Genomic DNA, 55,501 nt, shown 5'->3' with positions numbered 1-55,501 from the left:
AAGGAGCACGCACATGCATCGAGACACGGGCATCCACCAGGCACACGCCCCGGGCTCCGGCATCCACCCACTGCTGGACCCCGGCGAGGTCTTCGAGCGTGTCAACGCGGATTCCGGTGGCTCCCATGGCCTTGGCGATACCGGCGAAATCCACGGTCGGGATCAGCATCGGGTCTTCGTGCAGGCCGACGGATCCGTACTGGTGGATTTCCGCTCCGTACGCGGAGTCGTTGTAGATGACGATTACGCCACTTTCCACGGTGCGAACGATCGATTCGAGGTCCGCCAGGCCCATCAGGAAGCCGCCATCGCCGGCGGCCAGCACGACCGTGCGCCCCTGCGCCGCCGGGCCTGCGCCCACCATGGAAGCGATGCCCAGGCCGATGGACTGGTACGCGGTGCCCACGCAGCTCAAGGAGCGTGCACCGGTGGTCGACCAGTACATGGGCCCCCAGCCGATGAAGTGGCCGCCGTCTTGCACCAGCACGCGATTGGCCGGCAGGATCTTCTCCAGTTCGCTGGCCACGCGGCGCGGATCAAGCTGCCCGTCGGCGGCCAGGTCGTCACCGGCCGGACGGGTGCGCAGATTGGACAGGTCCAGGCTTGAACGCCATCCGCCCTGCGCCTGCTCCACCGCACCAAGCAGGTCCGCGGCGGCCAGGGTCGCATCGGCGGTGGCGAAATAGTCCACGCGCGGGTTGGTGGCGGCGCACCCCAGGTCGATCTGGATCAAGCTGGCATCCTGCGCGACCAGATCGCCAAAACGCATGGTGAACTGGTTCAACGAGGCGCCGAGCACCAATACCGTATCGGCCTGCGCGATGATCCGGGCGTTGGCCTCGGTGGAGAAGCCTCCGGTGATGCCCAAATCGAACTCGTAGTCCAGCAGGTCGCGGGCCAGCAGGGTACCCGAGGTGGTGGCGTCCAGCTTCTGCGCCAGCGACTGGACCTGCGCCGCGGCATCGATCGCGCCGCGGCCATAGAGGATGTGGGTGCGCTGCGAGGCGTTGAGCTTTCCAGCGATCTGCTCCAGCTGGGTGGAGTTCAGCTGCGGTGCCGGAGGGGTGCTGCGCAGGGAGGCGAAATCAGGCAGCTGCTCTTCGAGCGAATCCACCGCGGCCAAATCATAAGGGATCGCCAAAACAACCGGCATCCGTTCGCGCAACGCCAGGGCGGCCGCCTCCAGAGCGATGGCACCCGGGTTGTTGCGGTCAACGACGTAGCGCGGCGCTCGCACTGCTGTGTCGATCGCGGCCTGGTCGACGTCCCATCCACGCAGGCCGGAAGTTGGCGCGTCGCCGGTGACGAACAGCAGCGGGGTCCGGGCCGCGGCGGCTTCAGCCAGTGCGGTGATGGTGTTGGTGTAGCCGGCACCGTAAGTGGTGGAGGCGATGGCCAGCTTATTGGAGATGCGGAAGTAGGCGTCGGCGGCCGAAACGGCGGCCGATTCGTGGCGCACGGCGGTGTAGTCGAAGCCTGCACGCACTGCGGCGTCGAGGAAGTGGGCATTGCCGTTGCCCATCAATCCGAAGATCCGCGGGGCCAGCGGCTTGAGGGCGTGGGCAATGGCAGCTGAAACGCTAGACATTATGGACTCTTTTCAAGAAATCGTGCTGAAGAAATTCCATATATGTCTGCCGTTACCGGTTGCTGGACCGCAACGGGTATCGCCCCTTTTGAGAGCGCCGGAACCTGGCGGGGCCATGTTCCTGACTCACTGATGATAAGGCAGGAACCGCGCCTGGCGCTAGGCCGCTAGTGCGCCTTCCCATTAACACTTCCCCGGGGGCGATCTCGCAGCGTTCCGAGCGATGCGCCCACGCACCTCGGTCCTGCCCCCGCGCTTGGCTGCACCGGACGCCGAATGGCGCCACCGTGGCCTGCGCGCCGTGCACGGGGCCAAAAGTTTCACCCGGGCTCGGTGTTCGAAGTCGAAGTGTCATCCGAAAGTACCATGTACAGCAATTTTCAGATTCGATACTATCGAAATAACACTTAGTTGACTTGATCTTTATATGACAACTATCGGACATTATAGAGAAGGAACGCATGCTGAAGTTCTTGGGAATCACCTCTGAAGCACCTGCCGACGGATCAATCCCCGCGTGGCAGGGCGTCTCCAAGAAACACCGGGGCATCGCATTCGCCATTTCGCTTGCGCTGGGATTGGCCACGTTCCTGGTAACCCGCTGGCTGCTTTCCGACCTGCCGCCAGAAGGCTACTTGCCGCTCGTTCCCTGGAACGCGGCCGCCGCCATTCTGCTCATCAGCACGCTGGTGGCCGAGCGCGGATTGATCCGCAACGCGCCCGCCGAAACCTACGAAATCTAGGCGTCAGAACTGGGGGCGGTACGGAAAGCCGCACTCGCCCCCAACTTCGCGGAACTTCGCTGCTGCTCATCAAGCGCGGCGAACGGCGAATTCAGCAGCGCGACGGGCATTAAGCGCCCGGTGCGATCCGCCAGCCATTCGTCATGGACGAGGCCAGCGACCTGCCCGGCTACGGCGAAACTGCCGATGGAGCGCTCTTCGACTACGGCTTCGGGCTCAGCTACCAGGGCAAGTAGTTAAAGGGGCGGGACCCGGCATGCCTGTGGCTGCCGGGTCCCGCCCGCTTGCTGCGTGCTGCGCGCAGCTACTTTTCGTTTCCGTGGCTGGCCGCGTAGTCCTGCGCGCTCATCTGGCCCAGGCGCGAACGGCGCCGGCCGTAGCCAAGGTAGAGCGCTGCGCCGACGATCATCCAGATGATGAATACCAGCCAGGTATGCCAACCGAGCTGGCTCATCAGGAACAGGCAAGCGAAGATGCCCAGGATCGGGGTGAGCGGGTACAGCGGCACGCGGAAGGTGCGCTCGGCCTTGGGCTGGGTTCTGCGCAGGTAGATCACCGAGGCGCCCACCAGCGCGAAGGCGAACAGCGTGCCGATGCTGGTGGCGTCGGCCAGTGCGCCCAGCGGGATGAACCCGGCCGTGACCGCCACCAGGATGCCGGTGATCCAGGTGCCGGCGACCGGGGTGCCGGTGCGGGCCGAGACCTTGCCGAACACCGCGGGCACCAGCCCGTCGCGCGACATGGCCAGCAGGATGCGGGTCTGGCCGTAGAGCACGGTGAGCACTACCGAGGCGATGGCCAGCACGGCGGCGACCGCGAAGACCAGCACGAAGATCGGCTGCCCGGTCAGTTCGCCGATGATCTGCACCAGCGGCGCCTGTGCGCCTTCGAACCAGTTCCATTCGCGCGCGCCGATCGCCGAAACGGCCACCAGCACGTAGCTGATGGTCACGATCAGCATGGAGAGCATGATCGCCCGGGGCAGGTCGCGCTTCGGGTTCTTGGCTTCCTCGCCGGCCGTCGAGGCGGCGTCGAAGCCGATATAGGAGAAGAACACGCTCGATGCCGCCGCGGTCACGCCGGCGGCGCCCATTGGCAGCAGCGGCTCGAAGTTGCCCGCATTGAAGGCGCTGAAGGCGACGGCCGAGAAGAAGAGCAGGATGCCGGCCTTGATGGCCACGACGATCGAGTTCACGATGGCCGACTCGCGCGCCCCGCGCACCAGCAGCAAGGTGGCCAGTGCGACGACGATCAGCGCCGGCAGGTTAACCACTCCGCCGTCGGCCGGGCCGCCAGCCAGCAGCTCGGGCAGCTCCATGCCGAAGGTGCGCAACGTTTCGTTCACGTACTGGCCCGAACCCACGGCCACCGCAGCCACCGACACCGCGTATTCGAGCACCAGGCACCAGCCGCAGATCCAGGCGATGCCTTCGCCCATGGTGGCATAGGAATAGGAATAGCTGGAGCCGGAAACCGGAACCATGCCGGCCATTTCGGCATAGGACACCGCCGAAAGCAGCGCGGTAATGCCCGCGATCACGAACGAGATCCAGATGGCCGGACCGGCGATCGGCACGGTATCGCCGAGGATCACCAGGATGCCGGTGCCCATGGTGGCGCCGACGCTGATCATGGTCAGCTGCCACATGCCCAAGGTGCGGCGCAGCTGGCCTGCCCCTGCATTGGTTTCCGCTTCGGCGATCATATTCGTGATCGACTTGCGGCGGCGCAGCTGCGCGCCCAGCAGGGTGGCCGGACTGGAGCTCACGGACGGTTTGCGGTTCATCGCGGATCCTCAAGGGAAATGGTGGTGCTGCCTCGCCCCTGCCTAGGATGCGGCCGGGCGCTGCGCGTGGAAGTTCTGAACTGGAATATCATGTCATAATCCAGCTGGTCCCGACTTTTCAGGAATCCGGCGGGTTCGCACTAATTCCCGCTTCTTCTTGGGCATTAGCCGTATTTGCGCATCGCTCGGCAGTCAGCTTTTGAGATGGATTTCATGATCAGGAATGCATATTTATGCATTTTATTCCGCTTCGCGCACTAGCGCCTATCGAAAACCCCTGAAGTTTTCCACACTATTAGAAGACATGTTCGAACAAGCGAAGTATAATTAGAACATGTCCGAAGCAAAGGCGCACGGAAACAGCCTCACCCCACCAGCACCCCCCGAGGAATTCGACCTCCACGTCCAAACCGTGCAAAACGACCTCTCCGCCCTCGAGGAACACGGCAGCAAAGCCGACTGCGCCCACGGTATCGAATTGCTGGAAGCCCTCATCTCCGCAGCACGCTGCAAGCAGGCCTGCCTCGCCCACCAAATCGAAAAAGAATACGTCCGCGACCACGAAGAACGCGGCGTCCACCTCGATGACCAAACCCGCGGCGCAGCCGCCTGCGTCGCTCTGGCCCGCAAGCAATCACCGCACGGCATGCGCAACTACCTGGTCAATTGCCGCATCCTCTTCGAAGACACCCCGAACCTCGCCGCCGCCTGCGCCCGCGGCGAATTCACCGAAGCCCAAACCCAAGCCATCCTCACCCCGCTCCAAGACCTCAAACCCCAGCGCCGCACCGAATTCGACCAGCTCTACGCCCAGAACCCGCACATGTTCGAATCCATGGGCACCACCCAAATCAAGGAAACAGTCCGAAAATTCGCCTTGGCCTACATCTCCGACCCCGACTCCATCAAGCAGAAAACCGTCGAAGAGCAACGCAACCTCACCCTGAAAATCGACGACCAGCACGGCCGCATCATCATCCACGGCGAATACCCCCTGCTGCAGGGCATGTGCCTCAAACGCTACCTCGACGAAGAATCGAAAACCCTGCGCAAAAAAGGCGACCCGCGCACCCGCACCCAGATCCGCGCCGACCTGCTCTTCAGCTACATGATGGTCGGCGAACCCTCCAAAATGCCCATCGCCCTGCAAGTCGCAGTAGTCATGACCGACCGGGCCCTGTTCGCCGGCGAACGCGAACCAGCCTATCTGGAAGGCTACGGCTTCATCCCCGCCCAGAGCGTACGCGAATGGATCAGCGGGCACCAGATCCCCAACAGCCTGACCTTCGACCAAATGGACGCCAAACCCACCACGGAGCTGATCGAACAGCTCGACGTGCGCACCGAACTCGCCCGCCTCTACACCGCACCCGGCGACCAGGACCTGATCGCCATGGACTCCAAAGCCCGGATCTTCCCGGAAAAGCTCAAGAAGTTCATCGCGATCCGCGACCGGCACTGCCGCACCCCGTTCTGCGACGGCATCGTGGAGGAAATAGACCACGTCAAGCAATACGCCCGCGGAGGCAGGAGCACCGTCTTCAACGGCGATGGCCGCTGCGCTAGTTGCAACAAGGCCAAGGAAGCCGCCGGCTGGTACGAATACACGACCTACGGCAACGGCCACACCATCATGATCTGTCCCGGCTCGGCGATGTCCTACAAGTCCACCGCGCCGCCAGCTACGGGCTACGCGCACAAGCCGTTCCCGCAATTGAGACGCGACTCGAAATGGATACAGCAGCTCAAGGAACGGCTGAAGCCCAAGGATGGCCCTGAAGACATCGCAGCCTGACTCCCGGCAAGCAACCATTGCGCGTACTCATGGCTTAATGCCGCTCGACGCCACCGGCTTTGCGCAGCATCCTGCGACAAAGCCGCCTGGAAACTACTTTCCAAGCGGCTTTGCTCCGACCTCTACTTGCTGGCGGCGTCTGCCAGCAGTTCAACGATGTGGCGGTATTCCTTGCCCGTCGCACGGGTCATGCCCAGTTCACAGGTGCGGTTGCACGAAGCGTGTTCCTGCGCATCCAGTTCACGAACCTCGGCAGCTTCGCGAGCGGTAGCCGACTCGGTCAGCTCCGGATGCAGCATGCCGCGGTCACCGGCAAAACCACAGCAGCCCCAGTTCACCGGGGTGTTCACGGTATCTGCCACAGCCTCTGCGATCTTCTGCATGTCCGGGTTCAGGCCCATCTGCGTGGACGAGCAGGTTGGGTGCAAGGTGACCGAGCAGATCTTCTCGAGCGCTGGCAGCTTCTCCAGCAAGTGCTGCGAAGTGAACGCCAGCAGGTCAACCACTTCGTAGCCATGCTCGGCCAGGGTATGCGCAAAGCCTTCGGTGCAGCTGGAGGCATCGGAGATGATCGGCAGGACCTTGCCCGGCATGGCCGCACGGACTTCTTCCAGCACGCGCTGGCCCATGACCTCATGGCCCTGTTCGTAGCCCTTGGAAGTCCACGGGGTACCGCAGCAGGTGGATTCAATGCCCTCGGGGACGTAAACCGAGACGCCAGCAGCGTGCAGCAGCTTGGTGAACGCCGGGGCAACTCCTTCCCCATCTCCTGCAGGGCCGAACATCGAATTCACGCAGGCTGGCAGGTAGATGGCCAGCGGCTCGGTGCCAGCTGCACCCAAGTTGCCGGCCATGGGCTTGCGCGCCTTGCCACCGCCGGGCAGGTCGGCATCGTAACGTGGCATGGTGTCGGTGCTGACCAACTTGCGCGCAGCATCGGTGGCACCGCGGACCAGCGAAGCAGGGAATTTATCGGCGATGCTCAGGGCCAGCGAACCAGCGCGCGTGGCAGGTCCCCATCCCTTGGCTGCGGCCTTGAAGCCGGCTTCCAGGACCGGGTGCGCGTCTTCGCGGCGCAGGCGCTTGACCAGCAGGCCGGTGTTGATGCCCACCGGGCAGGCGGTGACGCACATGCCGTCCACGGCACAGGTCTGCACGCCGTTGTATTCGTAGTCGCGCTCCAGTTCGGCCGCCAGCTCGGCGTTGCCCTCGGCCTCGGCCTTGGCGATGGCCCGGCGCACGACGATGCGCTGGCGCGGGGTCAGGGTCAGGTCCTTGGACGGGCAGACCGGCTCGCAATAGCCGCATTCCACGCAGTGGTCGGCCTCGATCTCGATGGTCTCGTTGAGCTTGATGTTGCGGATGTGCGCGGCGTGGTCTTCGTCGATGATCACCCCGGGGTTCATCATCAGGCGCGGGTCGCAGGCGGCTTTCAGCTCCAGGTGCACCTCGTAGAGCTCATCGCCGTACTGCGCGCGCACGAACGGCGCCATGGCGCGGCCGGTGCCGTGCTCCGCCTTGAGGTTGCCGTCCTTGTCCAGAATCAGCTGGACCATCTTGTCGTTGAAGGAGTTGTACCGGTTCAACGCCGCATCGCCTTCGAAACGGTCGGTGAGCATGAAGTGGATGTTGCCGTCCTTGGCGTGGCCGAAGATCACCGAATCCGCGTAGCCGTACTCGGTGAACAGCTCCTGCAGGCTGTCGCAGGTTTCGGCCAGGGACTCTACCGGGACCACGACGTCTTCGAGCAGCGCGGTGGTGCCTGTGGCGCGGGCACCGGCTACCGAAGCATACAGGCCCTTGCGGAACTTCCACGCGGCCTGGCGGTTCTTCGCATCTGGGGACAGCACCGCTGGGGCGCGCAATGCCGATGCGTCGAGCAGCGACTGGCCGGCGGAGCGCAGCCCGGCCAGTTCCTCTTCGGTGTCCGCATGGTATTCGACCAGCAAGGCGGCCTGCTGGTCGACGTCGAAGCCCATGATGGCATCCGGCACGCCGGGCAGCGACTGGCCCACGCGCAGCGAGGTGGAATCCATCAGTTCCAGGGTGGCGGCGCCGGAATCCACGAGTTCAGGCAGCGCCCGGGTGGCCAGATCCAGGTTATCGAAGACGGCCAAGGTGGCGATGGCCAGCTTGCGGATCGGCACGGTGCGGAAGACGGCCTCGGCGACGAACGCCAGGGTGCCCTCGGAGCCGATGATCAGGTGGGCCATCAGCTCTGCCGGGGTGTCGTAGTCCAGGAAGGCGTTAATGCCGTAGCCCATGGTGTTCTTCAGCGCGAAGTGCTTCTCGATCTTGGCGACCGAGGCCGGGTTGCTGCGCACGCGCTGGCCCAGCTTGTCCAGCGTGGCGACCAGTTGCGGTTCAGCGGCGGCCAGCTTGCGGTCGGCCTGTGGATCCGCGGTGTCGATCATGGTGCCCGAGGGGAGCACGAAAGTCATGGATTCCAGGGTGCGGTAGGTGTTGAATTCGGTGCCGCAGGCCATGCCCGAGGAGTTGTTCGCGATCACGCCTCCGATGGTGCAGGCCGCCTCGCTGGCCGGATCCGGCCCCAGCTTGCTGCCATAGACGGCCAGGCGCGCGTTGACCTGGCGGACGGTGGCACCGGGCTGCACGCGCACGCGCGCTCCGTTATCGAGCACGGTGATGCCGCGGAAGTTGCGGCGCACATCAATCATCAGTCCGTCGCCACTGGCTTGCCCGGCCAGCGAGGTGCCGCCCGAGCGCAGGGTGACCGGCTGGTTGCCGCGCGCGGCCGCAGCCAGCAGCGCGGAGACTTCCGCGGCGTCCTTGGCCAGCACGACAGCTTGCGGCGTGTACAGGTAGTGCGAGGCATCCGAGGCGTAGGCAACGCGGTCGATGGATCGGGTCTTGACGCGATCCTGGTCGCCGACCAGATCGAGGATGCCGGATGAAACCGTCGTTTCTCCGAGTGCTGGCGTGCTCAATGCCATGGTGCGCTCCTGTGCAGTTGGCAAGCGGCGCTTGCCGAATACGGAAATTGTCTTACAAGTACACAAGCCATAGTAGTACTATTCATGGGATACTTGTTAGGTAAATTTTCCGCGGCTCGAAAGGACCCTGATGGCGGCCCGTTTAGGTGTGGTTTCCGTGGTTCAGGCCGTCGTCAAGTCCCTGCGTGCCCGGATTTTCAGCGGGGAACTGTCTCCCGGCACCCCGCTGGGCGAAGTGGACGTCGCCGCGCACTATGAAGTGGCCCGGCCAACCGCCAAGGCCGCGCTGGAGAACCTCGTTGCCAGCGGCCTGCTGACGCGCAACGCGCATCAGAGCGCGAAAGTCACGCTGCTCTCATCCGCCGACGCCCGCGACATCTACCGCACCCGCGCCATCATCGAAGCAGAGGCCGTGCGGCTGCTGGCCAGCACCGGACAGGTCCCGGAAGCTGCACGCGAGGCCAATGCCGAAATCACCGCACTGCGCGATGCTTCCCCGATCCAGATCGTCAATCCGGATGTCCGCTTCCACTCCGCACTGGTCCAGGCCCTGGATTCGACCCGTACCAGCGCAATCTACGGCCAGCTCAGCGATGAGATCCGCCTGTGCATGACCCACGTCCAGGATGCAACGCTGCTGAACACCGCGGACATCGCCAGCGAACATGAACGCCTGCTCGAATGCATCGCCGCCGGCGATGCCCAGGGCGCGGCAGAGGTTTTGGCCCAGCACCTCTCCCGCGCCAGCACCCGATTGGCCGAGCACCTCGACAGCCTTTCGCAAGGTAGGCGAAGATAGGAGCATGGGCATTTTCGCAAGCAGGAAAAGCATTGAGCAGGACTTCGCGCGCATGACACAGCGCCTGGATGCGGTAGCCGCCTTCCAGGCCGAGGGGCTCAGCGCGAAAGCGCGCGTCCTGGCCACGGGCCTGCGAAAGATTGTTCCCGAAGCCGGGTTCGAGCTGGCTGCCAAGGATGCCACCGCATGGATCCACGCGCACGAGGCCCTGCGCCTGCTGGAAGGCACCATCTCGATCCTCGAGGGTTGGAACGGTTCACCCGACGAGGTCTTCATCTCCAGGGCGGCGAGCGCATCGCCCGATTCCCCGGCTGGTGAGGCGATGTCCGATGTTCCAGCCGATCACCTGGGTATTCTGCGCCCCGCAGACGACGGCACCCTGCAGCTATTGGCAACCTTGGACCCCGCGGAGCAGCTGCGGCTAACCGGCTGGCTGCGCACTTTCACCCGGGCATAAAAACACCTTTCCCACCTAGCGGCATTGCGGGCCTCCGCACATACCCCCACCCGTATTTTTGACATACCCCCGGGGGTATAGACTAGTCTGGTTCCAATCCACCTTGAAAGGAACCAACCATGCTGCTTGAACGCCTCTACGACGAAGATCTCGCGCAGGCCAGCTACTTCATCGGCTGCCAGGCCAAAGGCGAAGCTCTCGTGGTCGACGCGCGCCGCGACATCGCCGACTACCTTGCCCTGGCTGCCAAGCACGGCATGCGCATCACGGCCGTCGCTGAAACCCACATCCACGCCGACTACCTTTCCGGAACCCGCGAACTAGCCGCCGCCACCGGCGCCACCAGCTACGTTTCGGGCGAGGGCGGCAAAGATTGGCAGTACGGATTCGAGGCAGAACGTTTGATGGATGGCGATATCATCACGCTGGGCAACCTGCGCATCGCCGCCCGCCACACCCCGGGCCACACCCCGGAGCACCTGGCTTACGCCATCACCGACGGAGCCTTCAGCCAAGACCCTGGCTACCTGCTCTCCGGCGACTTCATCTTCGCCGGCGACCTAGGCCGTCCGGATTTGCTGGACGAGGCCGCCGGCGGTGTCGATACCCGCTTCGAAGGCGCCCGCGATCTCTTTGCTTCGCTGAATAAAACCCTGGCAGAATTGCCCGATTACATCCAGGTGCATCCAGGCCACGGCTCGGGCAGCGCCTGCGGCAAAGCGCTGGGCGCGGTCCCTTCCACCACGTTGGGCTACGAACGCGAGTTCGCCTGGTGGAGCACCTACCTGGCCAACGACGACCAGGACGGCTTCATCGCCGAACTGCTCAACGGCCAGCCCGACGCCCACGCCTACTTCGGCCGCATGAAGCGGCAGAACCGCCTGGGCCCAGCCATCCTGGGCCAGCTCGACCCCCTAGCTGAAATACCCGTCCAGCAGCTCCTCCAGCAGCTGGAGGCGGGGGTCTCGGTGCTCGTCGATACCCGTGGGCACACCCAGATCGCCGCAGGCACCGTTCCCGGCGCGCTGTCCATCCCGGGTACGGCGAAGACCGCCAGCTTCGGCGCCTGGGCCTACGATCCGGAAAAGGACCAACGCGCCCTGATCGTGCTGGCCGAGACCGGCGAACACGCCGCGACGATCCGCGCCCACCTAATGCGCGTGGGCATCGACGCGGTCAAGGGTTTCACCACCAGCTTGGAAGGCCTGCCAACGGTGAAGCCGAAGTCGATCACCCCGGCACAGCTGGACGATTTCGAGTACGAGATGCTGCTGGATGTCCGCAACAAGACCGAGTTCGCCGCCGGGCATATCCCGGGCGCCAAGCAGCTGTCCGGCGGACGGGTGTTGTGGAATCTCGATCAGCTGCCCGCCGGCGGCACCATCGTCACCTACTGCCAAAGCGGCATGCGCAATGCCGTGGCCGCCAGCGCACTGCGCGATGCCGGCTACAACGTCGTCGAGCTTGAGGGCAGCTACCTCGGCTGGTCCTCCTTCGCCAACTAGCCACCCCCGCCACGAAAGCTGAACTGCATTCAATGACTACCCCTTTGACCACCATGGACGCCGAAGCACTTAAATGCCTGGTGGAAGCCCCCGACACGGACCTCGCCTTGATTGACGTGCGCACCGCGGGCGAATTCGAAACCCTCCACATTCCCGGCTCGTACAACGTGCCGCTCGAAGAATTCACCGCCAACGCCACCGAGGTGCTCGCCAAGATTCCAGGCAAGCCGGTGCTGATCTGCCACAGCGGCAACCGTGCTTCCAAGGCGCAGCGTGCCCTGCAGGAGCAGCAGATCGAGCACAGCACGGTACTGCTTGGCGGCGTCACCGCCTACGAAAATGCCGGCGGCACCATGGTGCGCGGCGTGCAGCGTTGGGCGCTGGACCGCCAGATGCGCATGACCGCAGGTTCCGTGGTGCTCGCCGGGTTGCTCGGAGCGAAGTTCATCTCCCCGAAGTTCGCCTATCTTTCGGCGGCCATCGGTGGCGGACTGGTGTTCTCAGCCCTGCGGGATTCTTGCCCGATGATCAGCTTCTTGGGCAAGATGCCCTGGAACAAAGTAAAGAAGTAGGCCATGGAGTTCGGACCGCTGCTGGTTCTGGCCCTTGCACTAGCGAGCATCGTCGGGCTGTCCCTGGGACTGTTCGGCGGCGGCGGTTCAATCCTGATGGTTCCCCTGCTCAGCTATGTAGCCGGGTTGCCCGCCAAGGAAGCGATCGCCACCTCCCTGCTGGTGGTCGGTGCGACCTCGGCAGCGAGCCTGATCCCGCATGCCCGCAAGGCCAATGTGCGTTGGAAACAGGGGATGGTCTTCGCGTCCACCAGCATGCTTGGCGCCTTTGGCGGCGGGCTGCTGGCCAGCGGGATCCCTGCCCAGCTGCTGATGCTCGGTTTCGCGATCATCATGCTGGCCAGTGCCCGCGGGATGATCCGCGGACGGAAAAACACTGGCAGCGCAACACAGCCGTTGTGGCTGTCCGCCCCGGTCGGCTTGGGCATTGGCATGGTCACCGGCCTGGTCGGTGCCGGAGGCGGTTTCCTGCTCGTCCCTGCACTGGCTTTGCTGGCCGGGCTGTCCGTGCAACAGGCGGTGGGCACCTCCCTGCTGGTGATCACCCTGAATTCGATCACTGGCCTGGCCGGGCAGTTGAATTCAGTTGCACTGGATTGGCCGCTGGCCGCAGGGCTGGCGACCACCGCGATCCTCGGTTCGTTGATCGGCGCACGGCTTTCGCGCAGGATCGACGAACGCGCTTTGCGCAAGGGTTTCGGCTACTTCGTCTTGGCCATGGGCGTGTTCGTGCTCAGCCAGGAACTACCGGCTCCCGGCGGGCTGGTCGTAGTTGCGGTTGCAGCCCTCGCGGGCGCATTGGTGCTGCTGTGCAACAAAATTCCGGCGATGGGGGCGCGCTGCCCGCTCGTTCTGAAAGGAGAAACCCGATGAAGCCGCTTGAATTGTCAGCTTCGAACTTCGCTGGGTTCATCGCAAGGAACCGGCTGGTGCTCGTGGATTTCTGGGCGCCTTGGTGCGGTCCTTGCCGCGGCTTTGCCCCGATTTTCGACGAAGTATCCGCGGCGCATCCTGAAATCGCCTTCGCCAAGGTGAATACCGAAACCCAGCCGGATTTGGCGCAGGCAGCCCGGATTGCATCCATACCGACGCTCATGGCGTTCAAGGATGGGATACTTGTACATTCAAAACCCGGAGCGTTGAGCTCTGGCGCTATGGAGCAGTTGCTCGTCCAACTCAAACACCTGGATGCCGAAATTGCAGAAGACGACTAACCCGCTACCCGTACCAAGGAGAAATTGATGCGCACTGCTGACGAAGCGACCCGCAAGCGGATCCTCAACCGCCTTAAGCGTGCCCGAGGCCAGCTTGATGCGGTGATCAACGCCGTGGAAACCGATGGTTCGTGCAAAGAGGTAGTCACTCAGCTGGCCGCCGTCTCCACCGCGCTGGACCGCGCCGGATTCGCCATTGTCTCCACCGCGATGCAGTACTGCATCGCCGATCCCGAGAAGGCTTCCGAGGAAGAAGACGGCCTGAGCGTCGAAGAACTCGAAAAGCTCTTCCTCTCCCTGTCCTAACCACTACCCCAAGGAAAAAATTATGTGCCGCCAGGTTCAATGCAAGATCTGCCAGAAGACCACGTGGGCTGGCTGCGGCCAGCACGTTGAAGCAACTATGCGCAATGTCCCCAATAAGGACCGTTGCCAGGGCCACGAAGCCGAACCGAAGAAGGGCTTCTTCAAGCGCCTGTTCGGCTAGACCGGGGTCATAGAGGGTCAAGGGTTTCACTGCCCCGGGATTCGTTGGCATAATCCGAAGTATTTAGCCCATCCGCGGCTGAGCAAACTTCACTCCCCCAAGGAAACGGCAGGCATGACTTCAAAGATCCGCATCGGTATTGCTGGCTATGGGAATCTGGGACGCGGCGTCCAAGCCGCGATCGCCAAGAATCCCGATATGGAGCTGGTGGGCGTCTACACCCGCCGTGACCCGCAGGCCCTCCAACTGGCTCAGCCGGCACCGCGGTTCGGCATCGATGAGCTGGAAAAGCACGCCGCGCAGATCGACGTATTGATCCTTTGCGGCGGCTCGAAATCGGACTTGCCGCAGCAGGGCCCGAAGTTCGCGGCGCTGTTCAACACCGTGGACAGCTTCGATACCCACGCCCGCATCCCCGAGTACTACGCGTCCATCGACGGCCCGGCGAAGGCAGCTGGCAAGACCGCGTTGCTCTCCGTGGGCTGGGATCCGGGCATGTTCTCGATCAACCGGGTCTTCGGGGAGGCCTTGCTGCCCGACGGCGAAACCTACACCTTCTGGGGCCGCGGGCTGAGCCAGGGGCATTCGGATGCGATCCGCCGCGTCCCGGGCGTCGCCACCGGTGTGCAGTACACGATCCCGAGCCAGGAGGCTATCGACCGGGTCCGGGCCGGCGAGCGCCCTTCCTTGAGCACCCGCGAGAAGCACCAGCGCGAATGCTTTGTCGTGCTCGAAGACGGTGCCGATCCGGAGTCGGTGCGCGAAGCCATCGTGACCATGGAGCACTACTTCAACCAGTACGACACCACGGTGCAGTTCATCGACGAGCAGACCTTGGCCGCCGAGCATTCGAATATGCCGCATGGCGGGTTCGTGATCCGTTCGGGCAATACCAGCGACGAGCAGAAGCAGGTCATCGAGTATTCGCTGGCACTTGGCTCCAACCCGGAATTCACTTCCAGCGTGCTGGTGGCTTACGCCCGGGCCGCCTTCCGGATGAACCAGCGCGGCATCACCGGTGCGCAGACCGTTTACGATGTGGCCCCGGGGCTGCTCTCGCCCAAATCCCCCGCACAGTTGCGCGCGGAGCTGCTCTAGGATTTTGCCGGGCCAGCAGCTCACCCGCTGGCGAGCGCATCCTTCTCCCAGGCCTCCACTGGCCCCGGGACCTGCACGAACAGCGGATGCAGGGCCACCTGCCCTGCCGGTTCCAAGCGGGCGATGCGCGCGGGATCCCGGACGGAGAGCTTGCGCAGCAGGTGCTCGCGCTCGAAGTGCACCTGCCCCTGGGTGACCGGGATCTTTTCCAGCTGCGCGGCGGCTGCCGGATGCAGGATCTTCGCGGCGTCGAAGCGATAGCCCCGGACAGCCGCTTCGTCCCACAAGCCCTGCAGATAGCCGCCCATATGCACCAGCGGGGCGGGCTGCGCCTTGAACCGGAGAAGCTGCGGGTGCCCTGTATAGCCCTTGGTCTGGCCGGCGAGCACCTTCTGGGCCAGCAGTGTTTCACGCCAACAGGCAACCAGCCCTTTGGCGTCGAGCAATGAGGGGTGCAGGGACCACAGTCGCATGGGCCAAGCCTAGTCGGGGTTCGGGCCAGCCGGGAACTCGATGATCTCGCTGCGAATCAAGAAGCGCTTGCCCTCCGGGGCTTCGACGGAGAAACCGGATCCCCGCCCGTTGACCACGTCAACGGTGAGCTTGGTGTGCTTCCAGTATTCGAATTGCTCCTTGGACATCCAGAAATCAATGTCGCCCAGGGCGGTGCCATCAGCGCCGTCCAGGGAAAGCACGCCGAGCCGGATGTCCGATCCCCCGGTGCGGAACTCGCCGGCCGGATAGCACATCGGCGAGGACCCGTCGCAGCATCCTCCGGACTGGTGGAACATCAGCGGGCCGTGGATCCCCCACAGCTTGCGCAGCAGGTCCAGGGCTTCGGAGGTGAAGGCCACCCGCGAGAACTCTTCGCCCTCGATTGCGGCGCGTGTTTCGGTTACGGTGCTCATGTCCTGCTCCTGCCTCGTTGTCCACGTCCGGATTTATCTCGTTGTGGCCAGTGTCCTCTTTTTGGGCCGCACCGTCCATCGCTCGGCCAGGGCGGCCAGGGCGGCCAGGGCACCGGTACCGGATGCCGCTTCGAAAAGCCGCATCCGGTACCGTGCCATCAACCATTGCGGATCCGGCTACGCCCTGCCGGCGTAGTCGATGACAACGCGCCCATCGATCTTGCCATGGCGCATTTCGTCGAATACGGCGTTGATATCTTCCAGCGGGCGGGTATGGAAGGTCGGCTTGATCTTCCCTGCCGCATAGAATTCCAGCGCCTCGATCATGTCCTGCCGTGTTCCCACGATCGATCCGCGGATGGTCAGGCCCTTGAGCACGATGTCGAAAATGGGTGCGGGGAAATCACCGGCGGGCAGCCCGTTGAACACGATCGTTCCGCCGCGCCGGGTCATGCCGATCGCTTGCCCGAACGCCTTTGGATGCACCGCCGTAACCAGCACGCCGTGCGTTCCGCCAACCTTCTGCTGGATGATCTCGGCCGGGTCCTGGGCGAAGGCATTGACGGTGATTTCCGCTCCATGCTTCGAGGCCAGCGCCAGCTTGTCATCGGCCACGTCAATGGCGATCACCCGCATGCCCATGGCCACCGCGTACTGCACCGCGATATGGCCCAGTCCGCCGATACCCGAAATAGCCACCCACTGGCCGGGCTTGACCTCAGTCATCTTCAGGCCCTTGTAGACAGTCACTCCCGCGCACAGCACCGGCGCGATTTCATGGGGATCCGAGCCCTCCGGGATGTGCGCGGCATAGCGGGAATCCACCAGCATGTACTGGCCGAAGGAACCGTCCACGGAATACCCGCCATTGGACTGGGCTTCGCACAGCGTCTCCCAGCCGGTGCGGCAGTACTGGCAGTGCCCGCAGGCGCTAGCCAGCCACGCGTTGCCGATCATGTCCCCGAGCGCGACCTCGGTGACTCCTTCGCCGAGCTTTTCCACGATGCCCACGCCTTCATGCCCGGGAATCAGCGGAAGCTTCGGCTTGACCGGCCAATCGCCTTCGGCGGCGTGCAGGTCGGTGTGGCAGACGCCCGAGGCGATCAGCTTCACCAGCACCTGGCCGGGGCCGGGCTCGGGGATCGCGGCTTCCTTCACCTGGAACTCTTCGCCGAAGCCCTCGACTATTGCAGCTTTCATCTTGCTCATGTACTTTGTCCTTTGCATGGCATTCGAAGGTGCGGGGTGCCGGCTGGCGTGCGGGGGATGAGGCCAATCGATCCCCGGACGCCGTCCCGGCTGGCCCCGTACCTTCGAGGTCTGTTGTCATCTCATGCTGCTCGTGGCAGCTACTGCTCCTAGAAGAAGCCCAGCTTGTCTTCCGAGTAGGAAACCAGCAGGTTCTTGGTCTGCTGGTAGTGGTCCAGCATCATCAGGTGGTTCTCGCGGCCGATGCCCGAGGACTTGTAGCCGCCGAAGGCCGAGTGCGCCGGGTAGGCGTGGTACTGGTTGACCCACACGCGTCCGGCCTGGATGGCGCGGCCGGCACGGTAGGCCACGTTGCCATTGCGGCTCCACACCCCCGAACCCAATCCGTACAGGGTGTCGTTGGCGATGGAGATCGCGTCGTCGTAGTCCTTGAACTTGGTCACCGCGACCACCGGCCCGAAGATCTCCTCCTGGAAGATGCGCATGTCATTGGTGCCCTCGAAGATGGTCGGCTTCACGTAGTAGCCGCCGGAGAGCTCTCCGCCCAGATCCGCCCGTCCCCCGCCGAGCAGCACCTTGGCGCCCTCGGACTTGCCGATGTCCATGTAGGAGAGGATCTTCTCGAGCTGGTCGTTGGATGCCTGGGCACCCATCATGGTGTCGGTATCCAGCGGGTGGCCCTGCTTGATGGCCTTGGTGCGGGCCACCACATCGCCCATGAAGCGGTCGTAGATGCTTTCCTGGATCAGCGCACGCGATGGGCAGGTGCAGACTTCGCCCTGGTTCAGCGCGAACAGCGTGAATCCTTCCTGCGCCTTGTCGTAGAAGGCGTCGTCCTTGGCCGCGATGTCCTCGAAGAAGATGTTCGGGGACTTGCCGCCCAGCTCCAGGGTGACCGGGATCAGATTTTCCGACGCGTACTGCATGATCAGCCGGCCGGTAGTGGTTTCGCCGGTGAAGGCGATCTTGCGGATGCGCTTGTTGGAGGCCAGCGGCTTGCCGCATTCCACGCCGAAGCCGTTGACCACGTTCAGCACGCCGGCTGGAAGCAGATCGCCGATCAGTTCCATGAGAACCAGGATGGAGACCGGGGTCTGCTCGGCGGGCTTGAGCACGATCGCATTGCCGGCAGCCAGGGCCGGGGCGAGCTTCCACACGGCCATGAGCAGCGGGAAGTTCCACGGGATGATCTGCCCGACCACGCCCAGCGGCTCGTGGTAGTGGTACGCGGTGGTGTCCTCGTCGAGCTGGGAGAGGCTGCCTTCCTGGGCGCGGATTGCTCCGGCGAAGTAGCGGAAGTGGTCCACTGCCAGCGGGAGGTCGGCATTCAGGCACTCGCGGATCGCCTTGCCGTTATCCCAGGTCTCGGCCACGGAGAGCATTTCAAGGTTTTCCTCGATGCGGTCCGCGATCTTGTTCAGGATGACGGCGCGTTCGGCCGGGCTGGTCTTGCCCCAGGCGCCAGCCGCCGCATGCGCCGCGTCGAGCGCCACTTCGACGTCTTCTGCGGTGGAACGGGCCACCTCGCAGAAGACCTTGCCGGTGACGGGGGTGATGTTCTCGAAGTACATGCCCTTGACCGGGGCTACCCATTCACCGCCGATGTAGTTCTCGTAGCGCGGCTTGAAATTGACCAGTGCTTCATCGGTATTCGGGTTTGCGTAAACCGCCATTGCTCCACGTCTCCTTAGTCGGATGTCCTGGCCGCGATGGCATCATCGCGGAACCTTGCTTGTGACTCTAGTCACACGAAGGTTGCAGTCAGGTTGCAACGGGATCCCAGATGACCGCAATGGCATGTTCGAGCCTGGCGGGAGGAACGGCAATGGCAAGGAACCTAGTTCTCGAGGGCCTGGACCTCGGCGACGACAAGTGAGCGCGCTGGCGATTGCGCAGGCAATTCGCGCAAGGCAGCTCGCAAGAGGCCAGGGTCAGCCAGCTGGCGGCCCAGGTTCAGCAGCTGATGCGCAGTTCCTCGATCCAGCACCATTTCACGCAGCGCGGCCTCGGTCCGGTACAGCAGCGAGACGATGCCTGGCGCCTGGGAGCGGGCCAGCAGGCCCGGGGAGTACAGCGGCAGGGCGGAATCGAGATCGCCCTGCTCCAGTGCACGCCATAGGCGGCCAAGGGTCGTATGCAGGTCCCACTGAAGGCGGTACGGGCGTGAAGTCAAGGCACGCCCGCCTGGGCCCGCGAGTACCTTGCGCAGCCTGACGATTTCGGCGCGGACCGTGCCCTCGGCCGCGGAATCGGGACGCTCGAACAGCTCTTCCACCAGCTGGGCAGTGCTCAGGCCTTCCCGGTAGTGCGCCAGAAGGGTCAATATTTCTGCATGGCGAAGGGAAATCGGCACTGATCCCAGATGGGCCCCATCAGAGCGCCCCAAGTCCAGGTAGTCGGGATCGGCCACGACTCCGGCACCCGGCAAGAGCAGCTGCGTTTCCGCAGCCATGACCGCCGCTTGCAGCAGCGGCAAGGAGTGCGTGGCAACGGCTTCCGGGCCACCGGTCAGGTCGATTGCGCCAATTACCTGACCAGTGCGCGGATCGCGGATCGGTACCGCCGAGCAGCTGTACTGCTGGGCTTGCTCATAGAGATGCTCAGCCCCCGAGACCTGCGAACCGGCCCCGGTTGCCAGCGCCATTCCCGGCGCGGATGTGCCAACACTCTTTTCTGCCCAGTCGGCACCTGCCATGAAGCCCACGTGCTCGGCTTGGCTCATCGAACTGGTGCTTCCCGCAACCCACAACAAGGTTCCGCCGGCATCCGCAAGGGCGACCAAGAGATTGGCGTCGGTTGCGGCGGGAACAAGGAGCTTTTCGAAAACAGGCCAAATCCGCTGGAGCTCGCTGCGCTCGCGGGCAAGGCGCAACCGGTCGTTGCTCAGAACCGGCGGTTCTTGAACCGAGCCTGTTTGGGCCAGCGACCGTTTCCAGGATTCGCGCACGTCATTGCGCAATGGGAGGTCGCCCAGTCCGGTTTCCTGCGAGGAGAGCAGCTCGCGGGCTTTTTGTGCGCGGCGAGTTGCGTTGGACCAGTCGATGGCAGATGTGCTCACGCTCCCCCTTCACCCCGTCGGAAAGATGGTTCTGTGCAGTTCCAACCAGACTAGGCGAAGAGGGGATGCTTGAGAAGAGGCGTGCTCCAACCCCTACTTCAACAGTTCAATCAGGGCATCCTCGTGGGTCAGCTGCGGGTGGTGCCCCGCGGAGGGAATGGAGTGCAGTCCAGCCTCGGGCCGGGACTCCAGCTGCCGGATTGCGGCGGGGTCCAATGGGTCTTCGGCTCCCCAGATAATTCGGAGCGGACCGTCATAGCGATCGAGCATCTCCCGCAACTGCCGGCGCCACTGCTTGGAACTCGCCAGGGCGAGATGGCCAGCTACCGCGGCGGCGGTACTTCGCTTCAGATCGCTGACGCTGGAGACCAAGGCAGTTGAGCTCGCCTCGTTGCCGGTCAATTGACGTGAGAGTTGCTCCGCGGTCGCATGGCGCAAATAGCCGCGGACCAGCGGCTGGAACCTTGGCGCCTTCCCTGCGTGCCCTTGCAAGAAAAACGGCGCAACCAAGGTCAGCGAGCGGACCTTGCCCGGCAGTCGACCTGCGGCGAGCGTGGCGGCGGCTGCCCCGATGGAGTGCCCGATCAGATCCACCGGGCCGCCTGCCAGGAGAGCGGGAAGCCACCGGTCCCAATCCGGGACGCCCCGTCCGCCGCTGAGCCCAAGCCCTGGCAGGTCAACGGCCCGTCCGCCAATGCCCTGAGCTACTGCGGCCCAGGTATCGGCATTTACCGGAAGGCCAGGGAAGATCAACCGGCGTTCCTCGCGGTCGCCCAGCTCAAAAGTTCTCACTCCCCCGACATCTACATAGCGGCGTGCCCCAGATGCCGCGGCCCCGAATCGGTGGGCGGCCAGATAGTCTGCCCAGCGCTCCAGAGAGGAACCAACGTCAGGCATCTGGATTCCGTGCCGGTTGGCGAATTCGATCGCGGGCCCGGTCGGATAGCGGTCCGCGGACATGAAGTGGAGCGTTTCCGGATCGGCTTTGGTGATCCACGAAGGAAGAGCCTTGATTAGTCCCACGGGCAAGCGCAGCTTGGGGACTTTCGCGCCAAGATGCCGGCCAGTTTCGGCCAGCAAGCGCCCCAGTGGCGCAGTGGCGTCATCCAGCAGCCAGTAGGATTTGCCTATCGCCTCCGGCGCAATGGCCACGGCCGCCATGAACGCAGCCATATAGTCGACCGTGAGCACCGGTAAGAAAGTCGAGTCACCTGCGGGAAGAGCTGCGGTTTTCCCTTCCCAGAGCTGCTCAATGGTGCCGGCCAGCCCGATGTGCTGGTCGGATTCCCCGGTAATGCTGTGGCCGATGACGCTGGCCGGATTGACGATGGTCCAAGGGATTCCGTGTTCTTTGCCGAGGGCTTGGAAGACCGCGTCGGACTCCACTTTCGAGGCTTCGTAAGCGCCTAGTTTCCGGTAGAGATGATCGCGGTAGTCCTGCGGCCACGGAACCTTCGAGGGATCCTGCCCGCCGACTCGGTAGCCGGAAATATGCACAATGCGCTGCAGCTCTGGCAGCGCTGCAGCAAAATCCACCAGCTTCTCGACGATGCCAACATTAGCGCTGCGGGCTTCCTGCGCGCTCATGCCGAATCGGTAGGTGCCGGCGCAATTGTGAATTTCGGTGACGCTGGTGAAGGCCGCAGGTCCGCCAGCCAGGATTTCGGGGGCGTCGAAGTCGACGATCGCGGTATTGATCACTTGTTCCAGTCCGTGCTGGCTCAGCCAATTCTTGACCTTCGCTGCGGATTCAGCATTCCGGACAGCTGCTGTTACCTGCGTTCGGGCGTCGAGGAGAGCAAGGATCAGATGCCTGCCGATTAGTCCCGATGCCCCGAAAACCAGCGCATGGCGAAGGTTGGCTCCGTGCATCAATTCTGGTCCCCTTCGCCCTGTTGGCGCAGGCCAATGAGGTCGGCTACCGCGTCGGCGGCGGCGAGAAGCGGCCGGGTGCTTTTCATCGCCCGGGAAACGATGGCGGCCCCTTCGATGGTCGAGACGATAACAGTTGCCAGGGACTTCGCTTGGGCATTGCCCACGCCATCGGCTTCGAGCAGGGCAGTGGTCGGAGTGATCCATGACTCGAATGCGGTGGCGCAGGCTTGCCGCAGGCGTTCACTTGAGTCTCCCATTTCCAAGGTCACCACTGACACGGGGCAGCCTAAGCGGAAGCCGCTATCGCTGATGATGGCGGCCAACGCTTGGATAGCAAGCTTGGCGGCTTCGGCAGCACCTCCTGCGCTCTGGGCGACCTGGATAATCATGGTCTCGAATTGCTTGGCGGCCAGTTCTACTGCGGCCACGCCCAGCCCCTCTTTCCCATCGGGGAAGTGGAAATAGACCGACCCCTTTGGTGCTGCAGCGTGCTCGATCACTGCATTGAGGCCGGTGCCGCTGTATCCGCTGGTCTGGATGAGTTCAAGCATGGACTCTGCGAGCCGTGCCTTGGTGAGGTCTCCTTTGGGAGTCATACAATTAAAAATAGACCAGTCTATATATTTTTACAATCCGGCCTCTCGAACGCCCCGGGCAGCGCATCCACTTGCCACGCGCGCCCAAGCAATCCTGGGCGCGACGCTGCAGAAGCGCTGAATCATGATCACCGGAGCCATGGATGATGCTTGCCCCGTCCAGGCTTTGCGCAAGCAGTCGCCTCAGGGCGCACTGGGGAATTCGCTCCGCTCATGCCCGACGCCTCGCCGAGGCAAGGGATGCGATCGCATCGGCCACCGCCTCGGGTTCGGCAAATCGGAAATCCGCGCACGATGCGCATCAGCACCCTGTTCCCGACATGGGAACGGCTGCTCGCGAGTGGCATGGGGGCGGCCCCGCGGCGCGCAATCCCAAGGCTGAAATTCGCAGGTGACATATCACCTATACAATGTCGATTATATAGGGGATAAGTACACTACCCTCCAAAAGTTTTGATCCACCTCTTTACTTCCAGCCCATTCCGGGCGTAATATACAACCAAATGGTTGTATATGAGTTGAGCGAAGAACAGGCAAACAAGGTCTTCCGCGCCTTGGCAGATGCCACACGACGAGACATCGTGCGGCGGACGCTAAACGCCGAGGTGAGCGTTTCGGAAATTGCTGCAAGCTATGACATGTCTTTTGCGGCAGTTCAGAAGCACGTCGCGGCATTGGAATCCGCTGGTCTGGTCACAAAAATCGCACGTGGTCGCGAACGCATAGTTCGCGGACAGCCGGATACCATCCGGCACGCGCAAGAGCTACTCTCTTCCCTCGAAGACATCTGGCGCCAACGCATCAGCCGGCTCGATGATTTCCTCGCCGATGGGGACAAATAAGGAGCATTCCCATGCCTGTCACATCCGTTGTCAAAGATTCCGAAGCACTCTCACTGACTGTCCACGCAGAATTTCCGGTCAAGGTTTCCCGCCTGTGGGATGCTTACCTGGACGCCCGGCAACTTGAAAAATTCTGGGGGCCGGTGGAATACCCGGCAACTTTCACCCGGCACGATGCCACCCCTGGTGGCCGCTCGAACTACCACATGACTTCTCCCGAAGGCGAAGAATTCCACGGTTACTGGATCTGGAATGAAGTCGTCGAGCACAAATTCTTTGAGGTCAGCGACGGCTTTGCGCACGCCGACGGCACTCCGAACCCCGACCTGCCCCTCAACCGCATGGTTTTCTCCTTCGACCCGACGCCTGAAGGATCAAAACTGACGATTACAGCAGTTTTCGATTCCGTTGAGGAGCTGGAACAAGTCGTCTCCATGGGCATGATCGATGGCACCCGTTCGGCCATGAGCCAGATCGAGCAAGTCCTCATCGACCTGCGCAATTATGCCGAAAATTTCATCACCGATGCACAGATCCTGTCGGACACCCAGGTGCGCATTACCCGCTTGGTGCGCGGGTCAGTGGAGCAAGTCTGGCAGGCCCACCATGACCAGCGGCTCATGAAACGTTGGATGCTCGGCCCCGACGGATGGCAGTTGGCTGAATGCGTGACGGCGCAAGAGGCCGGCGAGACCTACCGGTACTGGTGGGAACCGCTATCTGCCGATGACGGCTCCGGTTTCGGTTTCACTGGAACCGTACTTGAAACGCTGCCCCAGTCCTACGAGCGGACCACGGAGCAAATGATCGGCACCGATTACCCGGCCACGGTGAATGAATTAACGCTGACATCCAACCAGGGCGGCACCCTGCTGACGATCCTGATCACCTACCCAGATGCGCAAACCCGCGACATGGTGCTCGCCACCGGAATGACCGACGGGATGGAGGCCAGCTACGCCCGGCTCGAATCGATTCTCTAAAGGGCGATTCGCCCCACATCCGGCGCCTTGGCGCGCGCAAATATGGAAGACTTAGACCCATGAGTTCTCAGAATGCGCGCGCAGGCCTGGACAAGAAGGCCGAACAGGTTCAGGAAATGTTTGACAAGCTGGCTCCTCGCTACGACTTGCTCAATACCTTGATGACCGGCGGCATCGTGAACTACTGGCGCAAGATCACCACCGAAGCGATCGCGCCAAAGCCCGGCGAGCGCATTCTCGACCTCGCCGCAGGCACCGGCACCTCCTCGGTCCCGCTCGCGGAAGCCGGCGCTGACGTCACCGCTTGCGACATGTCCCACGGCATGCTCGATGAGGGCCGCAAGCGCTACCCGCAGCTGAACTTCGTCTACGGAGACGGAACCGACCTGCCGTTCGAAGACAACACCTTCGATGCAGTGACCATCTCCTACGGTCTGCGCAATATCGCGGATACCGAGAAGGCCCTGTCCGAAATGCGCCGCGTGGCCAAGCCCGGCGGACGGATCGTCGTCGCCGAGTTCTCCACTCCGACCGTCGCCCCGATCAAGACGGCCTACAAGCAGTTCCTGCCGCGCGCCATTCCTGCGCTGGGCTATCTGGTTTCCCCTAACCCGACCGCTTACGCCTACTTGGCTGAATCCATTGCAGCTTGGCCAGACCAGGACGAACTGGGTGCCAAGTTCGTCAACGTTGGCTGGAAGAACGTGGAATACCGCAACCTGACCGGTGGCATCGTCGCCGTGCACCGCGCCTGGAAGTAGCACTTCTCCAGAATTTTCCTTCTGGCCCGCAGCCGAAATGACGGATGCGGGCCAGAAGCTTTAAAGCACTGGTTCCGCGGCGGCGGGCTGTGTCTTTCTGCCGGCCCAGCTGGCATGCTTGTGTCCGTGAGCCAGATACCAACCGAATCGCACCGCCCCGCGATGAGCTGGAAGCTGCTGCCAGCCTCCCTGCTCTCGGGTTCCGCAGTGTTCCTCTTCGGCGCCGAAAACGACCTGTTGGGCTACGGCCTGCTGGCGCTGAGCCTGCTGTGCGCAGCGGTCATCCAGCGCAGGCTCGCTCGGCATCTGGCATTGATCGCTGCAGGGCTGGTGATCATCAGCCTGGTTCCGCTCAACGCCGATCTGGACCTGGGCCACATGGCGCTGATGGGCGCAGCGCTGGCCGCGGCAGTCCTGCTGCCCTGGCTGATCTCGCGCTTCGCCTTGCGCGAGCAGATCATCAAGTTCCCGGTGAACACCGGCCTCAAGTGGCCGCTGGCAGCGAAGCTGTACTTGCTGGGGGTGGTGGCGCTGGGCTTCTTCATCCTCCCGGTGTACCTGATCAGCACCGGTGTCTACCAGAACTGGCCGGACGCCTCGGACCCAGCCATCTTCTGGCGGCTCTTCCTCGGAGTTAATTCGGTGGGCATCTGGGACGAGCTGTTCTTCATCTGCACGGCATTCGCATTGCTGCGCCAGCATTTCCCGGACTGGCAGGCCAACCTCCTGCAAGCGGTGATCTTCTCCTCCTTCCTGTGGGAGATCGGCTACCAATCCTGGGGGCCGTTGCTGACCTTTCCCTTCGCCCTGCTGCAGGGGTATACCTTCAAGCTGACGAAGTCCCTGTCCTATGTAGTTAGCGTGCATCTGATCTTCGACTTCGTCCTGTTCCTCGCGCTGGTCCACGCGCACAACCGGGAATGGCTCCCGATCTTCTTGTACTGAGGGGGTTAACACCCCAATTCCCCCTGCTACACTCGTTGGCATGGATACCTACTGAGCCAGCCGACGACCCCGCATCGTTTCCCAACGGTGCATCTTGTTCATTTCGGCTACCGGCTTCGGTATCCTTTTCCTTTGCGGCTCCCCTGCGGGGTTAAGCCAATTCTGCGATCCCCCAAGCCGGCAGCCCCTTCGCATTCGCGGGAGAACCTGCATGTCTTTGACACCACCAATTACCCTGAACAACCTCAGCTTTTCCTGGCCCACGGGAGAAAGCGCCCTGGCCAATCTGGACGGCACGTTTCCATCCGGGCGGACCGGGTTGATCGGCGCCAACGGCAGCGGCAAATCGACGTTGCTGAAGCTGATCGCCGGGCAGCTGCGCCCAACGAGCGGAACGGCAGAAACGAACGCACCGCTGAGCTACCTGCCGCAAACGCTGGCTCTGGAACAGGACACGACCGTCGCCCAGCTGCTGGGGGCGCATCAGGTCCTCGCGGCTTTGGAAGCTATCGAGTCCGGCAGTGTCGACCCAGCGGATTTCGATGCGGTGGGCGCGAACTGGGATGCCGAAGCCCGGGTTCGAGCTGAACTGGCGCCGCTGGGCTTCGACGGGCTGGATCTGGGCCGCCAAATCACCACCTTATCGGGTGGGGAGGTCATGCTGCTGGCGGTACTGGGCCTGCGACTGGCCGATTCGCCGATCACGCTGCTCGACGAGCCGACGAATAACCTCGATCGCCCTGCCCGTGAATTGCTCTACGACCTTGTACGTGCCTGGAAGGGCACGCTGGTTGTGGTGAGCCACGATATCGAGCTGCTCGAGCTCATGGAGCATACGGTGGAGCTCTACGACGGGAAGCTCAGCGTTTTCGGAGGGCCCTACAGCTCATACCGCGAGCAGATTGAAACCGAGCAGCAGGCGGCCGAGCAGGCAGCCAGAACTGCCCAGGCCTCCCTGAAAGTGGAAAAGCGCCAACGGGCAGAGGCCGAAACGAAGTTGGCGCGGGCCAAGCGCAAGGGTCGGGCCACCCAGCTTTCCGGAGGCATGCCGAAGATCCTGGCCAACCACCTTCGCCAGAAATCCGAGGCGAACGCCGGGAAGATGCGTTCAAACCTGGATGGCAAGGTCGATTCGGCCCAGGCCAGGCTCGACGATGCCGATCGGCGGGTTCGGCAGGCCGAGCACATCAGCATCGAGCTGCCCGATCCCCAGTTGCCCTCGGGCAAGCAGGTCGCGGCGCTAGGTGCAGAAGATCACCAGTTCATCATCCAGGGAGCCGAACGCGTGGGCCTTGTCGGCCCCAATGGTTCCGGGAAGACCCGGCTGCTCCAGCAGATGCTCGCCGGCGAAGATCCCGGCCCCGGACCGGGCGGAACGCTCTTCGTGGACCGGGTCGGGTACCTGCCCCAGCGCCTGGACGGCCTGGATGGCCAACTAAGCGCGATCCAGAACGTGGCGCTGGTGGCGCCAGCAGCAACCGCGAACGACGTGCGCAATATGCTTGCCCGGTTGCTGCTGCGCGGGGCCAGCGCCGACCGGCCAGTGGCGGCGCTGTCCGGCGGCGAGCGTTTCCGGGTCCATCTGGCGACGTTGCTGCTGGCAGAACCAGCCGCGCAGCTGCTCATCCTCGATGAGCCCACCAATAATCTGGATATGGACAGCGTGCGCCAGCTCAGCGAAGCACTGGGCGCCTATAAGGGCGCGTTGCTGGTAGTCAGCCACGATCAGCATTTCCTGTCGCAGCTGGATCTGGACTATTTGCTGGAGCTGGATGCGCAGGGAACCTTGGCGAAGTCCTACCCGAATCCAGTTTGCTAACCCCCTGGCGGTGCGCTGCCGGTTTAGACTTGTTCAAAGCACACCGCCAAGGACCCCGAAAGCAAGTTGAGTATGTCCTACCCCCAGCGCACCGTCGAAGTCGTCAAAAGCGGCCTCGTGATCGACCAGTCCGCAACCCTGCTCTGGCAGGACATCAAACGTGCCTTCATCTATGAAACGGGTTCCGGCCAGGAAATCCTTACCTGCGCAGAATTCATGCTGGTCGAAGGGTACAGCGTGGAGATCAATAGCCAGATGCCCGGCTGGGACATGGCCATTGAGCACTTGCCGCAGCGCATCGAGAACCTGGTCGACGAACGCTAGAAACCGCTAGGAGCACCCATGGCTACGATTGTTCTTTTCCATCACGTCCAGGGCCTGACCCCCGGGGTGCAGGAGATGGCCGCAGAATTGCGCGCCGCTGGCCACACCGTGCACGCACTGGATCTGTACGCCGGCAAGCTGCCCAAGGATTTCGATGCCGGTATGCGCATGGCAGGCAAGCTGACCGCGGACAAGATCCAGGAACGCGTCGACAAGCTATTTGGCAAACTGCCCGAAGAGCTGGTCTACATCGGCACTTCCTGGGGCGCGGCCCTGGCCCAGCAGTGCGCGCAGCAACGTCCCGGCGCCATCGCCGCGATCCTGCTCGAATCCTTCGTGGATCTGGACGCCGACTGGAGCTTCGGGCCGTGGCCGGAAAATGTCCCGGTGCAGATCCATGGCATGGACCAGGACCCGTTCTTCGCGAAGGAAGGCGACCTGGAGGCAGCTCAGCGCTTCGTTGAAGCAGAGGGCGGCGATATCGCCCAGCTCTTCACCTACCCTGGCAAGCAGCACCTGTTCACCGACAGCTCGCTTCGCTCGCATGATCCAGAAGCTCGCGCGTTGGTGATGGAACGCATGGTCAAGTTCCTTCAGCCCTACGTCTAGCACGAGGGCAGTCCGCTGGTTCCATGCCGGACAATAAATCGAAAAACCGGACCCGGCTTGCGTTAGCAAGCCGGGTCCGGTTTCATTTTGTGCGCCCTGCGGGGATCGAACCCGCGACCAATGGATTAAAAGTCCAGTGCTCTACCAGCTGAGCTAAAGGCGCACGGCACAAGGCCAAAATCCATACTACCTGATGGACCGGCATGAGTATTAATCGGCGTATTCCGCAATTCGGCAGCCCGTAATTTCCGCTGGATCTTGGGGTTTGCAAGCTAAATCACTTGTTGGCGCAGAACTCAGGATCAGCGAGTATTCTGGAGCGCATGAGAGGTGCACGTGCAGGATCAAAAGTTGCCCAGGATGCGGGATTCCGCCATCACAAACCACGCCCCTTCGCCCCGGCAGATTTCGAGCCCTACGAGGGAGGCGCTGATCCGGCGCGCGTATCCGAGGCAGCCCATCTGTCCGCCCAGGCTTTCGTGCAGCGCGGCATTGCCAACAACGACCCCGAAGTTTCACGCCGGCTGATTGCGGTGGCCGAAGAAGAAGGGCTGGAGGTGCTCGCGCAGCTGTGGAGCGAGGCTCCGGCCCGCTCCCTGCCAGGTGCCCTGTGGCGCTTGTATGCGGTTCGCGCGGCAACAATGAGCAAGCCCGAGGTGCATTCTGCACGCTTCCAGGCTGGAGCCCATCGTGCCCAGGTCGAACGCATCGTCGCCGGAGTGGCCGAGCCGCCGACCGCCGAGGAGATGAAGAAGATGACCGGGTCGATTCTCTCCGGCGCCTTCGACGGCGACTTCGCCCATGCCTTGGAACGCACCGCCGCCTATTGCCGGGTACTGGCGCTGGGCATGACCGAGCATGCCGATGCCGCGGATTTTTCCAGCAGCGATCGGGGAACCAAGCTGACCCAGCAGGCCAAGGCCCTGATGGGCACCGCCGTGGATCTGGAAGCCTGCGCCCGGCTTTGGCGCCAGGACGCATTGGACTGAAACATGATCCCGCGCCCTTAGGATGGGTTGAGGAAGTTGCCCCTCAATTTTAGGCAGGTGGGTGTGGGCGCCGCATCGAGGACCAACTCTTCAGGGCTCGTACGCTGGTTGCTGATCCTGATCGCAACGGCGTTGCTTTCCCAAACGGCGCTGAACCTCATTCGTCCGGTGACCACCTATAAGCTCATCTCTTTTGGCTCCGGCGAGTTCACCGTCGGCGTGGTGACCGCCGCCTATGCCATCCTCCCGCTGTTCACCGCAATGATGCTGGGCCGGGCCAGTTCGCGGATCCGCAGGATCCGGTTCCTGATGGTTGCCGGCGTGGCCTTGCTGGCCGCGGGCGGCATCGGCATCAATTTCTCCCCGAATGCCTTGACCGTGGCGCTGGCCAGTGCCGTGCTCGGGCTCGGGCATCTGATGTTTACCATTGGCGGGCAATCTTCCATCGCCCGGTTCTTCCCCGACAGCGATCTGGACAAGGGCTTTGGCTGGTTCACGGCCGCCTACGCGGCTGGGCAATTCATCGGGCCGCTGATTGGCGGATTGGTGCTCGGCTCCGGTACCGATGCCGCCTCCCCTGAGCGCATCGCCGGCATCAGCCTGTCGCTGTGGATTGCGGCCGGGTGCTCACTGCTAGCTGTCCCCTTCTTGCTTCCGAGCTGGCAGCCGAGGATTTCCAAGACGGCGCCGCAAACCCGCCCGGCGAAGTCCGAAGCCTCCATTCCCTCGGTCTTGCGCATCAAGGGCATGGCTTCGCACATGTTCGCCTCGATGACCTTGCTGGCCATGCTGGACATCCTCACGGCCTTCTTGCCGCTGGTGGCGGAGAAACATGGCGTCACACCCGAAGATGTTGGTGTGCTTTTGGCCATTCGAGGTTTCGCTTCGGTAGTTTCCCGGCTGTTCATCCCCAAGCTCTCGGCCCACTTCGAACGCAACCACCTGCTAGTCACCAGTTTGTACATTTCGGGCATAGCCATCGCGCTGGCCCCGATCTTCATCGATTCGCTGTGGGCCTCCGGGGCCGCGTTGCTGGTCGGCGGCTTCTTCCTGGGCCTGGGCCAGCCGATGACCATGACCATGATTTCCACCTCGGTACCGGCGGTGGACCGCGGTGCCGCATTGGCCGTGCGGCTCATGGGAAACCGGGTCGGACAAGTAGCTTTGCCGATCATCTCGAGTACGGTCGCCGCGGGTTTGGGGCCGGCGGGAGCGATCTGGTTCTGCTGCGCGCTGCTCTGCCTGAGCGGAGCGGAGAAGAGCGTGCGCCGCTAGCGTGAGAAAACGCACGAGCGCCGCCCTGCGGTTGACAGCACACCGGTAGGGCGAGAACACTAGGTAACGGTGCCGGGCCGCTGGTAACCCCGGGCTCCAAAATTCTGCCGCTTCGAGCGGCCTTCCGCCGAGAGGCGTTCCCGGTCCGGCACCTTCAAATACCCGGTGTTAACTTCCACGTCGTAAACTGTTCTGCGTTGGTACCAATAGCCGTCGAATCGAATGGTGCGCCGTAAAGTGAAGTTCCAGATCTTTCCCTCCGCCTCGCGCGGCATCGAGTTGCTGTGCGGGTTGACGACGACCATTCGCACCTCCGTTGCCAATGTCGCCGAGATGATCGGCTCACCCGATACCCGTGCGGACCAGCTGCGGGATCTGGCCTCCGCGGAAGCCGAGGCCTCCGATCTGGTGCACGCGGTGCTCACCCACCTGCGAACCAGCTATATCAGCCCGCTTCCCCGCGAAGACATGTACACGCTTTCGCGCTTGCTGCACGAAACCATGGAACAGCTGCGCGGCACCGGCGAACTGATCATGACCGTTGGCTCCACCCCGCTTTCCGAGCGTTCCTCGGAGCAGCTTGAACTCATTTCGCAGCTGGCCGAGCTGGCCTCCGATTCGGTCCAGCGCCTGCATAACCTCGATGACCTGGAAGACAACTGGCTGCAGATGCTGCAGTTCTCCAAGCGCGCGGCCCGAACCCACCTGGTGTGGGTCAATGAGATCGCGAAGTTCGCCAAGCCAGGGACCATCCACCGCCACCAGCGCGTGGCCGACCACCTGATGCTTACCGCCAACACCCTGCGCCAGTTCGCCGACCACCTGGGTCGCGTGCTGGTGAAGGAGTCCTAGGGGAAATGACCATCCTTTCGGTCCTCACCGGATTCGCGATCGTCCTGACCCTGGGCTATGGCGTGCTCAACGGCTTCAGGGATTCCTCTACGGCCGTTGCGGCCTCCGTCCGCACCAGGGCGCTGCGCCCGGCCATTGCGGTCTCTGTGGCGGCGGTATTCGCCTTCCTCGGCACCTTGGCGACCTCGGGGCTGAGCGTGGCGCTGGTGGACAAGCTGAACTTCAATCTCCCCGATGGCGTCGTCGGATTGAAGCTGCTGATCTGCGGCCTGCTGACCGCCGGCGCGTGGGGCCTGTATTGCTGGTGGCGCGGCCTGCCGGTCAGTTCCACCCATGCGCTGTTCTCCGGCTTGGTGGGCGCCAGCGGCGCCTCGGCTTTCATGGGCGACCTGTCGATGTCCGGGGCCTGGGGTCTGCTGCTCGGCTCGGTGCTGCTGCCCATGCTGATCACCCCGGTCATCGCCTACCTGTTGTCCTATGCGCTGGTGATTCCGGCGACCTGGCTGATGCGCCACAACTCCTCGCGTTCGGTCAACAACGGCTCGCGCGCAGGCCAGGCCATCACCGCCTGCGCCGTGGCTCTGGGACTGGGGCTGCAAGATGGCCAGCGCACCGGCGCGATGATCGCACTGGTGCTGATCACCGGTCATGCAATGGACCCGGGGCCCGTGACATGGGCTATCCAGCTGGCCGCGGCCTCGGCACTGGGGCTTGGCGTGCTCCTGGGCGGATGGCGCATCACCTATACGCTCGGCCGCCGGCTGGTGAACTTCGATCCGCTGCGCGGCATGATCGCCCAGGGCGTAGCCGCGGCAATGCTGTTCCTCGGCTCGCTCGTCTTGCACCTGCCGCTGTCCACCACGCAGGCGGTAACCAGCGGCATCGTCGGTGCCGGCAATAACCAGTCTTTCGAATCGGTGGTGTGGCGCAATGTCACCAAGGTGCTGCTGCACTGGGTGCTGACCCCGATTGCCTGCGTTGCCTGCGGCGCGATTCTCACCCTGGCGGTGCACCCGCTGCTGGGCAACGCCTAGTCTTCGCCCGGAATGAAGAGGTCTTCGATCTTGCAGCCGAAGACCGCCGAGAGCTTGAATGCCAGCGGCAGGGACGGGTCGTAGCGGCCTTTTTCAAGCGAGATGACGGTCTGCCGGGAGACGCCCAGCAGGTCGGCCAATGCTTGCTGGGAGAACCCGCGTTCCCTGCGGTATGCACTGAGATTGTTCTCCACTAGCTTTCTGCCCGCTTAATGATGAAATAGCGGATTCCGAAGTCAAGCAACGCCAGCAGCACGACACCAGCCAGAACGAGGCCAAGTGATGCTTGGATCTGAATGAACGAAAACACTGCACCACCGAGGCCGCAAACTAACAGCAAATCCTGGAACACTCCGATGGCAGCTCGGTCATACCACTGGCTCTCCACCGATATCTCGGGGTTCCTTGTGGCACCGCGCAGGGTGTCGCGATCCAGCAGCAACGCCCAGCAAGCTGTAGAAAGCACCGGCAGCAAGCCAGCGGCCATGAGCAACGCTGCCAAGACGAAATGCTCCGGGGCGTTCAGCCGGGCGAAGAGCACACCTGCACCGGCTGAAAGCACTGCCCCTGCGCTGAGGCTGACGGCAATCAGGGCGCCCGACCCGCCACCGAAGCGCGAACGGCCCCATTTGCTCTGGCCAACTGCTTTTGAATCCATCGTTGTCCCCTATCCCTATTGATGTAAACCACACTTTACTGACAAGCGTGCTTTACAGTCAAGGGTGCTTTACATGAATAGTTAAAGTGCAGCGGCGCACCGTAATCGGTGCGCCGCTGGCGGTGATCCCCTCCAGGATCCCCGGAAGACCCCCCTTCCGGTCCGTCTACCGCCGGCTCAAGGAGCGGCGGTATCCGAAATCTTTATCCGAAGCGTCCGGAGACGTAATCCTCGGTGGCCTTCTGCTCCGGGTTGGAGAAGATGGCTGCAGTGTCGTTGTACTCGATGAGCTTGCCCGGCTTGCCGGTGCCCGCAATGTTGAAGAACGCGGTCTTGTCGCTCACGCGTGCAGCCTGCTGCATATTGTGGGTCACGATCACTACGGTGTAGTCGTTCTTCAGCTCGTTGATCAGGTCCTCGATAGCCAGGGTGGAGATCGGGTCCAATGCCGAGCAAGGCTCATCCATCAGGATCACGTCCGGCTTGACCGCAATGGTGCGGGCGATGCACAGGCGCTGCTGCTGGCCGCCGGAGAGTCCCGAGCCCGGCTTGTCCAGGCGATCCTTGACTTCGTTCCACAAGTTGGCGCCGCGTAGCGACTTCTCGACCAGGGCATCGGCATCGGACTTGGAAATCCGCTGGCCGTTCAGCTTCACTCCGGCGAGCACGTTGTCCTTGATGGACATGGTCGGGAACGGATTCGGACGCTGGAAGACCATGCCGATCTGGCTGCGCACGGTGACCGGGTCGACGCCGGCGCCGTACAGGTCATCGCCGTCCAGCAGGACCTGGCCCTCGACGCGGCCGCCCGGGATGACCTCGTGCATGCGGTTCAGGGTGCGCAGGAAGGTGGACTTGCCGCAGCCCGAGGGGCCGATGAAAGCGGTGACGGACTTCGGCTCGATGTTGATCGAGACGCCTTCAACGGCGAGGAACTTGGAGTAGTAGACGTTCAGGTCGTTGACGTCAATGCGTTTTGCCATGATGTAATCCTTGAAAAGTTCGGGTTTGTCCGGACCGGAGCCTTAGCTCAACGGCCCTTCTTTGGGGCGAAGATCGAAGCGACCAGGCGGGCGATGAGGTTCAAAGCCATAACCATGAAGATCAGCAGCAGGGCAGCAGCCCAGGCGCGCTGCACCGACGGGTCGATGTTCGTCGGGCTGGTCGGAGTCAGGATCTGGTAGTAGATGAACGTCGGCAGCGTGGACATCCAGTTTGCGAAGACGTTCATGTTGATCTGGCTTGCGATGCCTGCGGTGACCAGGATTGGCGCGGTCTCTCCGATCACGCGGGCGATGGCCAGGGTGACGCCCGAGGCGATGCCGGAGATCGCGGTCGGGATGACGACCTTCAAGATGGTGCGCCAGCGGCGCACGCCCAGCGCGAAGGAAGCTTCACGCAGTTCGTTGGGAACGATCTTGAGCATTTCCTCGGTGGAGCGGACCACCGTTGGGATCATCAGCACGCTCAACGCGACCGCCGCGACGATGCCCATGCGGGCGTTCGGACCCAGGATCATGCCGAAGAAGGCCGCTGCGAACAGGCCGGCAACGATCGAAGGAATGCCGGTCATCACGTCGACGAAGAAGGTGATCGCCTTGGACAGCGCCTTGCCCTGCCCGTATTCCACCAGGTAGACAGCGGTCAGCATGCCCACTGGAACGGAGATCAAGGTGGCCCACAGGGTGATCAGCAAGGTGCCCATCACCGCGTGGTACGCGCCGCCGACTACCGGGGTGCCATTGGCGACGGATTCATTGTCCACCGCGCCGGTCACGCCGTTCATGGAGCTGAACAGGAAGTGGCTGTTCAGGCCCGGCATGCCCTTTTCCAGCACCGTATAGAGCACGGATACCAGCGGGATCACGGCGACGATGAACGCCGCGTAGATCAGGTAGGTCCACATCGCGTTCTTGCCGCGGCGCTTGCCTTCAGCTGCGGTGGTGATCACGGAGGCGGCCACCAGGAAGATGAGCGCCGAGTAGATGGCGAAGGAGGCAACGTTGAAGCCGGTCAGCGTGGACGCTGCCGCGCCGACAATGATGGCGCCTGCGGCGATCGCCCAGATGGCCCACTTCGGCAGCTTGCCCTTGGCCAAGGAGTTGCGCTTGCGCACCGGTGGAGTCGGGACCCCGGGCCTGTTGCTCTGGTTAGTAGTCATGGTGCTCATCAGTTAGCTCCCGAGAATTCCTTGTGGCGGGCGATGATTCCACGAGCGATCATGTTCACGACCAGGGTGATCAGGAACAGGACCAGGCCGGCGGCGATCAGCTCTGCCAGGCGCAGGCCGAAGGCCTCAGGGAAGTTCAAGGCGATTTCCGCGGCGATCGTCTGGTTGCCGGTCTTGATCAGCGATGGGATCAGGTTGCCGGTGGAGAGCACCAGCGCAACGGCCATGGTCTCGCCCAAGGCGCGGCCCAGACCCAGCATGACGGCGGAAATGATGCCCGGACGGGCGAACGGGATCACCGCGGTGGTGATCATTTCCCAGCGGGTTGCGCCCAGTGCCAGCGCGGCTTCCTCGTGCAGCTTGGGAGTCTGCAAGAAGATCTCGCGGCTCAGCGAGGTGATGATCGGCAGCACCATCACGGCCAGCACGATGCCGGCGGTGAGCATGGTCTTGCCGGTCTGGCTGGCGGGGCCTTCGAAGATGGGGATGAAGCCCAGATTCTTGGCCAGCCATTCGTAGCCTGGAACCAGAGCCGGAGCGAGCACCATGTAGCCCCACGCGCCGTAGATCACCGAGGGGATCGCGGCGAGCAGATCGATCAGGTAGCCCAGCGGGCCTGCGACCTTGCGTGGAGCGAAGTGCGAGATGAACAGCGCCACGCCGATGCCGATCGGGGTGGCGATCAGCAGCGCGATAGCCGCTGCGATCACGGTGCCGATAACAATCGGCCAGATGTAAGCGAAGAATCCTGCGCCGCCGGAAATCTCCGCCGGATCGGCGAAGAACGTCGGCAGGGCTTGGATCAGCAAGAAGACCGCGACCGCGAAGAGCGTGATCAGGATCAGGACACCGGCGCCCAGGGCGGCACCGGAGAAGATCTTGTCACCAGCGCGGCCGGAAGTCGATGACTTGCTTGTCAAAGCATTGGTAGTCATGGCTAGAGCCTTTACGAAACGGGGGTGGTGCAGTTTTCACTGCGGGGGTGGAGGGGTACTGCTGGTGCGGGTGGGTGAGTTCGTCCACCCGCACCTGGTGCCGGTTGCCCGGCGGGGTACTACTCGGCGACGGTGATGCCGTCGATCGACTTCTTTGCCTTCTCGGCAATGGCTGCCGAGATCGGGGCGTTGCCTGCCGAAGCCTGCGCGGTCTTCTGGCCATCTTCGGAGATGACGTAGTTGCCGAAGGCCTTGACCAGATCGGCTGTTGCCTGGTCCTTGTAGCTGCTGCAGAAGATGTGGTACGAAACCAGGACGATTGGGTAGGTGCCCGCTTCGGTGGTGTCGCGCTCCAGGTCCAGAGCCAGGTCGTTCTCGGCTGCGCCTTCAACTGGGGTTGCGGTCTCCAGGGCCTTGGCAGCTGCTTCAGCAGAAATCTTGGTGTATTCCTCGCCGACCTTCACGTTCACGGTGGACAGGCCGCCCACTGCGGAGAAGTCGGCGTAGGTGATTGCGCCGTTGGTGGAGGTGGTGGTCGAAACCACGCCAGAGGTGCCCTTGGCATTCTCCGACTGGATGTCGCTTGGCCAGTCGCCGGAAACATCGTAGCTCCAAACGTCAGCCGCTGCGGCCTTCAGGTACTCGACGAAGTTCTCGGTGGTACCGGACTCATCATTGCGGTGCACCACGGTGATTGCGGTGTCCGGGAGTTCAACGCCTTCGTTCTGCTTGGCGATAGCCTCATCGTTCCACTTGGTGATTTCCTTCTTGAACACCTTGGCGATGGTGGCTGCGTCCATGTTGATCTCTTCAACGCCTTCGAGGTTGAAAGCGATCGCGATCGGCGAAACGTAGGCCGGGATGTTGAATGCGCCTTCTGGGCCGCAAACTTCCTTGGCCTTTTCGGCTTCGTCTTCCTTCAGGTATGCATCCGAGCCGGCGAACTGCGCGCCACCTGCCAGGAATGCTTCGCGGCCTGCGCCGGAGCCATCTGGCGAGTACTGCACGTTGGCTTCCGGGTTGGCGGTCTTGAAGCCGGTGGTCCATGCTTCCATGGCCGAGTTCTGGCTGGATGCGCCGATGCCGGTCAGGGTTCCGGTGACACCGGATGCTGCCGACGCCTCGGCACCTTCAGAACCTGCTGCGGCGGTTGGGTTATCCGAGCCGCAAGCGGTCAGCGCGAGTGCCGCTACGGAAAGAACAGCAGCTGCGCTGCCAAAGCGATTGAGCTTCACGAGATTTACTCCCCATGTTGGTAGATCGATGTAAAACCTTCAGCGGCGTCTTCCCGCTTCATCTACGACGTTAAAGATCGAAAGTAACCAGCTCCCCCGGCAAAGGTGAACATAAGGTTAACAACATACCCGAAGCCAAGTGATCCTGCTCACCAGCGCAATATCCCGGCAGCTTCTGCCACCTGCCGCCGAACACGTGGAAGACTGAAGCCATGGCAACTGGGCGGAAAGTGAAGCGCATGCCAGCGCATCTATTCGGATTCATAGCGCAGCGCAATCGCGCTGGGCTGATACGCTCGCGCAACTCCCTGCCTAGAATCCTGCGCATGACGCTTGGCGCAATCGGAGCCTTTTGGATCGCCGAAAGCATCTGGGGACATTCCCAACCGATTTTCGCAGCCACCAGCGCGCTGGTTTCCCTGGGCTTCGGCGCCTCCACCACCGTGCGCAAAACCGCCGAAGTCGCCCTGGGGTGCACCCTGGGGGTGGCGCTGGGCGATACCCTCATGCACTGGTTCGGGCAGGGGATCTGGCAGGCCGCACTGGTGATGTCGCTGAGTCTGGTCATTGCCCGCTATTTGGATTCCGGTGCCATCTTCTCCACCCAGCTGGGCATGCAATCGGCACTGGTAGTGCTGCTGCCCATCAGCGCGGATGGGCCATTTGCCCGTTCCATCGATGCCCTGACCGGGTCCCTGCTTGCCCTGCTGGTGATTATTTTCTGGCCTACCGACCCGCGGCGCAGCCCGGTGTCCGCGTTATCGGATCTGTTCAAGGAGCTCTCCGAAGCGCTTTTGGAATGCGCCTGGGCCATCCGCGACGATGACCGGCGCGCAGCCTTCCACGCACTGATCAAGGCTCGCGGAACCCAGAAGTACCTGGATATGCTGCCAGCCGCCTTCCGCGCTTCGAAGGAAATCGCAACGATTTCCCCCACCGGGCGTCGCCACCGCCATGAACTGAACCGGCTATCCAAGCGTTTCAACCACTACGACTGGGCCGCCCGCAACTCGCGGGTCTTCGCCCGGCGCCTTGCTTCCGTGCTCAGCAACAGCGCACTGACCCCGGAAGGCGCGCAAACCTTGGCTCCCCTGATGCGCGAGCTATCCGAGGCGGTCAACACCTTGGCGCACTCGGTGCGCGAAACCACGGTGGCTGGCCAACGCAAATACGAGAAGGCCGCCCAGCTGCAGCTCGAAGGCGTCGCCGCCCAACTGGATCCGCGCGCCCTGGGAGTTGAGGGGCTCCAGGGCGAAGGCCTGGTCTTGCTGCTGCGCCCGATGGTGGTGGATCTGCTCGAAGCGGCAGGCCGCGAACACGAAGAAGCCATCGAAGTGCTGCCCAAGCTGTCCTGAACGAAAATGTCCGCATAGCTCGATAGCATTGAGCCATGGCCAAAACCTCCACTCGCAGCAAGTCTTCCGCATCGTTCAAATGCTCTGAATGCGGGTGGACCACGATTAAGTGGGTGGGCCGCTGCGGCGAATGCCAGGCCTGGGGCACTGTCGAAGAAGTGGGTGTCGTCTCCGCCCGTACCGTAGCCGCGGCCAAGGTGGCCCACCCAGCCAAGCCGATCGCGCAGATTGACGGCTCCGAAGCGGCCTTCCGCCCCAGCGGCGTCTCCGAACTTGACCGCGTGCTCGGTGGCGGCCTGGTTCCGGCAGCCGCGATCCTGCTGGCCGGCGAACCTGGCGTGGGCAAGTCCACGCTGCTCTTGGACGTTGCCGCGAAAGCCGCGCAAACCGGCTTGCGCGTGCTCTATCTAACCGGTGAAGAGTCCGCCGCGCAGGTAAAGTCCCGCGCCGAACGCATCAACGCCATCGCCGATACGCTGTTCCTGGCCGCCGAAACCGACCTGGCTCTGGCCTTGGGGCAGATCCAGGAGATCGATCCGCAGCTGCTGATCCTGGACTCGGTGCAGACCTTCTCCTCGGCAGAGGTGGACGGCGCTGCCGGCGGCGTTTCCCAGGTGCGCGAAGTCGCTGCCTCGATCATCAACGCGGCCAAGACCCGAGCCATGTCCACCATCATGGTCGGCCACGTGACCAAGGAAGGTTCGGTCGCCGGCCCACGGCTGCTCGAGCACCTGGTGGACGTGGTCTGCCAGTTCGATGGCGAGAAGCATTCGCGGTTGCGCATCCTGCGCGCGCTGAAGAACCGCTACGGAGCCACCGACGAGGTGGGCTGCTTCGATTTGAATGAAGACGGCATTGAATCGCTGACCGATCCTTCCAAGCTTTTCGTCACCCGAACCCGCACCCCGGTGCCGGGCACCTGCATCACCGTCACGATGGAGGGCCGCCGGCCGCTGGTTGCCGAGGTGCAGACCTTGCTCTCGCGCAGCAATGCCCCTGCTGCCCGCCGGGCCACCAGTGGCTTGGATGCCGCGCGGGCGCAAATGGTTGTGGCGGTGCTGCAGGCCCGCGCGCATATGGATCTGTCGTCCATGGACTCGTATATCGCCACCGTGGGTGGCGTGAAAATTGCCGAACCCGCCTCGGATCTGGCCTGCGCGCTGGCATTGGCTTCTTCGATGAATGAATTCCCGCTGCCGCAGGACTTCGTGGCCTTCGGCGAAGTCGGCTTGGCCGGCGAAGTTCGGCAAGTACCGGAAATCTCACGGCGCATCACCGAGGCGCAGCGTCTGGGCTTCTCTTTCGCGATGGCTCCGGCCACCCCGGAACCGTTGAAGAATATCCCCGAGGGCATCCGCGTATTCCAGGTGGAGAACATCGCGCAGGCGCTGGATATTGCGTTTAACCAGCGACAGAAGCCCGCAGGATAAACTTGATTGTTGCTGCCCGCCGAAAGGACGCAAGTTGAAAGCGCACCCAACCCCCGGATTCCTTGCCGTTCTGGCCCAGATTGCCCCGGGTACCGAGCTCGCCCAGGGTCTTGAACGGATCCAGCGCGGCCGTACTGGCGCTCTCATAGTGCTGGGCCATGACAGGCTCGTGGAGTCGATCAGCTCCGGCGGCTTCAGGATCAACACCGAATACACGCCTACACGCATCCGCGAACTGGCCAAGATGGACGGCGCGATCATTCTGGACGGCACAGGACGCCAGATCCAGCAGGCCGGCGTGCAGCTGATGCCGGATGCGCAGATTGAAACCCAGGAGTCCGGCACCCGCCACCGCACGGCAGAACGCGTAGCCGCGCAAACCGGGTTCCCGACGATTTCGGTTTCGCAGTCCATGCAGACCATCACCCTCTATGCCGACGGCGAGCGCCATGTGCTCGAGCCAGCCGAGCGCCTGCTGGCCCGCGGCAACCAGGCTATTGCTACCTTGGAACGGTACCGCCACCGCCTGGACCAGGTCACCAGCGCCCTGTCAGCTGCGGAAATTGAAGATGTCGCCACCGCGCGGGAAGTGCTCGCTGTCTTGCAGCGCACCGAGATGCTGCGCCGTACCAGCGAAGAAATCTCCCGCTACGTGCTGGAGCTGGGCATCGATGGACGCCTGCTGGCGGCCCAGCATGCGGAATTGCTCTCCGGCATCCAGGCGGATAACCAGTTGCTACTGCGGGACTATTCCGACGCGGAAGGCCAGGAGCTGGATATCGAGCGTGCCCTGGAGACGCTGCATGAAGTTTCCGATGCCCAGCTCATTGAGCTTGATGGCCTGACCAAGATCCTGTTCCCGCACTCCACCATTGGCCAAGACGACCAGCTGACCCCGAAGGGCTACCGCCTGCTTTCGCAGATCCGCACGGTGCCCAAGCTGGTCGGGGACCGCCTGGTGGCGTCCTTCGATAACTTGCAGCTGCTCATGGCAGCGTCCACCAGCCAGCTCATGGAAATCGAGGGCGTCGGCGAGCAGCGTGCACGCTCCATCCGGGAAGGGCTGGCCCGCATGGCCGAATCCTCGCTGCTGGATCGCTACATCTAGGCCTTTTCACTCCAAGGTGAAGGTGACCGGCTCCGAAACGAAGTCGCCGATAGCCGCGGTGAACTTGTAGGTTCCCGGACGCGGCTGCACGCTGACCGACTTGCAACCGGGAGCGGAACGCTCGCGGTTCCAGGTGAAGCGCGCGTTCTCCTTCTGCCCCGGCTTGAAGGCCAGGTTCACATCTTCTGCGCCGTCCAGGCAATCGATGGTGGAGAAGATGCGGTCCGCGCCGCTGGAAACCAGGAACTCCTGCTGCGTGGTTCCGACGTTCAATTCGCATTCGCGCTTGGAAACATTTTCGATGCCCAGCAGCAAGGTCGGCTTCTTGTCCGAGGCGTAGCTTTTCGCATCGGTAGTCGCAGTAATCTCGACCTCGTCGCTCTTGCACTTCTTGGCCGCAGCTTCGTCGTCTTCCGGCTCTGGCGATGGCGAAGGAACCGACTGGGTTTGCTGGGCGCTTGGCTCATTGTCTGCAGTTTTCTTCTCATCAGGGGAGAACAATCCGGCCAGCGCAACGACGCCCCAGACAAGCAGGCCGACGAGCACCAGGGCAAGTACTGCCACGGTGATCCGCCTGCGCCGGTAGACGCTGGCCGATGGTTTCCCCCCTGATACGTTGCTCATGGCTTAAGGCTAATTCATTTGCCTGCCCGAAGCCGGTAATGGCGTAGGATCCGGGGCAAATCACGTTCTGCAATCCATTCCCGCTGATTCCGGGCGGACGGTGCGCTGGCTTAGAGTGGTGGGGTGCAGCAAATCCACAACACCATCAACACCTGGTACCTAGAGAACGCCCGCGACCTGCCTTGGCGACGCCCCGGAGTGAGCGGCTGGGAAGTCATGGTCAGCGAGTTCATGCTCCAGCAGACTCCGGTAGTTCGTGTCTTGCCGGTTTGGGAAGAATGGATGCGCCGCTGGCCACGGCCGCAGGATCTGGCTGCGGAACCGCTGTCCGAAGCACTGAAAGCGTGGGGACGGCTGGGCTATCCGCGGCGCGCGCAGCGCTTGCATGCCGCCGCCGTGGAGATCACCACCGAGTACAACGGCGAAGTCCCGCGCACCGAAGCCGAGCTCCTGGCCTTGCCGGGCATCGGCTCCTACACCGCGGCCGCCATTGCCTGCTTTGCCTTCGGCGAGCGCACCGTTGTCGTGGACACGAATATTCGCCGCGTGCATGCACGGCTCTTCGGCGGCATGGCATTGCCCGAGCCAAGCCCGCGCGCCAGTGAATTCGCCCGGGCTGGAGAAGTCCAGCCCGAGGATCATCAGGCAGCGAATCTGTGGAATATTTCGGTAATGGAACTCGGTGCCCTGGTGTGCACCGCTCGCAGCCCGAAGTGCGAGCAATGCCCGGTCTTCCAGCAGTGCGCATGGATTGCCCAGGGGCAGCCGGCCCCGCACTACATCCCGAAGGGACAAGCTTGGAAGGGTACGGACCGGCAGGTCCGCGGCGCCATCATGGCGATCCTGCGCGAGCATGAGCAGGCGGTGCCAGAGCAGTCCTTCCTGGCCGAACTGTCCCATGAATCGCATGCAAGGTATGTGGCGCTTGACCAACTGCAAGCACCATTGGAGCAGCGTGAACGGGCACTGGCCGGGCTGCTCAAAGATGGCCTGGCGATCGCCGAAGAAGATGGAATCCGCCTGCCTTCGTAGCATCGGCCCGGAACGAGCCAGAAGCGGCTAGCTTTATGCCCTGATGCCTACCTATGCTTAGCCCATGAACGCTTCAGTTGATCCGGCCGCTGCTGTTCGCCACGTAGCCAAGCACCCATGGTTCGAACGCGCCGCACGCCTGGGATACGTCGCCAACGGCGTACTTCACGCAACCGTGGGAATCCTCGCAGCTTTCGTCGCTGCCGGCGGCAAGGCGGAAGCCGATCAGGGCGGAGCCATGGGCGCCTTGGCCGAGCAGCCTTTCGGCATGGTCTTGCTGTGGATCTGCGCAATCGGCGCACTATTGCTGGGCCTATGGTCCTTGGCGCAGGTCTTCTTGCCCGAAAACGAGCTGAAGGGCAGGCTCAAGTCCGCGGCCATCTCCGTATCATTCTTGGCTGTCGGCTTCACCTTTGGGCGGTTTGCGGTAGGAATTCCCAGTGATTCGGGAAAGACTGCCACCAGCTTCAGCGGAGAAATGATGGAGACCGGCCCTGGCCGGGGGTTGCTGATCGCCTTGGGCCTGGGGCTGCTGGCCATGGCTGGCTACTACATCTACAAGGGTGCCACCCGGAAGTTCTTGAAGGATCTCTCCGGTTCCGGAAATACCGAGGTATCGCGCGCGATCAAGTACTCGGGCATGCTGGGCTATCCTGCCAAGGGCGTAGTCCTCGGTGCCGTGGGCCTGCTCTTCATCGTGGCCACGGTACAGCGCGACCCGGAAGAGGCCAGCGGCATTGATGGCGCGCTGAAGGCCATCCAGGATCAGCCGTTTGGGCCGGTTGCCCTGGTTGCTATCGGTGCGGGCCTGGTTTGCTACGCGCTGTACCTGGTATTCCGTGCGCGCTACGACCGGATGGACTAGAAGTATCAGTCCAGCGTAATAATCATGCGGGTGTTGCCCAAAGTATTCGGCTTCACGCGGGCGAGGTCCAGGAATTCAGCAACGCCCTCATCCCGGGAGAGCAGGATCTCCTGGTATACCGCTGGATCCACGGCGCTCTGGTCAGCCATCACCTTGAAGCCTTGGCGTATGAAGAAATCCACTTCGAAGGTCAGGCAGAAGACGCGGCCAACCCCGACTTCCCGGGCACGTTCCAAGAGTTCGGAGAGCAGGACATGGCCTACGCCCTTGCCACGCAGCTCGCCCGAGGTCGCCAAGGTACGGATTTCGGCGATGTCTTCCCAGATGACGTGCAAACCGCCGCAGCCGACAACATTGCCGTCCGCGTCCTCGGCAACCAGGAATTCCTGGATGGACTCGTAGTAGGTGACCGCTTCCTTATCCAGCAGGATCCGTTCCTCGGCCAACGGGCGCACAAGATTGCGGATAGCGTTGACATCACTGGTTCTGGCTGAGCGGACGGTAAAAGAGTTCACGTTCTAAATCCTATGCCCCACCGTTTGCAGAATCGAAGCAGATGCCGGATATGTCATTGAAGGAACATCCCGCAACACGGCGTGCCAAGATAAACTTGAACATTGAAGTCGCATTGGAGCAAGGATGAGGATGCCAGCTAGAACAGCACGCCCCGGATTCGGGTTGCTTGCCATCCTCCTATCCGCCGTCGGCATCGCTCCCCTGCTTAATTACGGGTTGAACGCCACCAGCGACCTGGTCATCAGGGATTTGGGAATCACCGAATCCCAGTTCGGCCTGTTGGCGACAGTGTGCTTCGGCTGCGCCGCACTGGGTAACGCCGTCTTCGGGAAGTTCTCCGACAGGCAACCGGATACCAGGCTGATCCTGCTGATCTTCGGCACGACGGCGGTCGCGCTGGGCTTGGCAGCCATTCCCGCAGGCTACGTCTTGCTCCTGGCGGCTTCCGGCCTGGCCGGCTTCGCCCAGTCATTCCCCAACGGGGTCACCAACCGCATTCTGGCCCAGCGCGTCCCTAGTGCCCAGCGCATCACGTGGACTGGCATCAAGCAGTCTGGCGTGCAGGTTTCGCAGCTCGTAGGCAGCGTGGGGTTCCCGCTGCTGGCTGCATTCATTGGCTGGAACGGAGCATCGCTGGCCGGCGCCGTGCTCGCCGCGGTCCTCGCGGTGATCGCTGTACGGGTTATCCGCGCATCCCCCATGCTCGCCGCGCCTGCCCCGCAGAAGGCGGCAGCGGGCGCGAGCCAGCCGGTGGCTGCGGCCGCCCCCTCCACGAAGTTCGTCATTTTTGCGCTGGCCCTATTCGGTTTCATCAACGGTGTCGGCGTACAGGCAACCAACGTCTACCTGGCGCTCTTTGCGGTCCGCGAGCTGGACTTCTCCTTGGTGGCTGGCGGCCTGACCGCCGCGGTCGCTGGCGTCATTGGCGTTTCCGCCCGCGTCGGATGGGGGCAGATGATGTCACGCGGCGTATCAGCGCCTAAGCTCTTGCTGCTGCTGGCGTCGCTGGCCACTGCGGGCGGTGCCAGCTTCCTGATGGCCCAGCAGCTGCACTCGGTGGCCTTGCTCTGGCTAGCGGTCTGCCTGCACGGGGCCTCGGCCCTGGGAGTTTCGGTAGTGCTGATGGCGGGCTTGCTGCGGGTGATCCCCGCAAGCCGCCTGGGAAGTGCCAGCGGAATCGTCTCGGCGGGCCAGTTTGGCGGTTTCACCGTGGGGCCCTTGGCCATGGGCCTGCTGGTCGGCTCGGCCGGTGGCTTCACCGCGGGCTGGATCACCGTCACCGGGATCTACCTGTGCTCAACGGTGCTGGGTGCATTCCTTGTCCTGCGAGCCAGGAACCGGGGCTAGCCGGTGGATGCCGAAGCGCTGAAAACCCTGGCGCACCTGCGCCGGGCCAGGGACCTGATGGACCGGCACTATGCGGAACCATTGGATGTGCCTGCGTTGGCCCAGCGTGCTTCCATGTCTCCTGCTCATTTTTCCAGGGAGTTCAAGCGGGCCTATGGCGAAACCCCGCATGCCTATTTGCTCACCCGCCGTATCGAGCGCGCCATGCATCTGCTGCGCGCATCGGTCTCGGTAACAGATGCTTGCATGCAAGTGGGATGGACCTCTCTGGGTTCCTTCAGCACGCGCTTCACCGAAGTGGTCGGCGAAACTCCCTCGTCATACCGGGAACGGGACCATTCAGCCACCGAGCAGATCCCTGCCTGCATCGCCAAGATCCTTTTGCGTCCCGAGAGATTCTGAGCAGTTTTGAAGAAGCGCTATCTGGTCGGCGCTCCCTAGGCTGGAGCCATGGCAAGCATTTCAATCAATCATGTCCCTTTGACCGTGCTCGATGTGGATGAGGCGCTCGCGTTCTACCGCGATGCGCTGGGCTTCACGGTCCTCTCCGATGTCGCCAACGGCGGCTTCCGCTGGGTGTCCCTTGGCGGCTCCGACGGCGCCGGCACCAGCCTGGTGCTTTCGGCTCCGGGCGCTGGCCGGTCAGCTGCCGATGCGCAGGCCTTGGCCGAGCTGGTAGCCAAGGGCGCGATCGGCCCGCTGGTGCTGTCCACCAATGATCTGGACAAGGTCTTTGAAACTTTGAGCGCGTCGGGCGCTGAAGTCCTGCAGGAGCCAATGGACCAACCGTGGGGTCCGCGCGATTGCGCCTTCCGCGATCCTTCGGGAAATATGGTCCGTATCAACCAAGCAGTTCAGGGAGAAGAAGCATGAGCAGTTCAGAACAAGAAGGCTTTTCAGCCGCCGAGAAGGCCGCGATGAAAGAGCGGGCCGCTGAGGTGCGCACTTCGAAGAAGCGCATGACCAAAGCCGAGAAGGCGGAACAGGCCCGCAAGGAAGTGGAAGAGAAGATTGCTTCCTTCGAGGGCAACGACAAGGTGCTTGCGCAGAAGCTGCACCGGATCATCACCGAGACGGCTCCGGAATTGGAGCCGAAAACCTGGTATGGCATGCCCGCTTACGCTTTGGACGGCAAGATCTTGTGCTTCATGCAGGATGCCAAGAAGTTCGGTACCCGCTACCTGACTTTCGGCTTCAACGATGTTGCGCAGCTGGATGAGGGCACCCTATGGCCCACCTCGTTCGCCATTACCGCGCTTGATGGGCAACTCGAAGAAATGCTTGCCGAGTTAGTAGCCAAGGCGGTGGCCCGCTAAGCCCAGCACGCCCGGAGGGAATCGATTGCTCTTCAGGCGTCGAGGCTTTCTTGCTCCGCCTGGGGCAATGCCTTTGCCAGCAGCGAGGCGGAAAGCGCGAAGACCCCGATCAGCCCAAGCAGTCCCATGCCAATAGGCAGGGTGCCTTGCTGCGCGGCGTCTTCTCCCATGGCAGCGAGAAGCATGGCAGCGCCCAGTCCGAGGATTCCGAAGCCAGCGGCCAGGAAGCAGACCACAATCGATTTCGGTCCCGGGTTCCAGTGCCCCAATGAGGTGAAGTCGCGGTAGACAATGATGCCGATGGCAATACTGAGCGTGCCCGCGGCACCAATCACCAGCACCACCAGCCACGTTGGGCCGTATCCGGCTCAGTCGGTGCCGGCATGGCGCACCAATTGTCCAGGAAGCTGGGGACGGAGGAGAAGGTACAGGGCTGAATAGGCCATGACTGCGAGGCAGGAAGCGGCAATCAGCTGTTGCCCTTTGCTTCGTTTCTTCATGTGTTGAGCCTACGACATGGCCGGATTAAAGCCAATAGCCGTGGAACTGAACGTTGTCAGTTCCACGGCTATGGGTTATGCCTCTGCGGCCTAGCTTTCCAGTGCTGCCGGTGCCGGCTCGCCTTCCAGCTGGCCGGTGCCGCCTTCAGCGTGGAAGACGAACTTGCGGCTCTCGCCTTCGCCCTCGACGTCGACGGTGACCTTCTGGCCCGCAACGATCTGGCTGAAGAGGATGCGCTCGGAGAGCTGGTCCTCGATATCGCGCTGGATGGTGCGGCGCAGCGGGCGGGCACCCATTGCTGGATCGTAACCGCGCTGGGCCAGCAGGCTGCGGGCAGCCTGGGTCAGCTCGATGGTGATCTCGCGTTCTTCCAGGCGCTTGGCCAGGCGTGCGATGAACAGGTCGACGATTTCTTCGATCTCGTCCTGGTTCAGCTGCGGGAAGACCACGGTGTCATCAACACGGTTCAGGAATTCAGGGCGGAAATGCTGACGCAGTTCTTCCTGGACCTTGGCCTGCATGCGCTCGTAACCGGTCTTGGTATCCGCGGCCGACTGGAAGCCGGTCATCACACCCTTGGAGATGTCGCGGGTACCGAGGTTGGTGGTCATGATGATGATGGTGTTCTTGAAGTCCACCACACGGCCCTGGGAGTCGGTCAAGCGGCCGTCTTCCAGGATCTGCAGCAATGAGTTGAACAAGTCGGCATGCGCCTTCTCGACCTCGTCGAAGAGCACTACGGAGAACGGACGGCGGCGGACCTTCTCGGTCAGCTGCCCGCCCTCTTCGTAGCCGACGTAGCCCGGAGGAGCACCGAAGAGCCGGGAAACGGTGTGCTTCTCCGAGTATTCGGACATGTCCAGGGTGATCAGCGCGTCTTCTTCACCGAAGAGGAACTCTGCCAGCGCCTTGGCCAGCTCGGTCTTGCCTACACCGGTTGGGCCGGCGAAGATGAACGAACCACCTGGGCGGTTCGGATCCTTCAGGCCTGCACGGGTACGGCGGATCGCCTGGGAGATGGCCTTGATCGCCGAGTCCTGGCCGATGACGCGCTTGTGCAGCTCGTCTTCCATGTTCAGCAGGCGCGTGGACTCTTCCTCGGTCAGCTTCACAACCGGGATGCCGGTTGAGTTGGCAAGTACCTCGGCAATAAGGTCCTCAGTCACCTCGGAGACTTCGTCCATGTCGCCATTGCGCCAGGACTTCTCCTTCTCGTTGCGGGCCTCAATCAGCTTGGATTCCTTATCGCGCAGCGAGGCAGCCCCTTCGAAGTCCTGCGCGTCAATCGCAGCTTCCTTCTCCAGGCGCACGGTGGCGATTTCCTCGTCCATTTCCTTCAAGGCCGGAGGAGCGGTCATGCGCTGGATGCGCAGGCGTGCGCCCGCCTCGTCGATCAGGTCCACGGCCTTGTCCGGCAGGAAGCGATCGGAGATGTAGCGGTGCGCCAGCGTGGCAGCGGCCTGCAGTGCACCATCGGTGATGGTCACGCGGTGGTGCGCCTCGTAGCGGTCGCGCAGGCCACGCAGGATCTGCGTGGTCAGCTCTACCGAAGGCTCCTTGACCTGGATCGGCTGGAAGCGGCGCTCAAGCGCTGCATCCTTCTCGATATTCTTGCGGTACTCATCCAAGGTGGTGGCACCGATGGTCTGCAGTTCGCCACGAGCCAGCATCGGCTTGAGGATCGACGCGGCATCGATGGCGCCCTCGGCGGCACCAGCACCAACGAGGGTGTGGATCTCGTCGATGAACAGGATGATATCGCCACGGGTGCGGATTTCCTTGAGGACCTTCTTCAGGCGTTCCTCGAAGTCGCCGCGGTAGCGGGAGCCGGCCACCAGGGAACCGAGGTCCAGGGTGTACAGCTGCTTGTCCTTGATGGTCTCGGGCACATCGCCACGCACGATCGACTGGGCCAGGCCCTCGACGACTGCGGTCTTGCCGACACCAGGCTCGCCGATCAGCACCGGGTTGTTCTTGGTACGGCGCGAGAGGACCTGCATGACGCGTTCCATCTCGTGCTCGCGGCCAATCACTGGATCGAGCTTGCCCTCGCGGGCAGCTGCGGTGAGGTTGCGGCCGAACTGGTCGAGCACCGCCGAGCCTGCCGGGGTGCCTTCCTGCTGTCCGCCCGAGCTGACGCCAGCGGAGGCAGTTTCCTTGCCGCCCTGGTAGCCCGAGAGCAGCTGGATGACCTGCTGGCGCACGCGACCGAGGTCAGCACCCAATTTCACCAGGACCTGGGCTGCGACGCCCTCGCCCTCGCGGATCAGGCCGAGCAGGATGTGCTCGGTACCAATGTAGTTATGCCCCAGCTGCAGCGCTTCGCGCAGCGAGAGCTCCAAAACCTTCTTGGCGCGAGGAGTGAACGGGATATGACCGGAAGGCGCCTGCTGGCCCTTGCCGATAATCTCCTGAACCTGCTCACGAACGGCACCCAGCGAAATATTCAGCGACTCAAGCGCCTTTGCGGCGACACCGTCGCCTTCGTGGATTAGACCGAGCAACAGGTGCTCGGTGCCGATGTAGTTGTGGTTGAGCATGCGCGCCTCTTCTTGGGCGAGCACGACAACTCGACGGGCACGGTCGGTAAATCTCTCAAACATCTTCGGCACACTCCTTGCTTACCAATAATTCGATGCTACGCACCAAGCGCCGGCAATGCGCCCTTGTTCGCCACAGGGATAACCGAAGCGGTCCCCTGGTACCGGAAATCCGTAATTGAGGTGCAATTAATTTCCGGATTTACTTGGCTCACCAATATTGCGATGTTCAATGAAAGTATTGGATGAATTACGAACGTCGTTATAAGAATAAGAGCCGGCACGCATTGCGTGCCGGCTCTTATATTGAGACTTGTTGAAAACCCCGCAAATTACTTCGCGCGGTTTCGCCCGCCCTTGCGCATTGCAGCATTGTAGGCATCTACAACTTCTGCATTAAGGCGTCCGCGTGCGTTGACCTTGATGTTGTTTTCCTTCGCCCATGCGCGGATTGCTGGAGCTTCGCTCGCTGCAGTCTGCTTCGACGAGCGCGCCGCATCGATGTACGGCTCGATGGCTGCATGGAACTGAGCAGCATGCTCGTCGTTCAGGTCGATTTCAAAATGCTGACCAGCGACGCTGAATGCAATAGATTCAGTCGCCTCGCTACCATCAATATCGTCGATCAGGGCAATTTGAACCTGACGTGCCATTTAGGAATTCCTCCGAGCTTGAATGTACTGGACCAACTGACATTCGATCATCAGCCCATTTCAAACAACAAGCATATACAAATAGCCGCACTAAACTCTAATTATCATCAGAATTCACAAGGTTCTTTCAGGAAAGACTAATTCTCGTTTACTGGATTATTAGAATCCGAGCGATTTTGAATTAGCGCATCAGCTTCAGCTTCAGCTTGGCGTTCTTTTCGATCCGCGTTTGTAATTGCTTTCATCACGTACCAGAAAAGCAGCGCCAGGCCGATTGTCGGGACGATCGCCTCAATATATGGCATTCCTATGCCTCCGGCTTTAGGAGTGGGAACAGAATAGTTTCACGAATACCGACGTTGGTGAAAAGCATAACCAGACGATCGATACCTAAACCGATACCGCCCATCGGCGGTGCACCGTATTCCAATGCACGAAGGAAGTCTTCATCAAGCTGCATTGCTTCTGGGTCGCCGCCAGCAGCCATCAGGGACTGCTCGGTCAGGCGCTCGCGCTGGATCACCGGGTCAATCAGCTCGGAGAACGCGGTACCGCGCTCCATGCCGCCGATGACCAGGTCCCAGGCCTCGATGACTCCCGGCTTCGAGCGATGCGGGCGTGCCAGCGGCTGTGCCAGTGGCGGGTAGTCGCACACGAAGGTCGGGTCGATCAAGGTCGGCTCGACGATTTCGCCGAACAGCTCGATGACCAGCTTCTGGGCGCCCCAGGCTGGATCGATCTTCACTTCGTGCTTCGCAGCGACTTCGCGCAGTATCGAAGCTTCGGTTTCCGGGGTGATCTCCACGCCGACAGCTTCGGACAGGCCAGGGTAGACGCTGACCCAGCGCCATTCGCCGTCCAAGTTAGCGGTGCCCTTGGGGGTCTCGATGGTGCGGCCGGCGCCAATGGCATCAGCGGCATTGAGAATGATTTCCTTGATGCGATCGGCCATGACGTACTGGTCGGCGTAGGCTTCGTAGGATTCCAAGGTGGTGAATTCCGGCGAGTGGGTCGAGTCGACACCCTCGTTGCGGAAGATGCGCCCCACCTCGAAGACGCGGTCGACACCGCCAACGACGCACCGCTTGAGGTACAGCTCGGTTGCGATGCGCAGGGTCATTTCCTGGTCAAAGGCGTTCAGGTGCGTCTTGAATGGACGGGCCGAAGCGCCACCGTGAACCAGCTGCAGCATCGGGGTCTCAACCTCGACGTAGCCGCGGTTCTCCAGGGTGTTGCGTACGGCGCGGACGATCGCGGCGCGCTTGAAGACCATTTCGCGGGCCTCGTTGCGCACGATCAAATCGGCGTAGCGCTGGCGCACGCGGGTCTCTTCATTCAGATCGGCGTGCAGCACCGGCAGTGGGCGCAGGGCCTTGGAAGCCATTTCCCAAGCGTCTGCCATGATGGACAGCTCGCCGCGGCGCGAGGAGATGACCTTGCCGGTCACGAACACATGGTCGCCCAGATCGACGAGCGACTTCCACTGGGCCAGGCGCTCTTCGCCAACGTTGGCAAGCGAGAGCATGACCTGCAGGCGAACCCCTTCGCCCTTCTGGCCGCCTTCCTGCAAGGTGGCGAAGCACAGCTTGCCGGTGTTGCGCATGAAAACGATGCGGCCGACAATGCCGACGACGTCTTCGGTCTCTTCACCAGCTTCGAGGTGCTCGTACTTGTCGCGGATTTCCTGCAACGAGTGGGTGCGAGCTATGCCTACCGGGTAGGCTTCCTCGCCCTTGGCCAGCAGCTGGTTGCGCTTATCGGTGCGCACCTGTCGCTGGTCGTTTGGATCTGGGGCCTGTGCGGAATTATTTTCGGAAGTCACAATAGACCATTCTACGTGTCATGGCGTGCAGTTGAAGCCCTTCATGATCAGCCTTACACAGTGATCTTGGCCCGTAACGCAGGATAGGGCAGGGGCAAAGCTGGCTTTGCCCCTGCCCTATCCATTCAGTTATGCGGTTTACCAGATTTCTACGCGGTCAGCTGGATCCAGCCACATGCCATCGCCGGGCTTGGTGCCGAAGGCCTCGTGGAAGGATGCCAGGTTCTTCGGAACCTGGTTGCAGCGGAACTCCCCGGGTGCATGCGGGTCGGTGGTCACGCGTACCACCGCGGTCTCCGGACGAATCAGCGTGCGCCAGCATTCGGCCCAGGAGTAGAAGAAGCGCTGGTCTCCGGTGATGCCGTCGATCACTTCATCTTCCTGTATGCCAAGGGCGGCCAACTCGAGCTTGTAGGCCTTGTAGGCAATGCCCAGGCCACCGAGGTCGCCGATGTTCTCGCCCAAGGTCAGTGCACCGTTGACGTTGTGTTCCGGGGCTTCTGAAGGGGACAGCGCGTTGTACTGGTCCACCAGCTTGGCGGTCAGCTTCTCGAAGGAAGCCCGGTCCTCATCGGTCCACCAATTGGTCAACTGGCCAGTGCCATCGAACTGCGAGCCCTGGTCATCGAAGCCGTGGCCGATTTCGTGGCCGATGACCGCGCCGATGCCGCCGAAATTCGAGGCGATGTCGCGGTTCACGTCGAAGAATGGCGGGCGCAGGATTGCCGCTGGGAACGCGATTTCATTCAGCAGCGGGTGGTAGTAGGCGTTCACCGTCTGGGGGAACATGAACCACAGTTCGCGATCCACGCCGTCATCGATCTTCTTCAATTCACGAGCGAACTCGAATTCGTTCGCCGAGGCAATATTCGCGATGACGTCCAGTTCATCAGCCTGGATGGCAGAGTAGTCGATCCATTGGTTCGGGTAGCCGATCTTCGGACGGAACTTGGAAAGCTTATCCAGTGCCTTTTCGATGGTCTCCGGGCCCATCCAGGACAGTTCGCTGATCGAGATGCGGTAAGCCTCGATGAGCCGTTGAACCAGCGCGTCCATGGCGTCCTTGGCCTCTGCAGGGAAGTGCTCAGCCACGTACAGCTGCCCGATGTCTTCGCCTACAGCACCTTCGGTGAATGCGACACCTCGCTTCCAGCGTTCCTTGAGCTGTTCCACGCCACCGAGCTTGGCCGAGTAGAAGGAGAAATTCTCATTGACGAATGCGCTGGACAAGTAGGGAGCGAACGAGCGCAGCACCTGGACCCGCAACCAGTTCTTCCAGGCATCCAGCGGCTGGGAGCCGAATAGCTCAGACAATCCCTGAAGGTAGCTTGGCTGCCAGACGACAACTTCGCTGTAGTACTTCGGCTCAATGCCGGCGCCAGCCAGCCAGGTCCTCACACCCGGGAAAAGCGCGGAAAGCTCCTCATCGGACATCAGGTTGTAGCGTGCCTGAGCATCGCGGACCTTGACCCGGTCCCAGTGATGCGAGGCCATGGCCTTCTCGAGCGCTACGACATGTGCGGCCGCGGCTTCGGCATCAGCAATACCGCCAAGGGCCAGCAGGCGGCCAAGGTGGTCCTGGTAGTCGGATACGGTTTCAGCGAACTGCTCTTCGCGATAGTAGGACTCATCAGGCAGGCCCAGTCCGCCTTGCAGGAAGGTCAGCAGGTTCCGGTCCGGATTGCCGGCGTCGTTCATCGCGCCGATATCCATGAAGCCGCTGATGCCTTTGCGCTGGAAGAAACCGCATACTTCGAGCAGCTGTTCGGTGCTCTGGATATCCGAAATAGTATTCAAGAAGACAGCAACCGGATCGGCACCGCGTTCTTCGATAACGGCTTCATTCATGAATGAGCTGTAGAGGCGGGCAATGCGCTGGGTGGCGGCGTCAGTTTCTGCACCGGAATCGACCTTCTGCACTGCTTCATTAATGATTCCGTGGACCGCAGCCTCAGCCTGGTCGCGGAGTTCCATGAAGGAACCGTAAATTCCTTGATCTCCTGGAATTGTTGCTGTCTCGAACCACTTGCCATTGCTATGGCGGTAGAGATCGTCCTGGGGACGAATTGAATCGTCGCGGTATGTCAGTGGACTCGTAGTCTCGGTGGTCAAGGAAAGCCCCTCGTGTAGAAGATCTTGTTATTTCTACTACACACCTTATCTACTTCCATGAAGATAGGAAGGGTGAGGACGGCCGATGCGCGTACGGCTTAAATAGTCAAGTTAAACAGGTGAGGCCCCGGCACCAAACGGTACCAGGGCCTCAAACCATCTACTCAAGTTAAGTCCGGCGGTGACCTACTCTCCCACACCCTCA

Annotated in this window: 56 protein-coding genes and 1 tRNA gene (1 of these 57 cut by a window edge); 31 read left to right on the top strand and 26 right to left on the bottom strand. The window is 62.4% G+C overall.

Features of this window, described 5'->3' with window-relative positions:
• Window positions 1-1,588: the 5' portion of a thiamine pyrophosphate-binding protein gene (locus ACIOTN_RS17905; protein WP_105662732.1), read on the bottom strand. The gene continues 83 nt to the left of window position 1, outside the view; 1,588 of the gene's 1,671 nt are visible here — the first part of the coding sequence; it begins with the start codon at window positions 1,586-1,588; its stop codon lies beyond the left edge, outside the window.
• Between the two features lie 461 nt (window positions 1,589-2,049).
• Between ACIOTN_RS17905 and ACIOTN_RS17900 the strand changes: the two genes are divergently transcribed.
• Complete coding sequence (locus ACIOTN_RS17900; RefSeq protein ID WP_105662733.1) at window positions 2,050-2,331, top strand: hypothetical protein; 282 nt, start codon at window positions 2,050-2,052, stop codon at window positions 2,329-2,331.
• A gap of 304 nt (window positions 2,332-2,635) precedes the next feature.
• Here ACIOTN_RS17900 and ACIOTN_RS17895 read toward each other — a convergent pair whose 3' ends face one another.
• A complete protein-coding gene (locus tag ACIOTN_RS17895; RefSeq protein ID WP_105662734.1) occupies window positions 2,636-4,117 on the bottom strand; it encodes an amino acid permease in 1,482 nt (493 codons plus the stop codon).
• Window positions 4,118-4,451: 334 nt separating this feature from the next.
• Here ACIOTN_RS17895 and ACIOTN_RS17890 point away from each other — a divergent pair, with 334 nt between their 5' ends.
• Window positions 4,452-5,912 (top strand): HNH endonuclease, encoded by a 1,461-nt coding sequence (locus ACIOTN_RS17890; protein WP_402474102.1) that lies wholly within the window; start codon window positions 4,452-4,454, stop codon window positions 5,910-5,912.
• A gap of 122 nt (window positions 5,913-6,034) precedes the next feature.
• On the opposite strand, the gene ACIOTN_RS17885 is transcribed toward ACIOTN_RS17890, so the two are convergent.
• Window positions 6,035-8,866, bottom strand: a complete 2,832-nt coding sequence (locus ACIOTN_RS17885; RefSeq protein WP_181149093.1) for an FAD-binding and (Fe-S)-binding domain-containing protein — start codon at window positions 8,864-8,866, stop codon at window positions 6,035-6,037.
• Between the two features lie 130 nt (window positions 8,867-8,996).
• Between ACIOTN_RS17885 and ACIOTN_RS17880 the strand changes: the two genes are divergently transcribed.
• From ACIOTN_RS17880 to ACIOTN_RS17840, 9 genes are all read left to right on the top strand, one after another.
• Window positions 8,997-9,665, top strand: coding sequence for a GntR family transcriptional regulator (locus ACIOTN_RS17880; RefSeq protein ID WP_105662720.1), 669 nt, complete (start codon window positions 8,997-8,999; stop codon window positions 9,663-9,665).
• Window positions 9,666-9,669: 4 nt separating this feature from the next.
• Complete coding sequence (locus tag ACIOTN_RS17875) at window positions 9,670-10,122, top strand: hypothetical protein (RefSeq protein ID WP_105658975.1); 453 nt, start codon at window positions 9,670-9,672, stop codon at window positions 10,120-10,122.
• 119 nt (window positions 10,123-10,241) lie between these two features.
• Window positions 10,242-11,627 carry an MBL fold metallo-hydrolase gene (locus tag ACIOTN_RS17870; RefSeq protein ID WP_105662719.1) on the top strand — a complete coding sequence of 462 codons (1,386 nt, stop codon included), beginning with the start codon at window positions 10,242-10,244 and terminating at the stop codon, window positions 11,625-11,627.
• 32 nt (window positions 11,628-11,659) lie between these two features.
• On the top strand, window positions 11,660-12,199 hold the full coding sequence (locus ACIOTN_RS17865; protein ID WP_105658977.1) for a rhodanese-like domain-containing protein: 540 nt from the start codon (window positions 11,660-11,662) through the stop codon (window positions 12,197-12,199).
• 3 nt (window positions 12,200-12,202) lie between these two features.
• The gene (locus ACIOTN_RS17860; protein WP_105662718.1) at window positions 12,203-13,072 is read left to right on the top strand and encodes a sulfite exporter TauE/SafE family protein; all 870 of its coding nucleotides are present in this window, start codon (window positions 12,203-12,205) and stop codon (window positions 13,070-13,072) included.
• The gene (trxA, locus tag ACIOTN_RS17855; protein ID WP_105662717.1) at window positions 13,069-13,413 is read left to right on the top strand and encodes a thioredoxin; all 345 of its coding nucleotides are present in this window, start codon (window positions 13,069-13,071) and stop codon (window positions 13,411-13,413) included. Before ACIOTN_RS17860 ends, trxA begins: the two co-directional genes overlap by 4 nt.
• 27 nt (window positions 13,414-13,440) lie before the next feature.
• On the top strand, window positions 13,441-13,719 hold the full coding sequence (locus tag ACIOTN_RS17850; RefSeq protein ID WP_105658980.1) for a metal-sensitive transcriptional regulator: 279 nt from the start codon (window positions 13,441-13,443) through the stop codon (window positions 13,717-13,719).
• Window positions 13,720-13,741: 22 nt separating this feature from the next.
• The gene (locus tag ACIOTN_RS17845; RefSeq protein ID WP_166650877.1) at window positions 13,742-13,900 is read left to right on the top strand and encodes a hypothetical protein; all 159 of its coding nucleotides are present in this window, start codon (window positions 13,742-13,744) and stop codon (window positions 13,898-13,900) included.
• A 114-nt stretch (window positions 13,901-14,014) separates the two neighbouring features.
• A complete protein-coding gene (locus tag ACIOTN_RS17840; RefSeq protein ID WP_105662716.1) occupies window positions 14,015-14,998 on the top strand; it encodes a diaminopimelate dehydrogenase in 984 nt (327 codons plus the stop codon).
• Window positions 14,999-15,018: 20 nt separating this feature from the next.
• Here ACIOTN_RS17840 and ACIOTN_RS17835 read toward each other — a convergent pair whose 3' ends face one another.
• From ACIOTN_RS17835 to ACIOTN_RS17805, 7 genes are all read right to left on the bottom strand, one after another.
• Window positions 15,019-15,471 (bottom strand): pyrimidine dimer DNA glycosylase/endonuclease V, encoded by a 453-nt coding sequence (locus ACIOTN_RS17835; RefSeq protein WP_105658982.1) that lies wholly within the window; start codon window positions 15,469-15,471, stop codon window positions 15,019-15,021.
• 9 nt (window positions 15,472-15,480) lie between these two features.
• Window positions 15,481-15,906 carry a DUF779 domain-containing protein gene (locus ACIOTN_RS17830; RefSeq protein ID WP_013347532.1) on the bottom strand — a complete coding sequence of 142 codons (426 nt, stop codon included), beginning with the start codon at window positions 15,904-15,906 and terminating at the stop codon, window positions 15,481-15,483.
• 177 nt (window positions 15,907-16,083) lie between these two features.
• Window positions 16,084-17,115 carry an alcohol dehydrogenase AdhP gene (adhP, locus tag ACIOTN_RS17825; RefSeq protein ID WP_105662715.1) on the bottom strand — a complete coding sequence of 344 codons (1,032 nt, stop codon included), beginning with the start codon at window positions 17,113-17,115 and terminating at the stop codon, window positions 16,084-16,086.
• 149 nt (window positions 17,116-17,264) lie between these two features.
• Entirely contained in the window at window positions 17,265-18,788 is a 1,524-nt protein-coding gene (gene adh, locus ACIOTN_RS17820) for an aldehyde dehydrogenase (protein ID WP_402735840.1), read from the bottom strand.
• A 164-nt stretch (window positions 18,789-18,952) separates the two neighbouring features.
• A complete protein-coding gene (locus ACIOTN_RS17815; RefSeq protein WP_105658985.1) occupies window positions 18,953-20,173 on the bottom strand; it encodes a GAF domain-containing protein in 1,221 nt (406 codons plus the stop codon).
• Between the two features lie 93 nt (window positions 20,174-20,266).
• A complete protein-coding gene (locus ACIOTN_RS17810; protein WP_402735842.1) occupies window positions 20,267-22,045 on the bottom strand; it encodes an alpha/beta fold hydrolase in 1,779 nt (592 codons plus the stop codon).
• Window positions 22,045-22,644, bottom strand: coding sequence for a TetR/AcrR family transcriptional regulator (locus ACIOTN_RS17805; protein ID WP_402735839.1), 600 nt, complete (start codon window positions 22,642-22,644; stop codon window positions 22,045-22,047). Before ACIOTN_RS17805 ends, ACIOTN_RS17810 begins: the two co-directional genes overlap by 1 nt.
• Before the next feature lie 503 nt (window positions 22,645-23,147).
• On the opposite strand from ACIOTN_RS17805, the gene ACIOTN_RS17800 reads away from it, so the two are divergent.
• The 7 genes from ACIOTN_RS17800 to ACIOTN_RS17770 all read left to right on the top strand — a co-directional run bounded on the left by ACIOTN_RS17800 (window position 23,148) and on the right by ACIOTN_RS17770 (window position 28,927).
• Window positions 23,148-23,486: a helix-turn-helix transcriptional regulator gene (locus ACIOTN_RS17800; RefSeq protein WP_105658988.1), complete on the top strand. Its 339-nt coding sequence runs from the start codon at window positions 23,148-23,150 to the stop codon at window positions 23,484-23,486.
• A gap of 11 nt (window positions 23,487-23,497) precedes the next feature.
• Window positions 23,498-24,469 (top strand): SRPBCC family protein, encoded by a 972-nt coding sequence (locus tag ACIOTN_RS17795; protein WP_105662710.1) that lies wholly within the window; start codon window positions 23,498-23,500, stop codon window positions 24,467-24,469.
• A gap of 59 nt (window positions 24,470-24,528) precedes the next feature.
• Window positions 24,529-25,230 (top strand): demethylmenaquinone methyltransferase, encoded by a 702-nt coding sequence (locus ACIOTN_RS17790; RefSeq protein WP_105658990.1) that lies wholly within the window; start codon window positions 24,529-24,531, stop codon window positions 25,228-25,230.
• Between the two features lie 162 nt (window positions 25,231-25,392).
• The gene (locus tag ACIOTN_RS17785) at window positions 25,393-26,175 is read left to right on the top strand and encodes a CPBP family intramembrane glutamic endopeptidase (protein ID WP_105662709.1); all 783 of its coding nucleotides are present in this window, start codon (window positions 25,393-25,395) and stop codon (window positions 26,173-26,175) included.
• 211 nt (window positions 26,176-26,386) lie between these two features.
• Complete coding sequence (locus ACIOTN_RS17780) at window positions 26,387-27,994, top strand: ABC-F family ATP-binding cassette domain-containing protein (RefSeq protein WP_105662708.1); 1,608 nt, start codon at window positions 26,387-26,389, stop codon at window positions 27,992-27,994.
• Window positions 27,995-28,066: 72 nt separating this feature from the next.
• Complete coding sequence (locus ACIOTN_RS17775) at window positions 28,067-28,318, top strand: hypothetical protein (protein ID WP_105658992.1); 252 nt, start codon at window positions 28,067-28,069, stop codon at window positions 28,316-28,318.
• 18 nt (window positions 28,319-28,336) lie between these two features.
• A complete protein-coding gene (locus ACIOTN_RS17770) occupies window positions 28,337-28,927 on the top strand; it encodes a dienelactone hydrolase family protein (protein WP_105658993.1) in 591 nt (196 codons plus the stop codon).
• Window positions 28,928-29,017: 90 nt separating this feature from the next.
• Here the strand turns inward: ACIOTN_RS17770 and ACIOTN_RS17765 are convergent.
• A tRNA-Lys gene (locus ACIOTN_RS17765) sits at window positions 29,018-29,090 on the bottom strand.
• 160 nt (window positions 29,091-29,250) lie between these two features.
• On the opposite strand from ACIOTN_RS17765, the gene ACIOTN_RS17760 reads away from it, so the two are divergent.
• The 4 genes from ACIOTN_RS17760 to ACIOTN_RS17745 all read left to right on the top strand — a co-directional run bounded on the left by ACIOTN_RS17760 (window position 29,251) and on the right by ACIOTN_RS17745 (window position 33,077).
• Window positions 29,251-29,916, top strand: a complete 666-nt coding sequence (locus ACIOTN_RS17760; protein ID WP_105658994.1) for a hypothetical protein — start codon at window positions 29,251-29,253, stop codon at window positions 29,914-29,916.
• A 63-nt stretch (window positions 29,917-29,979) separates the two neighbouring features.
• Entirely contained in the window at window positions 29,980-31,191 is a 1,212-nt protein-coding gene (locus tag ACIOTN_RS17755) for an MFS transporter (protein ID WP_105662707.1), read from the top strand.
• Between the two features lie 237 nt (window positions 31,192-31,428).
• Window positions 31,429-32,043: a hypothetical protein gene (locus ACIOTN_RS17750; protein ID WP_286134404.1), complete on the top strand. Its 615-nt coding sequence runs from the start codon at window positions 31,429-31,431 to the stop codon at window positions 32,041-32,043.
• Window positions 32,044-32,048: 5 nt separating this feature from the next.
• Window positions 32,049-33,077 carry an inorganic phosphate transporter gene (locus ACIOTN_RS17745; RefSeq protein ID WP_105658997.1) on the top strand — a complete coding sequence of 343 codons (1,029 nt, stop codon included), beginning with the start codon at window positions 32,049-32,051 and terminating at the stop codon, window positions 33,075-33,077.
• Here the strand turns inward: ACIOTN_RS17745 and ACIOTN_RS17740 are convergent.
• From ACIOTN_RS17740 to pstS, 6 genes are all read right to left on the bottom strand, one after another.
• Entirely contained in the window at window positions 33,074-33,271 is a 198-nt protein-coding gene (locus ACIOTN_RS17740) for a helix-turn-helix transcriptional regulator (protein WP_105658998.1), read from the bottom strand. The two genes, ACIOTN_RS17745 and ACIOTN_RS17740, sit on opposite strands and share 4 nt — an antisense overlap.
• A complete protein-coding gene (locus tag ACIOTN_RS17735; RefSeq protein WP_105658999.1) occupies window positions 33,271-33,735 on the bottom strand; it encodes a hypothetical protein in 465 nt (154 codons plus the stop codon). The genes ACIOTN_RS17740 and ACIOTN_RS17735 overlap by 1 nt, the downstream gene beginning before the upstream one ends.
• A 203-nt stretch (window positions 33,736-33,938) precedes the next feature.
• Window positions 33,939-34,718: a phosphate ABC transporter ATP-binding protein PstB gene (gene pstB, locus ACIOTN_RS17730; protein ID WP_105659000.1), complete on the bottom strand. Its 780-nt coding sequence runs from the start codon at window positions 34,716-34,718 to the stop codon at window positions 33,939-33,941.
• A 47-nt stretch (window positions 34,719-34,765) separates the two neighbouring features.
• Window positions 34,766-35,905 (bottom strand): phosphate ABC transporter permease PstA, encoded by a 1,140-nt coding sequence (gene pstA, locus ACIOTN_RS17725; RefSeq protein WP_105662705.1) that lies wholly within the window; start codon window positions 35,903-35,905, stop codon window positions 34,766-34,768.
• On the bottom strand, window positions 35,905-36,840 hold the full coding sequence (pstC, locus tag ACIOTN_RS17720) for a phosphate ABC transporter permease subunit PstC (RefSeq protein WP_105659002.1): 936 nt from the start codon (window positions 36,838-36,840) through the stop codon (window positions 35,905-35,907). The genes pstA and pstC overlap by 1 nt, the downstream gene beginning before the upstream one ends.
• 119 nt (window positions 36,841-36,959) lie before the next feature.
• Window positions 36,960-38,075: a phosphate ABC transporter substrate-binding protein PstS gene (gene pstS / locus ACIOTN_RS17715; protein WP_105659003.1), complete on the bottom strand. Its 1,116-nt coding sequence runs from the start codon at window positions 38,073-38,075 to the stop codon at window positions 36,960-36,962.
• Between the two features lie 326 nt (window positions 38,076-38,401).
• Here pstS and ACIOTN_RS17710 point away from each other — a divergent pair, with 326 nt between their 5' ends.
• The 3 genes from ACIOTN_RS17710 to disA are packed head-to-tail and all read left to right on the top strand — an operon-like array spanning window position 38,402 to window position 41,968.
• Window positions 38,402-39,430, top strand: a complete 1,029-nt coding sequence (locus ACIOTN_RS17710; protein WP_286134711.1) for an aromatic acid exporter family protein — start codon at window positions 38,402-38,404, stop codon at window positions 39,428-39,430.
• A gap of 35 nt (window positions 39,431-39,465) precedes the next feature.
• A complete protein-coding gene (gene radA, locus ACIOTN_RS17705) occupies window positions 39,466-40,860 on the top strand; it encodes a DNA repair protein RadA (protein ID WP_105659005.1) in 1,395 nt (464 codons plus the stop codon).
• A gap of 34 nt (window positions 40,861-40,894) precedes the next feature.
• A complete protein-coding gene (disA, locus tag ACIOTN_RS17700) occupies window positions 40,895-41,968 on the top strand; it encodes a DNA integrity scanning diadenylate cyclase DisA (RefSeq protein ID WP_105659006.1) in 1,074 nt (357 codons plus the stop codon).
• Window positions 41,969-41,974: 6 nt separating this feature from the next.
• On the opposite strand, the gene ACIOTN_RS17695 is transcribed toward disA, so the two are convergent.
• Complete coding sequence (locus ACIOTN_RS17695) at window positions 41,975-42,592, bottom strand: hypothetical protein (protein WP_402735838.1); 618 nt, start codon at window positions 42,590-42,592, stop codon at window positions 41,975-41,977.
• Window positions 42,593-42,715: 123 nt separating this feature from the next.
• Between ACIOTN_RS17695 and ACIOTN_RS17690 the strand changes: the two genes are divergently transcribed.
• Together ACIOTN_RS17690 and ACIOTN_RS17685 are read left to right on the top strand one after the other, a co-directional pair.
• Window positions 42,716-43,624 (top strand): A/G-specific adenine glycosylase, encoded by a 909-nt coding sequence (locus tag ACIOTN_RS17690; protein WP_402474070.1) that lies wholly within the window; start codon window positions 42,716-42,718, stop codon window positions 43,622-43,624.
• A gap of 64 nt (window positions 43,625-43,688) precedes the next feature.
• Window positions 43,689-44,489 carry a DUF1206 domain-containing protein gene (locus tag ACIOTN_RS17685; RefSeq protein ID WP_400291534.1) on the top strand — a complete coding sequence of 267 codons (801 nt, stop codon included), beginning with the start codon at window positions 43,689-43,691 and terminating at the stop codon, window positions 44,487-44,489.
• Between the two features lie 5 nt (window positions 44,490-44,494).
• On the opposite strand, the gene ACIOTN_RS17680 is transcribed toward ACIOTN_RS17685, so the two are convergent.
• Window positions 44,495-45,004 carry an amino-acid N-acetyltransferase gene (locus ACIOTN_RS17680; protein WP_105659010.1) on the bottom strand — a complete coding sequence of 170 codons (510 nt, stop codon included), beginning with the start codon at window positions 45,002-45,004 and terminating at the stop codon, window positions 44,495-44,497.
• Between the two features lie 130 nt (window positions 45,005-45,134).
• Between ACIOTN_RS17680 and ACIOTN_RS17675 the strand changes: the two genes are divergently transcribed.
• From ACIOTN_RS17675 to ACIOTN_RS17660, 4 genes are read left to right on the top strand one after another with little or no spacing between them, the layout of a single operon-like run.
• Complete coding sequence (locus ACIOTN_RS17675) at window positions 45,135-46,352, top strand: MFS transporter (RefSeq protein WP_402474067.1); 1,218 nt, start codon at window positions 45,135-45,137, stop codon at window positions 46,350-46,352.
• 57 nt (window positions 46,353-46,409) lie between these two features.
• Window positions 46,410-46,754, top strand: coding sequence for a helix-turn-helix transcriptional regulator (locus ACIOTN_RS17670; protein WP_219844379.1), 345 nt, complete (start codon window positions 46,410-46,412; stop codon window positions 46,752-46,754).
• Window positions 46,755-46,802: 48 nt separating this feature from the next.
• Window positions 46,803-47,225 (top strand): VOC family protein, encoded by a 423-nt coding sequence (locus tag ACIOTN_RS17665; RefSeq protein ID WP_105659013.1) that lies wholly within the window; start codon window positions 46,803-46,805, stop codon window positions 47,223-47,225.
• Window positions 47,222-47,668: an iron chaperone gene (locus ACIOTN_RS17660; RefSeq protein WP_105659014.1), complete on the top strand. Its 447-nt coding sequence runs from the start codon at window positions 47,222-47,224 to the stop codon at window positions 47,666-47,668. The genes ACIOTN_RS17665 and ACIOTN_RS17660 overlap by 4 nt, the downstream gene beginning before the upstream one ends.
• A gap of 32 nt (window positions 47,669-47,700) precedes the next feature.
• Here ACIOTN_RS17660 and ACIOTN_RS17655 read toward each other — a convergent pair whose 3' ends face one another.
• From ACIOTN_RS17655 to ACIOTN_RS17625, 7 genes are all read right to left on the bottom strand, one after another.
• Window positions 47,701-48,012, bottom strand: a complete 312-nt coding sequence (locus ACIOTN_RS17655; protein WP_402735837.1) for a hypothetical protein — start codon at window positions 48,010-48,012, stop codon at window positions 47,701-47,703.
• Between the two features lie 24 nt (window positions 48,013-48,036).
• The gene (locus tag ACIOTN_RS17650; RefSeq protein WP_402735836.1) at window positions 48,037-48,168 is read right to left on the bottom strand and encodes a hypothetical protein; all 132 of its coding nucleotides are present in this window, start codon (window positions 48,166-48,168) and stop codon (window positions 48,037-48,039) included.
• 90 nt (window positions 48,169-48,258) lie between these two features.
• Window positions 48,259-50,772 carry an ATP-dependent Clp protease ATP-binding subunit gene (locus ACIOTN_RS17645; RefSeq protein ID WP_105659016.1) on the bottom strand — a complete coding sequence of 838 codons (2,514 nt, stop codon included), beginning with the start codon at window positions 50,770-50,772 and terminating at the stop codon, window positions 48,259-48,261.
• A 269-nt stretch (window positions 50,773-51,041) separates the two neighbouring features.
• Entirely contained in the window at window positions 51,042-51,362 is a 321-nt protein-coding gene (locus ACIOTN_RS17640) for an Lsr2 family protein (RefSeq protein WP_105659017.1), read from the bottom strand.
• A 137-nt stretch (window positions 51,363-51,499) separates the two neighbouring features.
• Window positions 51,500-51,667, bottom strand: a complete 168-nt coding sequence (locus tag ACIOTN_RS17635) for a hypothetical protein (RefSeq protein ID WP_166650875.1) — start codon at window positions 51,665-51,667, stop codon at window positions 51,500-51,502.
• A 2-nt stretch (window positions 51,668-51,669) separates the two neighbouring features.
• Window positions 51,670-53,184 carry a lysine--tRNA ligase gene (gene lysS, locus ACIOTN_RS17630; protein WP_402735835.1) on the bottom strand — a complete coding sequence of 505 codons (1,515 nt, stop codon included), beginning with the start codon at window positions 53,182-53,184 and terminating at the stop codon, window positions 51,670-51,672.
• 138 nt (window positions 53,185-53,322) lie between these two features.
• Window positions 53,323-55,296: a M13 family metallopeptidase gene (locus ACIOTN_RS17625; protein WP_105662699.1), complete on the bottom strand. Its 1,974-nt coding sequence runs from the start codon at window positions 55,294-55,296 to the stop codon at window positions 53,323-53,325.
• Window positions 55,297-55,501: the final 205 nt, after the last annotated feature.

The organism is Glutamicibacter sp. NPDC087661, assembly GCF_044743275.1.
Classification (GTDB): Bacteria; Actinomycetota; Actinomycetes; order Actinomycetales; family Micrococcaceae; genus Glutamicibacter.
The sequence above is the reverse complement of the archived record's forward strand: the minus strand, read 5'-3'. Positions and strand labels throughout refer to the sequence as shown.

Bases quoted from the DNA above. Each gene is read 5' to 3' on its own strand.
- ACIOTN_RS17900 (WP_105662733.1), top strand. From the start codon at position 2,050: ATGCTGAAGTTCTTGGGAATCACCTCTGAAGCACCTGCCGACGGATCA.
- ACIOTN_RS17895 (WP_105662734.1), bottom strand. From the start codon at position 4,117: ATGAACCGCAAACCGTCCGTGAGCTCCAGTCCGGCCACCCTGCTGGGC.
- ACIOTN_RS17890 (WP_402474102.1), top strand. From the start codon at position 4,452: ATGTCCGAAGCAAAGGCGCACGGAAACAGCCTCACCCCACCAGCACCC.
- ACIOTN_RS17885 (WP_181149093.1), bottom strand. From the start codon at position 8,866: ATGGCATTGAGCACGCCAGCACTCGGAGAAACGACGGTTTCATCCGGC.
- ACIOTN_RS17880 (WP_105662720.1), top strand. From the start codon at position 8,997: ATGGCGGCCCGTTTAGGTGTGGTTTCCGTGGTTCAGGCCGTCGTCAAG.
- ACIOTN_RS17875 (WP_105658975.1), top strand. From the start codon at position 9,670: ATGGGCATTTTCGCAAGCAGGAAAAGCATTGAGCAGGACTTCGCGCGC.
- ACIOTN_RS17870 (WP_105662719.1), top strand. From the start codon at position 10,242: ATGCTGCTTGAACGCCTCTACGACGAAGATCTCGCGCAGGCCAGCTAC.
- ACIOTN_RS17865 (WP_105658977.1), top strand. From the start codon at position 11,660: ATGACTACCCCTTTGACCACCATGGACGCCGAAGCACTTAAATGCCTG.
- ACIOTN_RS17860 (WP_105662718.1), top strand. From the start codon at position 12,203: ATGGAGTTCGGACCGCTGCTGGTTCTGGCCCTTGCACTAGCGAGCATC.
- trxA (WP_105662717.1), top strand. From the start codon at position 13,069: ATGAAGCCGCTTGAATTGTCAGCTTCGAACTTCGCTGGGTTCATCGCA.
- ACIOTN_RS17850 (WP_105658980.1), top strand. From the start codon at position 13,441: ATGCGCACTGCTGACGAAGCGACCCGCAAGCGGATCCTCAACCGCCTT.
- ACIOTN_RS17845 (WP_166650877.1), top strand. From the start codon at position 13,742: ATGTGCCGCCAGGTTCAATGCAAGATCTGCCAGAAGACCACGTGGGCT.
- ACIOTN_RS17840 (WP_105662716.1), top strand. From the start codon at position 14,015: ATGACTTCAAAGATCCGCATCGGTATTGCTGGCTATGGGAATCTGGGA.
- ACIOTN_RS17835 (WP_105658982.1), bottom strand. From the start codon at position 15,471: ATGCGACTGTGGTCCCTGCACCCCTCATTGCTCGACGCCAAAGGGCTG.
- ACIOTN_RS17830 (WP_013347532.1), bottom strand. From the start codon at position 15,906: ATGAGCACCGTAACCGAAACACGCGCCGCAATCGAGGGCGAAGAGTTC.
- adhP (WP_105662715.1), bottom strand. From the start codon at position 17,115: ATGAGCAAGATGAAAGCTGCAATAGTCGAGGGCTTCGGCGAAGAGTTC.
- adh (WP_402735840.1), bottom strand. From the start codon at position 18,788: ATGGCGGTTTACGCAAACCCGAATACCGATGAAGCACTGGTCAATTTC.
- ACIOTN_RS17810 (WP_402735842.1), bottom strand. From the start codon at position 22,045: ATGCACGGAGCCAACCTTCGCCATGCGCTGGTTTTCGGGGCATCGGGA.
- ACIOTN_RS17805 (WP_402735839.1), bottom strand. From the start codon at position 22,644: ATGACTCCCAAAGGAGACCTCACCAAGGCACGGCTCGCAGAGTCCATG.
- ACIOTN_RS17800 (WP_105658988.1), top strand. From the start codon at position 23,148: ATGGTTGTATATGAGTTGAGCGAAGAACAGGCAAACAAGGTCTTCCGC.
- ACIOTN_RS17795 (WP_105662710.1), top strand. From the start codon at position 23,498: ATGCCTGTCACATCCGTTGTCAAAGATTCCGAAGCACTCTCACTGACT.
- ACIOTN_RS17790 (WP_105658990.1), top strand. From the start codon at position 24,529: ATGAGTTCTCAGAATGCGCGCGCAGGCCTGGACAAGAAGGCCGAACAG.
- ACIOTN_RS17785 (WP_105662709.1), top strand. From the start codon at position 25,393: ATGAGCTGGAAGCTGCTGCCAGCCTCCCTGCTCTCGGGTTCCGCAGTG.
- ACIOTN_RS17780 (WP_105662708.1), top strand. From the start codon at position 26,387: ATGTCTTTGACACCACCAATTACCCTGAACAACCTCAGCTTTTCCTGG.
- ACIOTN_RS17775 (WP_105658992.1), top strand. From the start codon at position 28,067: ATGTCCTACCCCCAGCGCACCGTCGAAGTCGTCAAAAGCGGCCTCGTG.
- ACIOTN_RS17770 (WP_105658993.1), top strand. From the start codon at position 28,337: ATGGCTACGATTGTTCTTTTCCATCACGTCCAGGGCCTGACCCCCGGG.
- ACIOTN_RS17760 (WP_105658994.1), top strand. From the start codon at position 29,251: ATGAGAGGTGCACGTGCAGGATCAAAAGTTGCCCAGGATGCGGGATTC.
- ACIOTN_RS17745 (WP_105658997.1), top strand. From the start codon at position 32,049: ATGACCATCCTTTCGGTCCTCACCGGATTCGCGATCGTCCTGACCCTG.
- ACIOTN_RS17735 (WP_105658999.1), bottom strand. From the start codon at position 33,735: ATGGATTCAAAAGCAGTTGGCCAGAGCAAATGGGGCCGTTCGCGCTTC.
- pstB (WP_105659000.1), bottom strand. From the start codon at position 34,718: ATGGCAAAACGCATTGACGTCAACGACCTGAACGTCTACTACTCCAAG.
- pstA (WP_105662705.1), bottom strand. From the start codon at position 35,905: ATGAGCACCATGACTACTAACCAGAGCAACAGGCCCGGGGTCCCGACT.
- pstC (WP_105659002.1), bottom strand. From the start codon at position 36,840: ATGACTACCAATGCTTTGACAAGCAAGTCATCGACTTCCGGCCGCGCT.
- ACIOTN_RS17710 (WP_286134711.1), top strand. From the start codon at position 38,402: ATGACGCTTGGCGCAATCGGAGCCTTTTGGATCGCCGAAAGCATCTGG.
- radA (WP_105659005.1), top strand. From the start codon at position 39,466: ATGGCCAAAACCTCCACTCGCAGCAAGTCTTCCGCATCGTTCAAATGC.
- ACIOTN_RS17695 (WP_402735838.1), bottom strand. From the start codon at position 42,592: ATGAGCAACGTATCAGGGGGGAAACCATCGGCCAGCGTCTACCGGCGC.
- ACIOTN_RS17685 (WP_400291534.1), top strand. From the start codon at position 43,689: ATGAACGCTTCAGTTGATCCGGCCGCTGCTGTTCGCCACGTAGCCAAG.
- ACIOTN_RS17675 (WP_402474067.1), top strand. From the start codon at position 45,135: ATGCCAGCTAGAACAGCACGCCCCGGATTCGGGTTGCTTGCCATCCTC.
- ACIOTN_RS17670 (WP_219844379.1), top strand. From the start codon at position 46,410: ATGGACCGGCACTATGCGGAACCATTGGATGTGCCTGCGTTGGCCCAG.
- ACIOTN_RS17665 (WP_105659013.1), top strand. From the start codon at position 46,803: ATGGCAAGCATTTCAATCAATCATGTCCCTTTGACCGTGCTCGATGTG.
- ACIOTN_RS17660 (WP_105659014.1), top strand. From the start codon at position 47,222: ATGAGCAGTTCAGAACAAGAAGGCTTTTCAGCCGCCGAGAAGGCCGCG.
- ACIOTN_RS17650 (WP_402735836.1), bottom strand. From the start codon at position 48,168: ATGAAGAAACGAAGCAAAGGGCAACAGCTGATTGCCGCTTCCTGCCTC.
- ACIOTN_RS17645 (WP_105659016.1), bottom strand. From the start codon at position 50,772: ATGTTTGAGAGATTTACCGACCGTGCCCGTCGAGTTGTCGTGCTCGCC.
- ACIOTN_RS17640 (WP_105659017.1), bottom strand. From the start codon at position 51,362: ATGGCACGTCAGGTTCAAATTGCCCTGATCGACGATATTGATGGTAGC.
- ACIOTN_RS17635 (WP_166650875.1), bottom strand. From the start codon at position 51,667: ATGCCATATATTGAGGCGATCGTCCCGACAATCGGCCTGGCGCTGCTT.